The organism is Pseudomonas sp. CVAP#3 (genome assembly GCF_018986375.1).
In the GTDB taxonomy this organism is placed as follows: Bacteria; Pseudomonadota; Gammaproteobacteria; order Pseudomonadales; family Pseudomonadaceae; genus Aquipseudomonas; species Aquipseudomonas helvetica.
This window is the reverse complement of sequence record NZ_JAHMSC010000025.1, coordinates 1-57,671: the sequence shown is the minus strand read 5'-3', so window position 1 is coordinate 57,671 and position 57,671 is coordinate 1. Positions and strand designations below refer to the sequence as shown.

Here is a 57,671-nt window from a genome sequence, read left to right as displayed (position 1 = left end):
ACTTACGCGGCGGGCAACCTCGTTCACCAGCGTTAAGTTTTGCAGACATAAAAAATCCCCCGCAGCCATTAGGTTGCAGGGGATTTTTTACATCTGTCAGGCCGCCATCGCGAGCAGGCTCGCTCCCACATTAGATCTGCATCGTGCATAGATCTCCTGTGGGAGCGAGCCTGCTCGCGATGGGCGCGCCGCGGTCTATCAAAGTTTGGCGGTTGGCCGCCCTGGCTTTTTGGTCTGCAACAGGTGCGAGAACACCGCATGCAAATCGTCCGAGGCGCTTTCTTCGTCGAGGTTGAGCTTGCTGTCGATGTGATCCATGTGATGCATCATCAGGTTCACCGCCAGGTCGGCATCGCGGGCCTCGATGGCGTCGATCAGCTGAGTATGTTCATCGTAGGAACAGTGCGAGCGGTTACCGCTTTCATACTGGGCGATGATCAACGAAGTCTGCGACACCAGGCTGCGCTGGAAGCTGATCAGCGGGGCGTTCTTCGCCGCCTCGGCCAGTTTCAGGTGGAACTCGCCAGACAGCCGGATACCGGCACCGCGGTCGCCACGGGAGAAGCTGTCGCGCTCGTCGTTGACCATCTGCCGCAACTCGGCAATCTGTTCGGCCGTCGCGTGTACGACGGCAAGCTCGGTGATCGCCTTCTCGACCAGACGCCGCGCCATGAATACCTGACGGGCTTCTTCGACACTCGGGCTGGCAACCACGGCGCCACGGTTAGGACGCAACAGCACCACGCCTTCGTGGGCCAGACGCGACAGCGCGCGGCGAATGATGGTGCGACTGACCCCGAAAATTTCTCCCAGCGCCTCTTCGCTCAACTTTGTACCGGGCGCCAGGCGCTGTTCGAGGATGGCCTCGAAGATATGCGCATAGACGATATCGTCCTGGGTTCCGCTGCGGCCGGCTTTGCCTGCTCGCGGTTGTTTCTTGAGGGGCTGCAACTGTTCGTTCATGGGCACTCGAGTCGGGAGAACTGCGGCGAATTGACTGTGACTGTAATACGGCACAGAGGGTCGCTGGCAAGTATTGCGTAAAAAACACAGCACATTGTACACAACCGCTGGTGGCAACACGACTGTACGGCCATATACGCCCCCGGCTGTATTGCAACGAGCTGCCACGTTTAAGTTTAGGCTTGAACACCTGGCCCGTGGCGAGGGAGCTTGCTCCCGTTGGACTGCGCAGCAGTCCTGAAACCTGCCGACTCGTTTATTCAGATAACCTCGCTCACACATTACGACCGCTACGCGGCCGAGCGGGAGCAAGCTCCCTCGCCACACGGGTGGCAGCGGACTTTATTCGTATATCAAGAACAAGGAACACCGCGCCATGACCGACGCCACTCACGCGCAACTTCGCCCATTCGCCGACACATCACCTTCGGCCATCGTCGCCGGTTTTATTGCCATGATGACCGGCTACACCAGCTCACTGGTGCTGATGTTCCAGGCCGGCCAGGCGGCGGGCCTGACCAGCGGGCAAATTTCATCGTGGATCTGGGCGATTTCGATTGGCATGGCCGTGTGCTCGATCGGTTTGTCCTTGCGTTATCGCACACCGATCACCATCGCCTGGTCGACGCCCGGCGCGGCGCTGCTGATCACCAGCCTTTCGGGCGTGACCTACGGCGAGGCGATTGGCGCCTACATCACTTGCGCCGTGCTCGTCACTCTTTGCGGCATGACCGGCAGCTTCGAACGTCTGGTCAAACGGATTCCTGCATCACTGGCGGCGGCGTTGCTGGCGGGGATTCTGTTCAAGATCGGCAGTGAAATTTTCGTCGCTGCCCAGCACCGCACCGGCCTGGTATTGGGGATGTTTTTCACCTATCTGGTGGTCAAGCGCCTGTCGCCCCGTTATGCGGTGCTGGCGGCGTTGCTGATCGGCACGGCACTGTCCGGCGGCATGGGCCTGCTGGATTTCAGCGGTTTTCATCTTGAAGTGGCCACCCCGGTCTGGACCACCCCGCACTTCTCCCTCGCGGCGACCATCAGCATCGGTATTCCATTGTTCGTGGTGGCCATGACCTCGCAGAACATGCCCGGCATCGCCGTGTTACGCGCAGATGGCTACAACGTCCCGGCCTCGCCGCTGATCACCACCACCGGCATCGCCTCACTGTTGCTGGCACCATTTGGCTCCCACGGGATCAACCTGGCAGCGATCAGCGCCGCAATCTGCACCGGGCCACACGCCCATGAAGATCGCAACAAGCGTTACACCGCGGCCGTCTGGTGCGGGATTTTCTATGGGATTGCCGGGGTCTTTGGCGCAACGCTCGCAGCGCTGTTCGCCGCCTTGCCAAAAGAGCTGGTGCTGTCGATTGCCGCGTTGGCGCTATTCGGCTCGATCATCAACGGCCTGAGCATCGCTATGGCGCAAGTGAAGGAACGTGAAGCGGCATTGATCACCTTTATGGTCACTGCGTCGGGGCTGACGCTGTTTTCCATTGGTTCGGCATTTTGGGGAATTGTGGCGGGGGTGATTACGTTAATGATTCTGAATTGGCGCAATGCCTGAAATGCAAAAAAAAAACGGCGACCTTCAGGTCGCCGTTTTTTTGAACATCAGGCTACCGGATTGATCGGCTTTTCCGGGTACCAAACGTCCAGCAACGGGCTGACTTCTACGCTGGTCAGCTCGGTGCGGGCTTTCAGCCAGGCTTCAACGGCGGCGCGTTGTTCAGCGCTGACCGAGCCACGTTTTTGCAGGCAAACCAGACCGTAGTCGTCGCCGCCAACGTAGCCGAGGCCGTTAGCTTCCATGGCTTCTTTCAGGAACGCGTCGAGGAAAGCGTCAATGGCTGCATCAGCCAAATCTTCTTTGAAATCCAGGTTCAGTTCGAAACCCAGCTCTTGAAATTCATCGACGCAGAGTTTTTTGCGCAGACGCTGGGAACGGTTAGTCGCCATTGGAACAATCCTCAAAAGTAATAACGGGCGGCACTTTAGCAGTTTAAGCCGTTGTTTGCCCGATTCTCTGGCGGCTTGCGCCTACCGCCGGTAAAAAAATAGCGGATTCGGCCCTCTGCGTACGGCACAAGCCGCTACTCCTTGGGGCATAATGCCGACACTTTCGCGACCACCGAGGGAATTTATTCTCATGCCCTCATCTTTTTCCCCCTCGGCAGTAGGGTTTTATTTCAGATGATCAAATCTTTGCGTCCATTGCTTCTCGCCAGCCTGCTTGTGCCGCTGGCCTTCCCTGTTTCCGCTACCCCGGTCAACACCACCCTGCCACCCAGCGTTGAAAAAGCACTCAAAGCCAGCAAGCTGCAGGACAGCGCCCTGTCGCTGGTGATGATTCCACTCAACGGTCCGGGCACACCGACCGTTTTCAACGCTGACGTTTCGGTCAATCCGGCCTCGACCATGAAACTGGTCACTACCTACGCCGCGCTGGAAATGCTTGGCCCGAACCACCAGTGGAAAACCGAGTTCTACACCGACGGCACCCTCAATGGCGGCATCCTGCACGGCAACCTGTACCTCAAGGGTGGCGGCGATCCAAAGCTGAACATGGAAAAACTCTGGCTGCTGATGCGTGACCTGCGAGCCAATGGCGTGCAGCAAGTCACCGGTGACCTGGTGCTGGATCGCAGCTTCTTCGTCCAGCCGCAACTTCCCGAATTCAATGACGATGGTAAAGACGAGAACAAGCCGTTCCTGGTCAAGCCCGACGCGCTGATGGTCAACCTCAAGGCCTTGCGCTTCGTAGCTCGTAACGACTCGGGCAAGGTGCTGGTTTCGGTCGAACCGCCGATCGCCAGCATTCGCATCGATAACCAGGTCAAAGCGCTTAGCGGCAAACAGTGTTCCGGGGGCGTGCGCTACAACCCGGTGACCCAGGCCGACGGCAGCGTGAGCGTGACCGTTGCAGGCCAGTTGGCCGACGGCTGCAGCTCGCAGACTTACCTTTCACTGCTCGATCATGCGACCTACACCGCCGGCGCCGTACGGGCAATCTGGCAGGAACTGGGTGGCAGCATCCAGGGCAAGGATCGTCTGGCCGCCGTACCAAAGGATGCCAAGGTACTGGCGCGGGCGTTCTCGCCGGACCTGGCGGAAATCATCCGCGATATCAACAAATACAGTAACAACACCATGGCTCAGCAGCTGTTCCTCAGCCTGGGCGCGAAATATCGCACCGATGCCGATGCTGACGATGCAAAAGCCGCACAACGCGTAGTGCGTCAGTGGCTGGCGAAGAAAGGCATCACCGCGCCGCACCTGGTGATGGAGAACGGCTCGGGCCTGTCGCGTGCCGAACGGGTCAGCGCCCGTGAAATGGCGAGCATGCTGCAAGCGGCCTGGAGAAGCCCGTACTCGGCCGAGTTCGTCAGTTCGCTGCCGATCAGCGGCATGGACGGCACCATGCGCAAACGCCTCAAGACCACCGCAATGCGGGGCGAAGCACACGTCAAGACCGGCACCCTGAACACCGTGCGTGCTATCGCCGGTTTCAGCCGCGACAACAATGGAAACACCTGGGCAGTGGTTGCGATCCTCAACGATCCGGCACCTTTTGGTGCGCATACGGTGCTCGATCAGGTGCTGCTGGACCTGTACCGCCAGCCGAAACTGGCAACAGCCGAGTCGGCGCTTTAAGCCTCACTTAAACACTGTGCAACTGTGGCGAGGGAGCTTGCTCCCGCCGGTCGGTCCGCGCTCGGTTGCGCAGCAGCAAAATCAACAAATCGGATACATCTGACCCAACACAATCATCGCCTTCAGGGCCGCTTCGCGCCCCAACGGGAGCAAGCTCCCTCGCCACACAAACCTGAACCGGCCTACACCAGTTCCATCTCAACCCGATCCCGCCCGGCCTGCTTCGCCGCATAAACCCCCGAGTCAGCGCGCAACAGCAAGGCATCAGCCCCCTCCCCGGAACGCCAACTGGCGATACCAAAGCTGGCAGTCACCGTGCCCAGGCCCTCGATAGGCGTATTGCGCAAGCTCTGCCATAGCTCGACGGCCAACGTATGGGCATGCTGCCCGTCGGTGTCCGGACACAGCACCATGAACTCCTCGCCTCCCAGGCGGCAGAACACATCGGTGCGCCGCAAGCGTTGGCGAATGCGCTGACAGATTGCCTGCAACACCCGATCGCCTGCCGCGTGGCCGTACACGTCATTGATACGTTTGAAGTGATCGATATCCAGCATGATCACCGCCAATTCCCCGGTACCGCGCTCGACCCGGGCCATTTCCGTGGTCAGCCGCTCCTGGAAATAGCGTCGATTGTGAATCCCGGTCAGCGCGTCGGTCACCGACAAGGCGCGCAGCTCTTCCTCGACCCGCTTGAGGTCGGAAATATCCGATACATAGCCATGCCACAGCACCCCACCACCGGGCAGTTCTTCCGGCGTTGCCTCGCCGCGCACCCAACGCAGGCCACGTACGGGCAACTGCACACGGTACTCTTCGCGCCACGGGCTGAGCTTTTGCGAAGAGATCCGGATCGAGGCACGCACCCGAGCCACATCCTGCGGATAAATTCGCTGGAAAATAGCCTCGGCATTCTGTTGCAGCACGTCCGGATCGAGCTCGTAAATATCACGGATGCCGTCACTGGCGTAGATCACACTGAAGCGCCCGTCCGCCGCCATCTTGAACTGATAAATACCGCCCGGCACATGCGCGCTGAGTTTCTTGAGCAGCAAATCCCGCGCGGCCAACGCTTCATGCACGCGCTTGCGCTCGGTGATGTCGATGCAGATCGCCAGATGCCCGACCCAAAGCCCCTGCTCATCAAGTACGGCAGTGGCGAGCATGTTCACCGTCAGATGGCTGCCATCCTGACGCACCAAGGTCCATTCACGCGCTTCGTGCCCACCCGCCTCGCCTCCTTCCACCAGCATCGCCTGACAGTTCGGCACCGGCTTGCCGTAACGCTGACTGAGCTCCACGGCTCGCGCCTCCAGCTCAACGGGCAGGTGCAGGCTTTCCAGCGTCATATGCCCCAGCGCATCGACGCTGCGATAACCGAGCATGTGCTCGGCACCGGCATTGAAAGTTGTGATCACACCGCGCAGGTTAGTGGCGATCACCGCCACTTGGGTCGCCGCGTCCAGCACCCCGCGTAACTGACCATGAGCGCCGCTCAACTCCTGTTCTCGCAGGCGTAACTCGCGGGTGCGCTGCTCGACCAGCGCCAGCGCTCGTTGCCGTTGACTGACCAGAATGTAGAGCAAGGCACTGAGCAGCACGCTCAACAGCGTCCCCATCACGATCAGGCTGGCAACCGCCGAATGAGTGGCATGTTCAAACACGCTGCTGGTACGAATATCGAGATCGTAGACATGTTCGCCCAGTCGCAACATCGAGCTGTAATGCAGCGGCTGATTCGCCACCGGGTTGGTAGATTCGTAGAGCGCTTGCGCCTGACCGCCCTGTGCCCGATCACGAATCTGCACCACAAGGTTGTCCTGCCCGGGCAACGGAAAACCATCGACTACCAACTGACGCATGCTGATCACTGCCAGCACATAACCAAGGGGCGTAGCGTCATGAGCTGACGCTGCGGTATAGCGCAAAACCGGCTCGACCAGCAGCACGCCACGGGCATATTCAGGATCGACGCCAATCAGCAGCGTGGGCTCGGACACCGCCATCGCGTTGAGGGTGCGGGCCCGTTCCAGAGTTGCCCGACGTGTCGGTTCCGAGAGCAAATCAAAACCCAGCGGCGCGGCTTTTGAGCCTAGCGCCTGGCTGTACAACACCGGCGCGTATTCATCGCGCAAGGCGGCAGGTTGCAGCTCTGCGGAAGGTGTCAGATCGCGGATGGAAAATCCTGCTTTACCTTGTTCGCGCACCCGTTGCTCGAACGCGGAACGCTCACTGCGGGCAACCAGCGGCGCCCAGGCGTAGGCTTGAGTCCTGTGCAACAGTGCTTTGGTAAAGCCGTCGAACTCTTCACGGGAAACCGACTCGGAGTTGACGAAGAATCGCCGCAGGCTATCAAGGCGCTGCTCCTGATCGTCGAAACGCTCGGTAATCCGGCTCTTGCGTTCGTTGACCAGCATTTGGAAACGCTGCGCCATCTGCTGATGCTGCGCATTGAAGCTGGCCCAGGCGAGCAGCCCCGTCAGTACGCCCCCGGCCAGCAACACCAGCAGCGCAACGAGCCAGGCCGAAACATCTTCACTGATCAAGCCCAGGATCTTGGGTCGTACGGCGTGCAACGGCATAAGCGAAACTCAAAACGCCGGCGTGCTTTGGCGTCACCTTGGCTTTGAGTGATGTTATAGCTATTAGCCATTAGATTAGCCAGCGCAAAAAGACCACAGAACCTCGAAAAATCAAGGCTCTGTGGATCCAATCAGGCCTCAGCGCGCCATGATTTTCCAGGCGCGATGGATCTTGCCGTTACGGGCAAAGTCCGGGTCGATGGTTTGTGCGGTGATCTCCTCGACGGCATAGCGCGCCGTGAGGTTTTCTTCGAGCTGGAACTTGCGGAAGTTGTTGGAGAAATACAACACGCCACCCGGCGCCAGACGGGCCATGGCCAGGTCCAGCAACTGCACGTGATCACGCTGGACGTCGAAGATCCCTTCCATGCGCTTGGAGTTGGAGAAGGTCGGCGGATCAATAAAGATCATATCGAACTCGTCACGGTTGGCTTCCAGCCAGGCCATCACGTCGCCCTGCTCCAGACGGTTCTTGTCAGAGAAACCGTTCAGCGACAGGTTGCGGCGTGCCCAATCCAGATAGGTTTTCGACAGGTCGACGCTGGTGGTGCTGCGCGCGCCGCCCTTGGCCGCATGGACGCTGGCCGTCGCGGTGTAGCAATACAGATTGAGGAAGCGCTTGCCGGCCGCCTCTTTCTGAATCCGCAGACGCATTGGACGGTGATCCAGGAACAGGCCGGTGTCGAGGTAGTCGGTCAGGTTGACCAGCAACTTCACGCCGCCTTCGTTCACCTCGGTGAACTTGCCCTGCGCGCTCTGGCGCTCGTACTGCTTGGTGCCGCTCTGACGCTCGCGACGTTTGACGACCACGCGGTTTTTGTCAATGTTCAAGGCCTGCGGAATGGCTGCCAGCGCATCAAACATCCGCGCCGAGGCTTTTTCCGGATCGATCGACTTCGGTGCCGCGTATTCCTGAACATGGACCCAGTCGTGGTACAGGTCGATGGCCATCGAGTATTCCGGCATGTCGGCATCGTAAACGCGGTAGCAGTCGATACCCTCGCGCTTGATCCACTTGCCCATGGCCTTGAGGTTCTTTTGCAGGCGGTTGGCAAACATCTGCCCGCCTTCGCTCAGGCGCGCCTGTTCAACAACAGGAGCCGGCGCCGGTACAGGTTTGATCGGATTGCCGTTCTTGTTGTACTGACGCTCTTGCGGCTCGACCGGCGACTGATCGTAGGCAGCCTGTTCACGCTCGGCCTGACGCTGTTCCGGGGTACGACGCTCACCGGTGACGAACTGATCCGGCAGCACTTTGATCAGCAGCAATTTGCACGGCAAGGCGCCGTTCCAGAACGAATACTGTTTGTGGCTACGAATCCCCATGCGCTTGCCCAGATCCGGCGCGCCGGTGAACACCGCCGCCTCCCAGTTCAGGCAGGCCTGACGCAGGCGCTCGCCGAGGTTCTGGTAGAGATAGAGCAAGCTTGCCTCGTCGCCCAGACGCTCGCCGTACGGAGGGTTGCAGATCACCAGGCCTTTCTGGTTCTGGTCCGGACGTGGCTCGAAGGTTGCGACTTCACCCTGGTAGATCTTGATCCACTCACTCAGGCCTGCGCGCTCGACGTTATTGCGGCCCGGTTGAATCAGCCGAGGGTCGGCTTCGTAACCGCGAATCCACAGCGGTGGCTTGGCCAGACCGGCAGCGGCGCGGGCGACGGCTTCTTCGTGAAGTTTTTTCCACAGCGCCGGCACATGACCGAGCCAGGCGGTGAAGCCCCACTGCTCGCGACGCAGGTTGGGCGCCATGTCGGCAGCGATCATCGCGGCTTCGACGAGGAACGTACCGACACCGCACATCGGGTCAGCCAGAGCGCCACCTTCAGCCGCGATGCGCGGCCAGCCGGAGCGGATCAGAATCGCTGCCGCGAGGTTTTCCTTCAGCGGCGCCGCACCTTGCTGCAGGCGATAGCCGCGCTGGTGCAGGCTGTGGCCGGAGAGATCGAGGGACAGAATCGCTTCGCCACGGTCCAGGCGCAGGTGAACGCGCAGGTCCGGGTTGAGCTTGTCGATGGACGGACGCTCGCCCGACGGGGTGCGCAGTTTGTCGACGATGGCGTCCTTCACTTTCAGGGCGCCGAAGTGGGTGTTGTCGATGCCCGAGCCGTGACCGCTGAACTCAACGGCCAGGGTGCCGTCATTGAGCATATGGTCTTGCCACTCGATATCCAGCACGCCGTGGTACAGGTCTTCGGCGTCCTTCATCGGGAAACGCTTGAGCACCAGCAGCACCCGGTTAGCCAGACGTGACCACAGGCACAGGCGATAAGCCGTTTCCATGTCGGCGATGCCGCGCACGGCAGAAGTGTGCTCGCGCGCTTCCTCAAGGCCAAGCCCGACGGCTTCCTCGATAAGCAGACCTTCGAGGCCTTTTGGGCAAGTGAGGAAGAGTTCGTAACGATCCGACATGGGAGTTCCAGGGCCTTTAGCAATAAGTGAACGGGCAACGCATTGACCGCTCGTTTTTCAATCAAGCGCTTTTCTTGAAGAGCGCTCGCGTGGCACGAAAGTGTGCCGTCCCACCCTGGCCGCACAGCCAACCAACCGGTTGAATGAGCTTAGATGCCCAGGCAGATAAGAAATTCTATGCAACAAAATGTCATAACTCGACCCTTCGTCGAATAATACCCGAGTGCAACGGGTGGACATTCTCACTAAAGCATTAGCCTCATCATCTAGTGAGAGGCTGATCATACCGGGCTTTGACCAATGACCACGGGAATTACATCGTGTTACTTATGGCCATAGCATCTTTATCGTTACGTCCTTATGACAAAACGATCATTCCCTCGATGTGACGCATTGGTTAGAACTCAACACAGGTTGACGCCGCAACGACGTCAACACCTTGGCTCGTGACGCCGGCAGCGAGCCACCAACGGCAGAAATTTTTCTGCCTGACCTCGATCGAGGTCGACGCGACAAATACAGTCAACAAGTGAGGGAAACACCCTATGAGAAGACTTAAGCGTGATCCGTTGGAAAGAGCATTTTTGCGCGGATATCAATATGGCGTTGGTGGAAAATCCCGTGAGCTTTGCCCCTTTACTCTACCGTCGGTACGCCAAGCCTGGATCAACGGCTGGCGAGAAGGACGCGGCGACAACTGGGACGGTATGACCGGCACTGCGGGAATCCATAGACTCAACGAACTTCACGCCGTCGGCTAAACAGGGCACACACTCCGACACGACAATCTGATTATGTAACGACTTAACCACGCACGTCCTCTCCGGACGGCGGGCTTCGGCCCAGGGGCTCCTTCGAGGAGCCCTTTTTTATTCCTGCAATCAACTCAAAACCAACGATGAAATACTGTGTGGCGAGGGAGCTTGCTCCCGCTGGGCTGCAAAGCGGCCCCTATCCAGACACCGAGTTATTCCTGATGCACCGCATTTGCTGATTTTAGGACCGCTTCGCCCGAGCGCGGACCGACCCGCGGGAGCAAGCTCCCTCGCCACAGAGGCCTCTCATCACACGGGTTGGGTTATCTCAGGGCGGCGATGGCATCCACCGATTCGCGAATCAGCGCCGGGCCCTTATAGATGAAGCCAGAGTAGAGCTGCACCAGACTGGCGCCCGCGGCGATTTTCTCAGCCGCGTGCTTGCCTTCGGTAATGCCGCCCACCGCGATGATCGGCAAACGCCCGGCCAGCTCGGCCGCCAGGACCTTGACCGTGTGAGTGCTCTTGTCGCGCACCGGAGCGCCGGACAAGCCGCCCGCCTCGTCACCGTATTCCATACCTTCGACGCCTACGCGGCTCAGGGTGGTGTTGGTCGCAATCACCGCGTCCATTCCGGTGTCGATCAGCGCTTGCGCCACCTGAACGGTTTCTTCGTCGGTCATGTCCGGTGCGATCTTGATCGCCAGCGGTACACGCTTGCCGTGGCGTTGAGCCAGATCTTCCTGACGCTGACGCAAGGCTTCGAGCAGTTGCTTGAGCGAATCACCAAATTGCAGGCTGCGTAGGCCCGGAGTGTTCGGCGAGCTGACGTTGACCGTCACGTAACTGGCGTGCGCGTAAACCTTGTCCAGGCAGATCAGGTAGTCGTCGACCGCACGCTCAACCGGCGTGTCGAAGTTCTTGCCGATGTTGATCCCCAGCACGCCCTTGTATTTGGCTGCCGCCACACGCGCCAGCAAATGATCGACGCCGAGGTTGTTGAACCCCATGCGGTTGATGATCGCCTCGGCTTGCGGCAAGCGGAAAATCCGTGGCTTTGGATTGCCCGGTTGCAGACGCGGGGTGATGGTGCCAATTTCAACGAAGCCGAAACCCAATTGCGCAAACCCGTCGATGGCCGCCCCGTTCTTGTCCAGACCGGCTGCCAGACCCACCGGGTTTGGAAAGTCCAGGCCCATGACATTCACTGGCAACTGCGCTGGCGCCTTGCACAGCAAGCCATTGAGACCCAAACGCCCACCTGCGCCGATCAGGTCCAGGGACAGATCGTGGGAGGTTTCCGGGGAGAGTTTGAACAACAGTTGGCGGGCCAGGGTATACATGGGCGGATTTGACTCGGTTGGCGGCGAAATAAGGCGGCGATTATAGCCGTGCATCGGGGTCGCAAGCGAGGTGCGCGATGAAATCAGCCATCAGTGGCATATGCCTTGCACTGGTACTGACATCTGCACCCATGCCAATGGCGGGATGCGTACCAGGTAACGATTAAAAAGGACAACGGCGTCGTCACTTGGCCTGGTTTGCACATGGGGCCTGGGTACGGCGCTTTTTTCATGCAAGGTGCTTATGTGATGACTGAACCTGAAGCAGGACCGCTGGCCTGGGTCAACGGCAGCGATGCCCCGGAAAAGACCGCGATCAACCTCGGTTTCATGGCCCTGAGCGACTGCGCATCCGTGGTGGTTGCGGCGACTCAGGGCTTCGCCCAACCGTACGGGTTGACCCTGAACCTCAAGCGCCAGTCGTCGTGGGCCAACCTGCGGGACAAACTGGTCAGCGGCGAACTGGATGCCGCCCACAGCCTCTATGGTTTGATCTATGCGGTGCATCTGGGCATCGGCGGCGTCGCCGCGACGGACATGGCCGTGCTGATGGGGCTGAATCAGAACGGCCAGAGCATCAACCTTTCTCATGGCCTGCAAGCGCTGGGCGTGACCGGTCCTGAAGCACTGGACCGGCACGTGCACCAAAGTCGCCCAAAACTCACCTTCGCCCAGACCTTCCCCACTGGCACCCACGCCATGTGGTTGTATTACTGGCTGGCGAGCCAGGGCATCCATCCGTTGCAGGATGTCGATAGCGTCGTGGTGCCGCCGCCACAAATGGTCGCGCACTTGCAGGCCGGACGGATCGACGGTTTCTGCGTCGGCGAACCCTGGAGCGCCAGTGCGGTGAAGCAGAACCTCGGCTTCACCCTGGCGACAAGCCAGACCATCTGGCCCGACCACCCGGAAAAAGTCCTCGGCTGCACCCGCGCCTTCGTCGAGCAATACCCGAACACCGCACGCGCGCTGGTCATGGCAATCCTGGAGGCCAGCCGCTTCATTGAACAAAGCACGGAAAACCGCCGCAGCACCGCGCAACTGTTGAGTGCTGCCGAATACCTGGACGCCCCTCTCGACTGCATCGAACCGCGCTTGCTGGGCGATTATGCCGACGGCCTGGGCAATCGCTGGCAGGACCCTCACGCGTTGCGCTTCCACGGCGGTGGCGACGTCAACCTGCCGTACCTTTCCGATGGCATGTGGTTCATGACCCAATTCCGCCGCTGGGGCTTACTGCGCGAAGACCCGGACTATCTGCAGGTGGCGCGTCAGGTCCAGCAACTTGGTGTCTATCGCGATGCCGCCAGCGCGCTGGGCATCGCGCCCCGGGATCAGGACATGCGCAGCAGCCAGTTGATCGACGGTAAAATATGGAATGGTTCGGACCCGGCGGCGTATGCCCGCAGTTTCAAGCTGCACGCCATGGCCGACACCTCCGCTCTTCTCGCCCGCCGCTGACAGGAGGCTGCAAATATGTTGCGTATCCTGCTGATCAACGACACCGCGAAAAAGGTCGGGCGGCTCAAGGCCGCGCTGACCGAAGCCGGGTTTGAGGTGATCGATGAATCAGGCCTGACCATCGACCTGCCTGCGCGCGTCGAAACGGTGCGCCCGGACGTGATCCTGATCGATACCGAGTCACCGAGCCGCGATGTAATGGAGCAAGTGGTGCTGGTCAGCCGCGACCAGCCTCGGCCGATCGTGATGTTCACCGACGAGCACGACCCGGACGTGATGCGCCAGGCGATCAAGTCCGGCGTCAGCGCCTACATCGTCGAAGGCATTCATGCCGCACGCCTGCAACCGATCCTCGACGTGGCCATGGCACGTTTCGAAAGCGATCAGGCCCTGCGCGCCCAACTCCAGGCCCGCGACCAGCAACTGGCCGAGCGCAAGCGCATTGAACTGGCCAAGGGCTTGCTGATGAAAATGAAGGACTGCAATGAAGAGCAGGCCTACACCCTGATGCGCCGCCAGGCCATGAGCCGCCAACAGAAATTGATCCAGGTGGCCGAGCAGATCATTGCCATGAGCGAGTTGTTGGGCTGAAGCCCTTGCGGCGCCTGCGAAGACGCCATCGCGGGCAAGCCTTGCTCCTACGGATTTTATGTCGGTCACATCATTCGAGCTCGACACAAATCTGTAGGAGCAAGGCTTGCCCGCGATTGGCCGCGACTCGGTTTCACCTGTTGGCACAGATCTCGCTAGGTAAACCACACAGGTAACCAACGGCGGTTGCCCCACCTACGACAAAGACGTCGCATACCCCTTTCGCGCAAGTGCAGCGGGTTGCGGCGTTTTTTCGTTTTGGCCCCACAGCCCGGGGCCGGTGGTGCGGCCGTTGCGGCGCGCCACCGCAAAGCTCATGACTCCCTTCGAGACTCTTCACAGCTGAGGTGCGCGATGAATTCAAGCTTCTGGAAATCCGGCCATACCCCGACACTCTTCTCGGCCTTTCTGTATTTCGACCTGAGCTTCATGGTCTGGTATCTGCTGGGTCCACTGGCAGTGCAGATCGCCGCCGACTTGCACCTGACCACCCAGCAACGCGGGCTCGTGGTGGCCACGCCGATTCTGGCCGGGGCGTTCTTGCGCTTCGTGATGGGACTGCTGGCAGATCGCCTGTCACCAAAAACCGCCGGGCTGATCGGTCAGGTCATCGTGATCTGCGCGCTATTCGGCGCCTGGAAGCTGGGCATCCACAGCTACGAACAAGCGCTGCTGCTGGGCCTGTTCCTCGGCATGGCCGGCGCCTCGTTCGCGGTCGCCCTGCCCCTGGCCTCGCAGTGGTATCCGCCACAGCATCAAGGCAAGGCGATGGGCATCGCCGGTGCGGGTAACTCGGGCACGGTGTTCGCCGCACTGATCGCCCCGATGCTGGCGGCCTCATTTGGCTGGAGCAACGTCTTTGGTTTCGCACTGATCCCGCTGATCCTGACATTGATCATTTTCGCCTGGCTGGCGAAAAACGCACCTGAACGGCCGAAAGCCAAATCCATGACTGACTACCTCAAGGCCCTCGGTGACCGCGACAGCTGGTGGTTCATGTTTTTCTACAGCGTGACCTTCGGTGGTTTCATCGGCCTGGCCAGCGCCCTGCCCGGCTACTTCAACGACCAATACGGCCTGAGCCCGGTCACCGCCGGCTACTACACCGCAGCCTGTGTGTTCGGCGGCAGTTTGATGCGACCACTCGGTGGTGCACTGGCGGATCGTTTCGGCGGCATTCGCACCTTGCTGGTGATGTACACGCTGGCCGCGACCTGCATTGCTGCCGTGGGTTTCAACCTGCCCAGCTCCTACGCTGCATTGGCGCTGTTCGTCTGCACCATGCTCGGCCTTGGCGCGGGTAATGGTGCGGTGTTCCAGTTGGTGCCGCAGCGCTTTCGCCGCGAAATCGGCGTGATGACCGGGCTGATCGGCATGGCGGGCGGCATCGGCGGTTTCGCCCTCGCGGCGGGCATGGGTGCGATCAAGCAGAGCACTGGTAGCTATCAACTGGCCTTGTGGTTGTTCGCCAGCCTCGGTGTTCTGGCCTGGTTTGGCCTGCACGGGGTCAAACGCCGCTGGAGAACTACATGGGGTTCGGCTGCTGTGACTGCCGCGCGGGTATGATGCACCGATGAGCCTGCAATTGAGCTTCGCCGAGGCCAGCGCCATCGGCCCACGGGACGAAAACCAGGACGCCCTGCGCCTGGTCACGCCTGCCGCTGAACTGGCGGCGAGCAAGGGATTTCTGTTCGCCATCGCCGACGGCGTCAGTCAATGCGCCGATGGCGGGCTCGCAGCCAGGGCAACCTTGCAGGCCTTGGCCCTCGATTACTACGCCACGCCGCAAACCTGGGCTGTGGCGCAAGCGCTGGACCGCCTGCTGCTGGCACAAAATCGCTGGTTGCAGGCCAATGGCGGCGGCCAGCCGTTGCTCACCACCGTCAGCGCGCTGGTGCTGCGCGGTCGTCGCTTCACCTTGGCGCATGTTGGCGATTGTCGGGTGTATCGCTGGCACGCCGACCAGTTGCAGCGCATCACTGAGGACCACGTCTGGGAACAACCGGGCATGCAGCATGTGCTCAAGCGCGCATTGGGACTGGATCAGCATCTGGTGCTGGACTTTCTCGACGGCGAATTGCGCGCGGGCGAGAGTTTCGTCCTGCTGAGCGACGGCGTTTGGGCGATACTCGGCGACACCGCCATCGCGGCCATTCTGCGTGATCAACCCGACCTCGACAGCGCGGCGCAAACCCTGGTCAACGCCGCTCATCTGGCCGGCAGTCAGGACAACGCCAGCGCGCTGCTGGTGCGAGTCGACGCCCTCGGCGAAACGAGCATCGGCGATACGCTGATCCAGCTGCAGCAATGGCCATTGCCACCGCCGCTCAAACCCGGTCAGGCCTTCGAGGGCTGGCACGTCGAGAGGCTGCTCGGGCAAAGTCAGCAGTCGCTGATTTACCGTGTTCGTGATGGGCAGCAACAGCCTTGGCTACTGAAGACGCTCCCCTCATCGTTGAACAACGACACCACGGCCGCCCAGGCGCTGCTCTCTGAAGAGTGGTTTCTCAAGCGCGTTGCCGGTCGAAGCTTTCCCGAAGTTCACCCAGCGGCGCAACGTCAACACCTGTATTACGTGATGCGCGAATATCCGGGTATGACCCTGGCCGAGCTGTTCGCGCAAAATGGCCCGTTGCCGCTGCCCCAATGGCAACAACTGGCCGAACGTTTACTGCGGGCGGTGGGCATGCTGCATCGGCGGCAGATCTTCCATCGCGACATCAAACCGGAAAACCTGCTGCTGTCTGAGGACGGCGAGTTACGGCTGCTGGATTTCGGCCTGGCGTACTGCACCGGTTTATCCGAAGACCAATCGAACGCGCTGCCGGGCACCCCGAGTTATATCGCCCCGGAAGCGTTCAACGGGAGTCCACCGACACCGCAACAGGATCTGTATGCCGTCGGCGTGACGCTTTATTACCTGGCCACCGGGCATTATCCCTACGGGGAAATCGAAGCCTTTCAACGTCCGCGCTTTAGCTCGCCTGTCAGCGCCAACCGCTATCGGCCGGATTTGCCGGACTGGCTCGGGCAAAGCCTGGAGCGCGCGGTATGCGCCGACCCGGCAGAACGTTATGAAACGGCGGAAGAATGGTTGCTGCTGCTGGAACAAGGCGAACGGCGTAGTTTGAGTGTACGGCCCAGGCCGCTGCTGGAACGTGAACCGTTGAAGGTCTGGCGGACCTTGGCGCTGGTGTCGTTGCTGATCAATCTGGTGTTGTTGTATCTGCTGCTCCATTCCTGAGTCAAACACGACTCCCTGTGGCGAGGGGGCTTGCCCCCGTGGGTCGGTCCGCGCTCGGGCGAAGCGACCCCAAACCTTCAATCGCGGTGTTTCAGGCAGACCACGGTTTCAGGTTTTACGAGTGCTGCGCACTCGAGCGGGGCGGTGCGGCGTTCCGACAAGCTCCCTCGCCACAGGTCTTCTCCGCGCCATGACTGGGCGCCGCGCTTTGATTTGGTGCAAAAAGCTCAAGCCAGGCACTGCATAACGAAGCGAAACCCAACAAAACCGCGCCCTCCGCCGATTTGGCACGACCACTGCATTACCTTTTCCAACAGACATAAAGCCCGGCCTTCAACGACGAAGGGCGTGCTTCCCGAGAGAACGGGACCAGGACAAAGGCGTCCTCGCTAGGCAACTAGCGAGACGCCTTTTTTTGTTTGCGCAAAATTTGTCGAGCCAGCCTGACCGCCCTGATGAGGCAAGCCTGAGCTCCCCGGAGAACCTGATGAAAAAACTAAAACTGGTGATGATCGGCAATGGCATGGCCGGGGTTCGTACCCTGGAAGAATTGCTCAAGCTGAGCAGCGAGCTGTATGACATCACGGTCTTCGGTGCCGAGCCCCACACCAACTACAACCGCATTCTTCTTTCGCCGGTGCTGGCGGGTGAGCAGACCTTTGAAGAGATCGTGCTTAACGATCTTGATTGGTACCTGGAAAACAACATCAAACTGCTGCTCAACCGCAAGGTAGTGGAAATCGACCGGGTCAAACGTCGGGTCATCGCCGAAGATGGCAGCGAAGCTGAATACGACCGGCTGCTGATCGCCACCGGTTCGACGCCATTCATCCTGCCGATTCCGGGCAACACCCTGGAAGGCGTCATCGGTTACCGCGACATCGCCGACACCCAGGTCATGATCGACACCGCCAAGACCCACAAGCACGCGGTGGTCATCGGCGGCGGCCTGCTCGGCCTTGAAGCGGCCAATGGGCTGATGCTGCGCGGAATGCACGTGACCGTGGTGCACCTCGGCGAGTGGCTGCTGGAACGGCAACTGGACAAAACCAGCGGCCAGTTGCTGCAAACTGCCCTGGAAGGTCGCGGCTTGCACTTTCGCCTGTGCGAACAGACCCAGGCCCTACACGACGCCGGCAATGGCCGAGTCGGCTCGGTACAGTTCAAGAACGGCGACATCATTCCCGCTGACCTCGTGGTGATGGCCGCCGGCATTCGCCCCAATACCGAACTCGCGGAAAAATCCGGCATCCCGTGCAACCGCGGGATTCTGGTCAACGACACGCTGCAAACCTATGACCCGCGCATCTATGCGATCGGCGAATGCGCCAGTCACCGTGGCATCGCCTACGGCCTGGTAGCGCCGCTGTTCGAGCAGGCCAAGGTCTGCGCCAACCACTTGGCGCAACTGGGGTTTGCCCGCTATTCGGGCTCGGTGACCTCGACCAAATTGAAAGTCACCGGCATCGACCTGTTCTCCGCTGGCGACTTCATGGGCGGCGAAGGCACCGAAACCATCACCCTCTCCGACCCGATCGGCGGGGTCTATAAAAAACTGGTGATCAAGGATGACGTGCTGGTCGGTGCCTGTCTGTACGGCGACACCGCGGATGGTGGCTGGTATTTCCGGCAGATTCGTGAGAACCACGCCATCGGCGAGATCCGTGATCACCTGATGTTCGGCGAAAATGCATTAGGCGATGTAGGCCATCAAGGCCAGGACAAAGCCATGAGCATGGCTGACAACGCCGAAGTCTGCGGCTGCAATGGCGTCTGCAAGGGCACCATCGTCAAGGCGATTCAGGAACACGGCCTGTTCAGTGTCGACGAGGTCAAGAAACACACCAAAGCGGCCAGCTCCTGCGGCTCCTGCGCCGGGTTGGTGGAACAGATCCTGATCAACACCGTCGGCGGCGCGGCGGACGTCAAACCGAAAAGCGAAAAAGCCATCTGCGGTTGCAGCGACCTCAACCACGGACAGATCCGCCAGGCGATCCGCGAAGAGCATCTGCTGACCATCGCCGGGACCATGAGCTACCTGAACTGGCGTACCCCGAATGGCTGCGCCACCTGCCGTCCGGCGCTCAATTACTACCTGATTTCCACATGGCCAGGCGAGGCCAAGGACGATCCGCAATCACGGCTGATCAACGAACGGGCCCATGCCAACATTCAGAAAGACGGCACGTACTCCGTAGTCCCTCGAATGTGGGGCGGTGTGACCAATCCTTCGGAGCTGCGGCGCATTGCCGATGTCGCCGACAAGTACAACGTACCCATGGTCAAGGTCACGGGCGGCCAACGCATCGACTTGCTGGGGATCAAGAAGCAGGATCTGCCCGGCGTCTGGAAGGACCTCGACATGCCGTCCGGCCATGCCTATGGCAAATCGATTCGCACGGTCAAAACCTGCGTCGGCAGCGAGTTCTGCCGCTTCGGTACGCAAAACTCCACGCAACTGGGCATCGAACTGGAGCATGACCTGTTCAACATGTGGTCGCCGCACAAGGTCAAGCTGGCGGTCTCAGGTTGCCCGCGCAACTGCTCGGAAGCCGGGATCAAGGACGTCGGAATCATCGGTGTCGACTCTGGCTGGGAGATGTACATCGGCGGCAACGGCGGGATCAAAACCGAGGTCGCAGAATTCTTCGTCAAACTGAAAACCGCTGAAGAAGTGCGCGAGTACAACGGCGCGTTCCTACAGCTGTACCGCGAAGAAGCTTTCTACCTTGAGCGCACCGTGCACTACCTGCAACGGGTCGGCATGGAGCACATCAAGAAAGCCGTGCTGGAAGACCCGGAGCGCCGCAAAGCGCTCAACGACCGGCTGCAATTCTCCCTGTCGTTCGAGCAGGACCCGTGGAAAGAACGCCTTGAGCAGCCGCTGCTGAAGAAGGAGTTCGATGTCATCCCCGTGAAAAACCTGGAGGTGTCGGCATGAACTGGCTGGATATCTGCGCACTCGAAGAAATCAACGCCTTGGGCTCGCGCATCGTCAGCGGCCCCAAAGGTGACATCGCGATTTTTCGCACCAGCGACGACGAAGTTTTCGCGCTCGACGACCGCTGCCCACACAAGGGCGGACCGCTGTCCCAGGGACTGATCTACGGCAAACGCGTCGCTTGCCCGTTGCACAATTGGCAGATCGACCTGGAGTCCGGTCAGGCCCTGGCGCCCGACGTCGGTTGTGCTCATCACCATCCGGCGCGGGTGGAGAACGGTCGGGTCCTGCTAGCTCTGCGGGAAGCAGGCTGATGAGCCGCCAGACGACCGCCTCGACCTGCTGTTATTGCGGGGTGGGCTGCGGCGTACTGATCGAGCATGACGGCGAGCAGATCCTCGGCGTCAGCGGCGACCCGACGCACCCGGCCAACTTCGGCAAGCTGTGCAGCAAAGGCTCTACCCTGCACCTCACCGGCGACCTCGCGGCACGGGCGCTGTACCCGGAACTGCGCCTCGGCAAAGGTATGGCCCGCAGCCGTACCGATTGGGACACCGCCCTCGATCACGCCACCAGCGTGTTCGCCGACACCATCGCCGAGCACGGCCCGGACAGCGTGGCGTTCTATATCTCCGGGCAACTGCTGACCGAGGACTACTACGCCTTCAACAAGTTGGCCCGGGCGCTGGTCGGCACCAACAACATCGACAGTAATTCGCGACTCTGCATGTCGTCGGCGGTGGTCGGCTACAAGCGCAGCCTGGGCGCCGACGCCCCGCCGTGCAGCTATGAAGACCTTGAACTGAGCGATTGCGTGATGATCGTCGGCAGCAACATGGCCTACGCCCATCCGGTACTGTTTCGCCGACTGGAAGAAGCCAAATCCCGCCGACCACAGATGAAAGTCATCGTCATCGACCCTCGACGCACGGACACCTGCGACCTCGCCGACCTGCATCTGGCCATTCTGCCCGGCACCGATGTCGCACTGTTCCATGGGATATTGCATCTGCTGCTGTGGGAAGACTGGGTCGACCGGGAGTTCATCAAGGCGCACACCGAAGGCTTGGCCGAGCTGAAAAGCCTGGTACGCGATTACACCCCGCAAATGGTCGCGCAACTTTGCGGGATCAGCGTTGAACAGCTGCAGCAATGCGCCGAGTGGGTCGGCACCTCAACCAGTTTTCTCTCGCTATGGTGCATGGGGCTGAACCAGTCCACTGCCGGCAGCGCAAAAAACAGTGCACTGATCAACCTGCACCTGGCCACCGGGCAAATCGGTCGGCCGGGCGCCGGCCCCTTCTCGCTCACCGGTCAGCCGAATGCCATGGGCGGGCGTGAAACCGGCAGCTTGTCGAACTTGCTGCCTGGCCATCGCGAAGCAGCCAATGCGCAACATCGCGCCGAAGTGGCGGCTTACTGGGGTGTCGAAAAACTACCTGACACCACCGGGCTAACCGCCATTGAACTGTTCGAACAGGTCCAGAGCGGCAAGATCAAAGCATTGTGGATCGCCTGCACCAACCCGGCGCAGTCGCTGCCGGATCAGCAAACCGTGCGCGCTGCATTGCAGGCTTGCCCATTCGTGGTGCTGCAAGAAGCCTTTCGCACCACCGAAACCGCGCCGTTTGCCGACCTGCTGCTGCCAGCCGCCAGTTGGGGCGAGAAGGAAGGTACGGTGACCAACTCCGAACGGCGGATTTCCCACGTGCGCCGCGCCATTACCGCACCCGGTGAAGCGCGCCCGGACTGGGCGATCACTGTGGATTTCGCACAGCGCCTGGAACAGCGTCTGCGTCCTGGAAAGCCCAGCCTGTTTGCTTTCGAACAATCGGCGCAGGTCTTCGACGAATACAAACAACTGACACGCGAACGGGATCTGGACCTCTGCGGGATCAGCCATGCCCTGCTCGACCGCCTCGGCCCACAGCAATGGCCGTTCCCGGATGGCGCCTTGAACGGAACGCCACGGCTTTATGTGGACGGGATTTTCCCTACCGAGAGTGGCCGTGCACAGTTTGTCGCCGACCCTTATCGCGCCGCCAAGGAGCAGCGTGACGCACGCTTTCCGCTGACCCTGATCACCGGGCGCCTGCGCGATCAATGGCATGGCATGAGCCGCACCGGCACGGCTGCACAATTGTTCGGCCACGTCAGCGAAGCCCTGTTGAGCCTGCACCCTGATGAACTGCGTCGCTATCGACTGCAGTCCGGCGATCTGGTCAACCTCAAAAGCCGTCGAGGCAGCGTGATCGTTGCGGTCGGCAGTGATGACAGTGTGCGCCCGGGCCAGGCGTTTCTGCCGATGCACTGGGGAGACCGTTTCCTCAAGGGTGGCGTCAATACGCTCACGCAGCCGGCGTTCGATCCACTGTCGAAGCAACCCGAACTCAAACACAGCGGCGTGCGTATCGAGCCGGTAAAGCTGCCCTGGCAATTGTTCGCACTGGTTGAGGGCGATGTTCAGCAGCATTTCGAGACCTTACGACCGCTCTGTGAGGACTTTTCCTACGCCAGCCTCAGCCTGGCCGGCCGTGAACGCCCAGCGCTGCTGATACGCGCTGCCAGCGCCCAGGCACCCGACCCGCAACGGCTGCATGCCATCGATCAGCAACTGGGACTCAACGATGGCCCGGTCCTGGCTTACGACGATCCACGGCGCGCCATTGGCAAACGCGTGCGCATCGAGCAGGGCCGGATTACCGCCATTCGCCTGGCCGGTGAAACTCTTGCACAACACTGGCTGCAAAACCTCTGGCTGGAAGGCCGTGCCGACGAACAACTGCGGCGCTGGCTCTTGGCGCCGTTGAGCACGCCACCCGGCAGTGCAGGTGCATCCGTCAGCGCCAACAAAACCCTGTGCAACTGCAAGAACGTCAGTGAAGACGCGGTGTGCGCCGGTATTCGCCGTGGCCTGGATTTACAGGGCCTGCAACAACAACTGGGTTGTGGCACGCAATGCGGCTCCTGTGTCCCGGAAATCAAGCGTCTGTTGGCGGCCAACGTGCAGCCCATCGCAATCACGTCGTGAGGAATTGAACATGAGCGCAAAAGTCTGGTTGGTGGGTGCAGGTCCCGGTGACCCTGAATTGCTGACCCTCAAAGCTGTACGGGCGCTGAACGAAGCCGATGTGGTGCTGATCGATGACCTGGTCAACGACGCGGTGTTGGCGCATTGCCCGCAGGCGCGAATCATTGCGGTCGGCAAACGTGGTGGCTGTCGCTCTACTCCGCAGGCGTTCATTCATCGCTTGATGCTGCGTTATGCCCGCCAAGGCAAGTGTGTGGTGCGGCTCAAGGGTGGCGATCCGTGCATTTTCGGGCGTGGCGGTGAAGAAGCGCAGTGGCTGCGCGAGCGCGAGATTGAAGTGGAGTTGGTCAATGGCATCACCGCAGGCCTGGCCGGCGCAACGCAATGCGATATTTCCCTGACCCTGCGCGGTGTTGCCCGCGGCGTAACTCTGGTCACCGCGCACACTCAGGACGACAGCGAGCTTAACTGGCGAGCCTTGGCCCAAAGCGGTACGACACTGGTGATTTACATGGGCGTAGCGAAACTGAGCTCAATTGGCGAGCAATTGCTCGCCGGTGGGATGGCGGCTGATACGCCCGTGGCGATGATTGAAAACGCTTCATTGCCTCACCAGCGCGAATGTCGGAGCAACCTGACGGCAATGCAGGAAGCTGCCCACAGCTTCCAACTGAAAAGTCCGGCGATCCTGGTGATCGGTGCGGTGGCTGCCAGTGACAATGCCAAGAGATCGCAGCCTGCAACAGCTTCTAGAGAAGAGTTCTGGAACGCTAACCTGGCGTAAGTGCCCTCAAAGGCTCGGACCGCGCTCGGACGATCTTTCAAAAACCAAATCGCAGGCAAAGAAAAGCCCGGCCTAAGCCGGGCTTTTCCGAACTACCAGGCTAATTACTTAGCGGTAGCTTCAACCTGCGCTTCTACGCGACGGTTTGCAGCGCGGCCAGCGTCAGTGCTGTTGTCAGCAATTGGGCGGGACTTGCCATAACCAACCGAGTGAACGCGGTTAGCTTCAACGCCGTCTTTGACCAGAACTTGCTTAACAGCGTCAGCACGACGCTGGGACAGCTTCTGGTTGTAAGCGTCAGGACCGACGTTGTCGGTGTGACCTTCAACTACGGTGGTGGTGTTCGGGTACTGCTTCATGAAGTCAGCCAGGTTCTTCACGTCGCCGTAGCTGTTTGGCTTGACAACAGCCTTGTTGAAGTCGAATTTCACGTCCAGTTGAACGCGAACAACTTCAGCAACTGGAGCTTCTGGAGCTGGCTCTGGAGCCGGTGCTGCAGCTACTGGAGCTGGAGCAACTTTACCGCCAGTGCCGCCGAAGTTAACGCCCAGGCCGATCAGAGCCTGGTAGTCCCAACGACCGTTGTCCAGCTTGTAGTCGGCTTCAACGCCAGCACGAGCGTACAGGTTGTCGGTCATGTACCACTTGGCGCCAGCGCCAGTGGTCAGGTAGGTGGACTTGTCACGACCAGTGTGACCGTCAGCAGCGACGTTGGTCATGCTGCCGTGGGATACACCGCCTTCAACGTAAGGACGGATAGCGTCGCCAACGGTACCGAAGTGGTACTGGGATTTCAGGCCGAAGTGATCGCCTTTGATCCGCTGGTTGCCAGTGTCAGTGTCCGAACGGGTGTATTCGTCTTTGCGATAGGTCGCGTTCACAGAGACGTCGTCGGTCAGGAAGTAGCCGATCGAGACGCCAGGAGTGCGGCCGTTCTGGTAGGAATCGACGCTGTGGTTCCAGGTTTTGCCCCAAAAGGCCTCACCTTCGACCGCGCCTTGGCCTTGTGCCAGAGCGCCGAACGAAGTAGCGGCAATAAGAGAACCAATGGCCAAGCCCAAGGTGTTTTTCAGTTTCATCCGTTAAATCCCCATCTGGTGATTGTAAAGCAGTCCCGCAAACCGGGGGACAACTCGGCGGCAAGTCTATCAGAACTTGCCTACACGTAAGAAATATTTGCGCTGAACTAAGTTTCAGCGATGCCTGCAAATTTCTCACGTAATTTGTCAAGAGCGCGTTTGTACCGCATTTTCGTTGCACTCAAACCCATGTGCATGATGTCCGCGATCTCCTGAAACTCCAACTCTGCGACAAATCGTAGCACCAGAATTTCTCGGTCAATCGGGTTCACATACACTAACCAGCGATCAAGTCCACCCTTTTCCTCAGGTTTCGGCGCCTTCTCTTCAGACGCTTCCTCAAGGGGGTCCAGACTCAAAGCATCCATCAAGCGACGCTTACGCCGTTCCTTCCGATACTGTGTGATGCATTCGTTGTACGTGATGCTGTAGAGCCACGTTTTGAACTTCGATTTGCCCTCGAAGTTCTTCAAACCGTACAACACCTTCAACATCACTTCCTGACAGACATCATCTGCATCACGATCGTTCCCAAGATACCGTGCACAAACGTTAAATAATGTTCTCTGATAACGCCGCATCAGCTCTTCGTAGGCGCGCGTCACGTGAAACAGCTCCGTGTGCGAGCGCGCGACCAACTCCTCATCAGAGAGTTCGCGGGGGTCGTAGCGCATGGATAGCGATTGGGCTTTATTCAAAACAAGTCGGGCCGACAGTCAGGTCAATGTCCGCCGCAGCCCATCGTATCGGGCATTTTGCGGCGGCATACATTAGCAGGGTTTGCCGGGTTAGCGGCTACTAACATGCTGTTCCAGGAGGATCCGATTGGAAAGTGAGACTAGCTCACCCTCATCGGTCAGCAATGTAGTTTTAACCGTGCCGATCTCTTCGATCTGACCTTCGACCTCACCAACACGCACTTGTTGCCCAACCTCATACAACTCACGCACATAGATTCCAGCAAGAATCTGACCGGCGATTTCCCGGCTTCCCAACCCCATGGCCAAGGCAACTGCCAGACCAACGGTAATCAAGACAATCACGATCACATGGTTCAGCAGGTCTGTTTTGACCTCAAGCTGACTGATCGCGACCGAAATACTGATGATGATCACCAGGCCTTGAGCGATACGCCCAAGACCTGCTGCGTAATCCAGTCCTACACCTTCTGCGGCGCCGCGCACCAGCCCATTGGCCAATTGCGCGAGCAGCACGCCCACCAGCAACACCAGCGCGGCGCCGAATACTTTCGGTACATACAACGCCAACATATCGAGCGTAGCCGAAACTCGCTCCAAGCCAAGGGATTCTGCAGCAGAAACCAGGAAAATCAGCAAAACGAACCAATAAACGATCTTGCCGATCAGCGTAGAAATCGGCACCTGCAGCCCTGCGCGGGACAGCAGCTTGGTCAAGCCGGTACCGCCCATCAAGCGATCCAGGCCCAGTTTTGCAAGCAATTTCGAGAGCAGGGTGTCGAGCAGCTTGGCCACGACAAACCCCAGCAGAAGCACTACCAGTGCGCCGAACAGGTTCGGAATGAAGTTCGCTACCTTGGTCCACAACGCGGTCATTGCCGTGACGAGGCTCTGAGTCCAGAGATCAAGTTCCATATTCAATCAGCCTTATCAGCAGTGCGGGCAGCAGGTTTATGACGGGAAACCGGCATGACATGGGCCGATCCGTTATTCAGGGCGATCATCAGCGCGGGCAGCCAGCGGCCCAGCAGGCTGAACAGATCACCGGCACCAACCTGGCGGTTGGCGGTTTTCAGCACACGCCCCAGACAGGCATCGTCGTCACGGGTGGACGGTGATGCCTTGAGCATGTCGCGCAAGGACTGTTCAAACGGATCGTGCATACGCACCTCTCGTGATATCTGTGAAAGACGCGATCAAAATTCTTCGGGTCACATGGCTCTCCCTCATACCCAGCGCAAACGCCGGAACAACCACCACTGCCCCACCCCTACCGTCACCATCATCAGGCAGGCAATCACGAAGCCATAAGGGTTTCCGGAAAAAGGAATTCCGCCGACGTTTATCCCGAGCAAACCGGTCAGAAAACTCATCGGCAAAAAGATCCCGGTGATGATCCCGAAGCGGTACATGATGCGATTCATGTGCACGTTCAAACGCCGGTCTTCAGTCTCAAGCACCAGCCCCACGCGCTCCCGGGTCAACTCCAGCTCTTCCAGGTAACGCGTCAGGCTGTTGTTCAATTCGTTCCAGTAGTCGCCGTCATCGTCGACAAACCATGGCAGTTTTATCCGCGTCAGTTGGCCGAAGATATCCCGCTGCGGAGCAAGGAAGCGCTTCAGTCCGGCCGCTCGCCGACGGATCTGCACAATGGCGCCATGCTCCGGAGTATACCGTTCGTCGGCATCCAGCTTTTCTTCTTCATCATCGACGATTTCGGAGAGATCGCTGACCAGATCCTGCACTTTATGGGTGAGGTACTGAGCCATATAGAGGACCAGTTCGGAGGTGGTTTTCGGCCCCTTGCCCTCAGTCAGTTGCACCAGCAACTCATCGGTGGCGCGCAACGGGCGTAAACGTAGGGAAATGACCCGCTGAGCAGAGGCGAAGATCCGCACCGAGACCATGTCTTCAGGCTCGGCCCCCGGATTGAGGTTGATTCCGCGCAAAAACAGCAACAGCTCGGAGTCCGGCAGCGCTAACAGGCGCGGCCGGGTATTCTCCTCGAGCAGCAGGTCACAGCTGAACTCACTCAGACCGCTGGATTTACGCAACCAGGTCTGAGTTTGCGGGTGACTACGGTCCCAATGCAGCCAAAGGCTTTCATGGGGTTGCAGTTGCAGGTCATCCAGTTCAGTCCGGGCAAGCCAACGCGCACCACCTTTACCATCCAGCACCAGGGCATGCACCAGCCCCCACTGCGCGTTTTCTTCCTCGAACATCCTCACCCCTGGCTTGAATCAGCTGTTTATTCTGGCATTTTCAACGGACTTGGCGAGACGATCACGCCGTTATTGTCCGCGTAAATGTATTCACCCGGACGGAAAGTCACGCCGGCGAAGGTTACCGCAATGTTCAGCTCACCGACGCCACGCCTGTCGGTTTTCATCGGGTGGCTGGCCAGCGCCTGCACGCCCAGGTCGGTTTGCGCGATAACGTCGACATCACGGATGCAGCCGTAGATGACCAACCCTTCCCAACCGTTTTTCGCGGCTTTCTCAGCGATCATGTCGCCCAGCAATGCGCGGCGCAGCGAACCACCGCCATCGACCACCAGCACCTTGCCATTCCCTTTGTGCTCGACCTGCTCCTTGACCAGCGAGTTGTCTTCGAAGCACTTGATGGTAACGATTTCGCCGCCAAAGGAGTCACGGCCACCAAAATTGCTGAACATCGGCTCAAGCACCTGCACCAGTTCCGGGTAGGCATCACACAGGTCGGGAGTAAGGTAATGGTTCATCGAGAAACTCCTGTAAGAGAAAGAACAGATCGTGGGCTGTCGAAAATCGCAGGGGTTACGGTATTGAACGTGTATTCGCCACGGTTAAACATCGATCCCGACGCGATCACCCTTGTAAACCACCTTCAGCATACTCAAGCCAGGGCACTGTGCCTGTACCGGCACGCCGCTGGGCAACTGAAACTCGATACCGTGGCGCTGACAACGCAGGATATTTCCCGACAATGTCGCGCTGCCGAGCGGCGAGCCTTGGTGCGGGCAGCTGTCTATCAGCAACAACGGCTGATTATCCAGCACCAACAGCAGCAGGCTACGCCCTTCAACCTGGAACGTCCGCCGATAACCTTCATTCAGATTGATCAGACGCTCAAGAGGTACGAACATAAGGTCGACTCAACAACCGTTTGTGACCAGAACAGCTCAATGCGTCATATCTTAGCCGTTCACTGATCGGAGTGAAACGCTCTTGTCAGAGCATTCGTACTCAGACGGCTGTCGCCAAATCCGCCTTGCCAGCCAACAACGGCGCCTGCGGATCTGTCAGCCAGCGCTGCACCAACGGCCAGACTTCGGCCTGAGCAGCTTTGCTGACAAGCATTTCAACATGCCCGAAATTGTCCGAAAAACCCTGCTCGCGCCCCAGGCAGATGAACTGCTTGTGCTCGGAACCGATCTGATCGAACAACTTGCGACACGCCCAATCCGGGTCCTGATGATCGCTGGTCGCGCTGACGCCCAAGACCGGCACCTGAACCTCCGCCAGCCCAGCCCACCAGTCTTTCTCGGCATCGCCAAAGCGTCCGAACAAGCCGTACCAGCGCATGCCCTCCAGGGCCAGACCTATCGGCTCGTCCTCCGGACCACGCTTGAGGCGAGAGCCCGAAATTTGCGCGAAACGCTTCAGGATGAACCGCCCGCTCCACTCCACCGGGGGAATTTTCAACGGCCAGTAGGTGCGACTGACCTGCGTACCAAAAAATGCCGCAGAGGCCACGGCAGGCTCACCCAGGTACTGACCACCCAGGTACTGACCACCCAGCGCTGCCGCCAGAGTGATGCCGCCCAGTGAATGACCAATCCAGTGCGGAACCTGACCGCTTTGCTCACGAACGAACGCAGCAATCGCCGGCAGATCGTAACGGGCATAGTCGGCAACGCGGTTCTTTCGATAGTTTTGGTTGCGCTGGGACAAGCCATGACCGCGCATTTCCGGTATCCACACATCAAAGCCGGCACGCGCCAGATAGGCGCCCAGACCAAGGCCTTTGGGGGAAAACCAGAAACGCCGATTGGAAAAGCTGCCATGCAGCAAAATCACCGGAACGCCACGCACAGCGGGCTCATCGGCCATACCCAGGCGGGTAACCGCCAGTTCTACGGTGCCGTCCGGGCTATTGCCGGGTTTCAAACGATAGACGTCCTCGCTCAGATCGCCGCGACGCTCGGCGCTGATCAAGGCGACAGGAAATAGGTTGCTGCTGCTTTGCATAATGCTCTTGCACAAAAAAGGGCGGCATCTACTGGAGCCCGCCCTACTTGAATCTTAAAGCCCCGGTCAGCGGAAAGCCTGACCGGGACTTCATTCACGGATCAGACCGCAGCCTGACCTTCAGCCAGGAAGAACCAGGTTTCCAGTACGGAATCGGGGTTCAACGAAACGCTTTCGATACCCTGCTCCATCAGCCACTTGGCCAGGTCTGGGTGGTCGGAAGGGCCCTGGCCGCAAATACCGATGTATTTGCCAGCCTTGTTACAGGCCTGAATTGCGTTGGACAGCAGCTTCTTGACCGCTGGATTACGCTCGTCGAACAGATGCGCGATGATCCCGGAGTCGCGGTCCAGGCCCAGGGTCAGCTGGGTCAGGTCGTTGGAGCCGATGGAGAAACCGTCGAAGAACTCGAGGAACTCTTCAGCAAGGATCGCGTTGGACGGCAGTTCGCACATCATGATGACGCGCAGACCGTTTTCGCCACGGGCCAGGCCGTTTTCGGCCAACAGTTCCACAACCTGGCTGGCTTCGCCCAGGGTACGGACGAACGGCACCATGATTTCGACGTTGGTCAGGCCCATCTCGTTGCGCACGCGTTTCAGCGCGCGGCATTCGAGTTCGAAGCAGTCACGGAACGACTCGCTGATGTAACGCGAAGCGCCACGGAAGCCCAGCATCGGGTTTTCTTCTTCCGGCTCGTAGAGCTTGCCGCCGATCAGGTTGGCGTACTCGTTGGACTTGAAGTCCGACAGACGCACAATGACCTTTTTCGGCCAGAACGCGGCGGCCAGGGTGCTGATGCCCTCGACCAGTTTCTCGACGTAGAAGCCGACCGGATCGTGGTAACCGGCAATGCGCTTGTCGACGCTTTCCTTGATTTCCGACGGCAGACCGTCGTAGTTCAGCAGTGCTTTAGGGTGCACACCGATCATGCGGTTGATGATGAACTCCAGACGGGCCAGGCCCACACCGGCGTTCGGCAACTGCGCGAAATCGAAGGCGCGATCCGGGTTGCCGACGTTCATCATGATTTTGAACGGCAGTTCCGGCATGGCGTCGACGGAGTTTTTCTTGATGTCGAAGCCCAACTCGCCTTCGAAGATGAAACCGGTGTCGCCTTCAGCGCAGGAAACCGTCACGCCCTGGCCGTCTTTCAACAGCTGGGTGGCGTTACCGCAACCCACGACTGCCGGGATACCCAGTTCACGTGCAATGATCGCCGCGTGGCAGGTACGGCCGCCACGGTTGGTGACGATGGCGCTGGCGCGCTTCATGACCGGTTCCCAGTCCGGGTCGGTCATGTCGGAAACCAGAACGTCGCCCGGCTGGACTTTGTCCATCTCGGAAACGTCTTTGATGATGCGCACTTTACCGGCGCCGATGCGCTGGCCGATGGCGCGACCTTCAACCAGCACGGTGCCGGTTTCTTTCAACAGGTAACGTTCCATGACGTTGGCCTGGGTGCGGCTCTTCACGGTTTCAGGGCGAGCCTGAACGATGTACAGCTTGCCGTCGTCGCCGTCTTTGGCCCATTCGATGTCCATCGGGCACTTGTAGTGCTTCTCGATGATCATCGCCTGCTTGGCCAGTTCGCTGACTTCAGCATCGGTCAGGCAGAAGCGCGCGCGTTCGGCCTTGTCGACATCGACAGTCTTGACCGAACGACCGGCCTTGGCTTCGTCGCCGTAGATCATCTTGATGGCTTTGCTGCCCAGGTTGCGGCGCAGGATCGCCGGGCGACCCGCTGCCAGCGTGCCTTTGTGGACGTAGAACTCATCCGGGTTCACCGCGCCCTGTACGACAGTTTCGCCCAGGCCGTAGGCGCCGGTGATAAACACTACGTCACGGAAGCCGGACTCGGTATCGAGGGTGAACATTACGCCGGCAGTGCCGGTTTCCGAACGGACCATGCGCTGTACGCCGGCCGACAGGGCAACCAGTTTATGGTCGAAGCCCTGGTGCACGCGGTAGGAAATGGCACGGTCGTTGAACAGGGAAGCAAATACTTCCTTGGCAGCGCGAATGACGTTTTCGACGCCGCGGATGTTCAGGAAGGTTTCCTGCTGACCGGCGAAGGAAGCGTCCGGCAAGTCTTCGGCCGTTGCCGAAGAGCGCACGGCCACAGCCATGTCCGGGTTACCGGCCGACAGCGTGGCGAACGCGGTGCGGATTTCGGCGTTGAGCTTCTCCGGGAACTCGGCTTCCATGATCCATTGACGGATTTGCGCACCGGTTTTCGCCAGGGCGTTCACGTCGTCGACGTCCAGCGCGTCGAGGGCTGCGTGGATCTGGTCGTTCAAACCACTTAATTCGAGAAAATCACGATAAGCCTGAGCCGTCGTGGCGAAGCCACCCGGGACCGATACACCGGCACCTGCAAGATTACTGATCATCTCGCCCAGGGATGCGTTCTTGCCCCCCACATGCTCCACATCATGGACGCCGAGCTTATCGAGGGAAACTACGTACTCTACCAAGGTGATCTCTCCACTAACTGTGTTGGAAAAGCTCAGGGCGCCGGCAGCTCATCAGGAGCATTTGCCAGCAATATGGCCTGGACCTGGAAAATAAGTGAGAATGCGGGCCAATCCAGGCCGACAAACCGCGCCTATCATATCCAAGAATCGTCACCAGCTTAAGGCCCAAGGCGCAAATGAAACGATCTGCTTTCTTTATCTCCGATGGCACGGGCATTACAGCCGAAACCCTGGGTCAAAGCCTGTTGGCGCAGTTCGAAAACATTACCTTCAGCAAAGTCATACGACCGTACATCGACAACGTGGACAAAGCGCGGGCCATGGTACAACAAATCAATATGGCCGCCGAAAAGGACGGATTTCGTCCGATCATCTTCGACACGATCGTCAACCAGGATATTCGTGAGATCCTCGCGACCTCCAATGGTTTCATGATCGACATTTTCTCGACCTTCCTCGCGCCGCTCGAGCAGGAGTTGAGCGAACACTCGTCGTATTCGGTCGGCAAGTCCCACTCCATTGGCCACAACTCCAATTACATGGAGCGTATCGAGGCAGTGAACTTCGCCCTCGACAACGACGACGGCGCCCGCACCCACTATTACGACAAGGCCGACCTGATCCTGGTCGGCGTGTCGCGCTGCGGCAAAACCCCGACCTGCCTGTACATGGCCATGCAATTCGGCATTCGCGCGGCCAACTACCCGCTGACCGAAGACGACATGGAGCGCCTGCAACTGCCATCGGCATTGCGCGCCCACAAGCACAAGCTGTTTGGCCTGACCATCGATCCGGACCGCCTCACCGCGATCCGCAACGAACGCAAGCCCAATAGCCGCTACTCGAGCTACGCCCAGTGCGAGTTCGAAGTGCGTGAAGTCGAAAACCTGTTCCGCCGCGAGAACATCGCGCACATCAACTCCACGCATTTTTCCGTGGAAGAGATTTCGGCGAAGATCCTGGTGGAAAAAGGCGTCGAGCGGCGCTTCAAGTAGGAGCTGCCGCGGGTTCGGCTTCAGATCACGAAGAGATCCATGAAACGGTTAACCGGCGTAGCCTCGAGTTTTGCCTGATCCTGGCACAAGGCAAAGATCTGCGCCAACCGTTGCGCAGTGAATCGGGTTGCCAGATTGGCCTTGAACTTGTCCTCCAGCAAGGGAATGCCCTCGGCGCGGCGACGACGATGACCAATCGGGTATTCGACCACCACTTGTCCGGTGCTTGAGCCGTCCTTGAAGAACACTTGCAGGGCGTTGGCGATAGAGCGCTTGTCGGCCTCCAGATACTCGCGGGTGTAACGCGGGTCTTCGACGATGACCATCTTCTCGCGCAACTCGTCGATGATCGGGTGCGCCGCGTGAAACTCGTCTTCGTACTGTTCAGCCACCAGAGTGCCGAAGGCCAGCGGCACGGCGGTCATGTACTGGATGCAGTGGTCGCGATCCGCAGCATTGGCCAGTTGGCCGACCTTGGAAATGATACGAATCGCCGACTCGTGAGTGGTGATAACGATCTTGTCGATTTCATCCAGACGATTGCTCACCTGCGGGTGCAGGGTCACCGCCGCTTCGCAAGCGGTTTGCGCGTGAAACTCGGCCGGGAAGCTGATCTTGAACAGCACGTTTTCCATCACGTAGGTGCCGTACTTCTGCGAGAGGCTGAACGTACGTTTATCGGCGGGCTTGAGCGCCAGATCCTTGTTGGTGTGGCTGAACAGCACGTCGTAGAAACCCCACTGCGGCGCTGTCAACACACCCGGAATGCCCATCTCGCCACGCATGGCGATGTCCGCCAACCGCACGCCACGACTGGAGGCATCGCCCGCTGCCCAGGACTTGCGCGAACCGGCGTTCGGCGCATGACGGTAAGTGCGCAATGCCTGGCCATCGACAAACGCGTGGGACAGCGCCGCCAGCAGTTGCTCGCGATTGGCGCCCATCAGTTTCGCGGTCACCGCCGTCGAGGCGACTTTGACCAGCAGCACATGGTCCAGGCCGACCCGGTTGAAGGAGTTCTCCAGGGCAATCACACCCTGGATCTCGTGGGCCATGATCATCGCGTCCAGTACCGCTCGCATGGTCAGCGGCGCATCGCCGTTGGCCACGCGCTTCTGCGACAGGTGATCGGCGACTGCGACTATCCCGCCGAGGTTGTCGGACGGATGGCCCCACTCGGCAGCCAGCCAGGTGTCGTTGTAGTCGAGCCAGCGGACGATACAGCCGATGTCCCACGCAGCCTTTACCGGATCGAGACGAAAGCTGGTGCCGGGAACACGTGCGCCAAAAGGCACGACCGTGCCTTCAACGATAGGGCCCAGGTGTTTGGTGCATTCGGGAAAGCGCAGGGCCAGCAGGCCACAGCCGAGGGTGTCCATCAGGCAATTGCGGGCGGTGTCCAGCGCCTCTTTGGACTCGATCTTGAAATTGAGAACGTAATCGGCAATGTCCTGCAGGACCTTGTCGTAGTCGGGGCGAATGTTCAGGTCGACGTTGGCGCTCATATTCGACTCCCTACGATGTATGTGTCAGAAAGAATCACCCGGCACGCGCACCCAGCCTTCCATCAACACCCGCGCACTGCGGCTCATGATGGCTTTGGTCACGGTCCATTCGCCATCGACCAGATTGGCCTCGGCGCCAACGCGCAAGGTGCCGGACGGATGGCCGAAGCGCACCGCGTTGCGTGGAATAGCACCCGCGGCGAGGTTGACCAGCGTGCCGTCAATCGCTGCCGCGGTGCCAATCGCTACGGCAGCCGTGCCCATCATCGCGTGGTGCAACTTGCCCATGGACAGTGCCCGGACCAACAGGTCGACATCGCCTGCCGCCACCGGCTTACCGCTGGAAGCGAGGTAGTCGGCAGGCCGTGCGACGAACGCCACCTTGGGGGTGTGCTGACGCTTGGCGGCGTCTTCAAGATTCTGGATCAGCCCCATGCGCAGCGCGCCATACGCACGAATAGTCTCGAACATCGCCAGCGCTTTCGGGTCGCCGTTGATATCGCCCTGCAATTCGGTGCCGGTGTAGCCGATGGCTTCGGCGTTAACGAAGATGGTCGGAATGCCGGCGTTGATCATGGTCACCTTGAGCGTGCCGACACCGGGCACTTCCAGGTCATCGACCAGGTTGCCGGTCGGGAACATCGAGCCGCCTGCACCCTCTTCCTCGGCCGCAGGGTTCATGAATTCGAGCTGCACCTCAGCGGCCGGAAAGGTCACGCCATCGAGTTCGAAATCACCAGTTTCCTGCACCGCGCCGTCAGTGATCGGCACGTGGGCGATGATGGTCTTGCCGATATTGGCCTGCCAGATGCGCACCACCGCGATGCCGTTGCGTGGAACGCGACTGGCCTCGACCAGACCGCTGCTGATGGCGAACGAACCGACCGCCGCCGAGAGGTTGCCGCAGTTACCGCTCCAGTCGACAAAAGGCTTGTCGATGGAGACCTGGCCGAACAGGTAATCGACATCGTGATCGGCCTTGATGCTCTTGGACACGATCACCGTTTTACTGGTGCTGGAGGTCGCCCCGCCCATACCGTCGATTTGCTTTTCATACGGGTCAGGGCTGCCGATCACGCGCAACAACAGCGCGTCGCGGGACGGGCCCGGAACCTGTGCCGATTCAGGCAGGTCTTGCAGGCTGAAGAACACGCCTTTGCTGGTGCCGCCGCGCATATAGGTGGCAGGGATCTTGATCTGAGGTACGTGGGCCATAATGTTCCTTATGCGCCGGAGCAGGACGTCACTGCCCTGCCCCGGCAAGTCGCGTTAGACAGCAACAGCCGATTCAAGGAAGTCCTGGGCGAAACGCTGCAACACGCCGCCAGCTTCATAGATCGAGACTTCTTCAGCCGTGTCGAGACGGCAGGTAACCGGCACCGACACCTGTTCACCGCTCTTGCGGGTGATGACCAGCGTCAGTGTGGCCCGCGGCGTGCGCTCGCCGATCACATCGAAAGTTTCAGTGCCATCGATGCCCAGGGTCTTGCGGTCGGTGCCCGATTTGAACTCCAGCGGCAACACGCCCATGCCCACCAGGTTGGTACGGTGGATGCGTTCGAAACCCTCGGCTGCGATAGCCTCGACACCGGCCAGACGCACACCCTTGGCAGCCCAGTCGCGGGACGAACCCTGACCGTAGTCGGCACCTGCGATGATGATCAGCGGCTGCTTGCGCTCCATGTAGGTTTCGATGGCTTCCCACATGCGCATGACCTGGCCTTCCGGCTCGACACGCGCCAGCGAACCCTGCTTGACCTTGCCATTTTCCTGAACCATTTCGTTGAACAGTTTCGGGTTGGCGAAGGTCGCGCGCTGCGCGGTCAAGTGGTCACCGCGGTGCGTTGCGTAAGAGTTGAAGTCCTCTTCCGGCAGGCCCATTTTCGCCAGGTATTCGCCAGCGGCGCTATCGAGCATGATCGCGTTGGACGGCGACAGGTGATCGGTGGTGATGTTGTCCGGCAGCACTGCCAGCGGGCGCATGCCCTTGAGCGGACGCGCTCCGGCCAGTGCGCCTTCCCAGTACGGCGGACGGCGGATGTAGGTGCTCATCTCGCGCCAGTCGTACAGCGGTTTGACTTTCGGGCCGGTGTCTTCGTGGATGGCGAACATCGGAATGTAAACCTGGCGGAACTGCTCCGGCTTGACCGATGCCTTGACCACTGCATCGATTTCTTCGTCGCTCGGCCAGATGTCCTTGAGGCGGATTTCCTTGCCGTCAGCCGTCAGGCCCAGCACGTCTTTTTCGATATCGAAACGGATGGTCCCGGCTATAGCGTACGCCACCACCAGCGGCGGCGAAGCAAGGAACGCCTGCTTGGCGTACGGGTGAATCCGGCCGTCAAAGTTGCGGTTACCCGACAACACGGCGGTGGCGTACAGGTCGCGGTCGATGATTTCTTGCTGGATCACCGGGTCCAGTGCACCGGACATGCCGTTGCAGGTAGTGCAGGCAAATGCCACAACACCGAAACCGAGTTGTTCCAGTTCAGAAGTCAGACCGGCTTCATCCAGATACAACGCCACGGTTTTCGAACCCGGCGCGAGGGACGATTTGACCCACGGCTTGCGGGTCAGCCCCAACGTGTTGGCATTACGCGCCAACAGGCCTGCAGCGATGACGTTGCGCGGGTTGCTGGTGTTGGTGCAACTGGTGATGGCAGCAATGATCACTGCGCCGTCCGGCATTTGGCCGGGCACATCGTCCCACTGGCCGGAGATGCCCTGGGCCGCGAGATCAGACGTAGCGACACGGGCGTGAGGATTGCTCGGCCCCGCCATGTTGCGCACCACCGAAGACAGGTCGAAGGTCAAGCCGCGCTCGTATTGCGCGCCCTTCAGGCTATCGGCCCACAGGCCTGTGGTCTTGGCGTAATTTTCGACCAACTGCACCTGCTCGTCTTCGCGACCGGTGAGTTTCAGGTAGTCGATCGTCTGCTGGTCGATGTAGAACATCGCCGCGGTGGCGCCGTATTCCGGAGCCATGTTGGAAATGGTTGCGCGGTCGCCGAGGGTCAGCGCGGATGCGCCTTCACCGAAGAACTCCAGCCAGGCTCCAACGACTTTTTGCTTGCGCAGGAACTCAGTCAGCGCCAGCACCATGTCGGTAGCAGTGATGCCCGGTTGCAGCTTGCCGGTGAGTTCGACTCCGACGCTTTCCGGCAGACGCATCCAGGAGGCGCGGCCGAGCATCACGCTTTCCGCTTCCAGACCGCCAACACCGATGGCGATCACACCCAGGGCATCGACGTGCGGGGTGTGGCTGTCGGTGCCGACGCAGGTATCCGGGAAGGCCACGCCGTCACGCACCTGGATCACCGGCGACATTTTCTCCAGGTTGATCTGGTGCATGATGCCGTTGCCTGGCGGGATCACGTCGACGTTCTTGAAGGCCTTTTTGGTCCAGTTGATGAAGTGAAAACGGTCTTCATTACGACGGTCTTCGATGGCGCGGTTCTTTTCGAACGCTTCCGGATCGAAGCCACCGCGCTCGACGGCCAGGGAGTGGTCGACGATCAATTGCGTCGGTACCACCGGGTTCACTTGCGCAGGATCGCCACCTTGCAGGGCAATGGCATCACGCAGGCCGGCGAGGTCCACCAGCGCGGTCTGGCCAAGAATGTCGTGGCACACCACGCGGGCCGGGAACCACGGGAAATCGAGGTCGCGTTTGCGCTCGATGAACTGTTTCAGCGATTCGGTGAGCGTGGCCGGGTCGCAGCGGCGCACCAGGTTTTCCGCCAGTACGCGGGAGGTGTACGGCAGGGTGTCATAGGCGCCAGGCTGGATGGCCTCGACTGCCGCGCGGGTGTCGAAGTAATCCAGATGAGTGCCGGGTAGTGACTTGCGGTGTTCAGTATTCATGCGCGGGGACTCGATCACGGTGGGTACAAAGAGACGGGAGCGCTGACTGTCGCGCTCCCTTGCTCCCTTATCAGCGTTGTTCGATTGGCACGAACTTGCGCTGTTCGACGCCGACGTACTCGGCGCTCGGGCGGATGATGCGGTTGTTGGCACGCTGTTCGAACACATGCGCCGCCCAGCCGGTCAGCCGCGAGCAGACGAAAATCGGCGTGAATAGCTTGGTCGGAATGCCCATGAAGTGGTACGCCGAGGCATGGTAGAAGTCCGCGTTGGGGAACAGTTTCTTCTGTTCCCACATGGTCTTGTCGATGGCTTCGGACACCGGGAACAACACGGTGTCGCCGACTTCGTCAGCGAGCTTTTTCGACCAGTCCTTGATCACTTCATTACGCGGATCGTTGTCTTTGTAGATCGCGTGACCAAAACCCATGATCTTGTCTTTGCGCTCGAGCATCGCAAGAGTGCCTTTGATCGCCTCTTGCGGCGACGCGAAGCGCTCGATCATTTCCATCGCCGCTTCGTTGGCGCCGCCATGCAGCGGGCCGCGCAGGGAACCGATGGCGGCGGTAACGCAGGAGAACAGGTCGGACAAGGTCGATGCGCACACGCGGGCGGTGAAGGTCGACGCGTTGAACTCGTGTTCCGCATAAAGGATCAGCGAAACGTTCATCACCTTGACGTGCAACTCGCTCGGCTTCTTGTCGTGCAGCAGGTGCAGGAAGTGCCCGCCGATAGACTCTTCATCGGTCACGCAGTTGATGCGCTTGCCGTCGTGGCTGAAGCGATACCAGTAGCACATGATCGCCGGGAACGCGGCCAGCAGCCGGTCGGTTTTGTCGTGTTGCTCGGAGAAGTCATGCTCCGGCTCAAGGTTGCCGAGGAACGAGCAACCGGTGCGCATCACATCCATCGGGTGGGCGTCCGCCGGGATGCGTTCGAGCACTTCCTTCAGCGCTTGCGGCAAGTCACGCAGCTTGCTCAGTTTGTTGATGTAGGCCGCCAGTTGCGCCTTGTTCGGCAGTTCGCCGTACAGCAGCATGTATGCCACTTCTTCGAAATGCGCCTGGGCCGCCAGTTCGCGAACGTCATAGCCGCGATAGGTCAGGCCTGCGCCCTCTTGCCCTACGGTGGACAATGCGGTTTGCCCGGCCACCTGGCCACGCAGCCCGGCGCCACTCAATACTTTTGCTTCGGCCATTGCTGTCTCCAATCTTGAATTTGTTAGGGAATCTGCAACATCTAAACGATGAATCGAGTATTGCCGATCAACCCTTTTTCTGGGCAAACAACGCATCGAGCTTCTGCTCGAAGGTGTGGTAGTCGATGCGATCGTAAAGCTCCATGCGGGTTTGCATGGTGTCGATGACGTTCTGTTGCGTACCGTCGCGACGAATCGCGGTGTAGACGTTTTCCGCCGCTTTGTTCATCGCGCGAAAGGCCGACAGCGGGTACAGCACCAGCGACACATCGGCAGCTTTCAGTTGCTCGGTGGTGTACAGCGGCGTGGCGCCGAACTCGGTGATGTTGGCCAGGATCGGCGCTTTGACGCGGCTGGCGAACAGCTTGTACATGTCCAGTTCGGTGATGGCTTCCGGGAACACCATGTCGGCGCCGGCTTCGATGCACGCCGCGGCGCGATCCAGTGCCGACTCCAGACCTTCCACCGCCAGGGCGTCGGTGCGGGCCATGATCACGAAGCTGTCATCGGTGCGCGCATCGACTGCCGCCTTGATCCGGTCGACCATTTCCTGCTGGGAAACGATCTCTTTATTCGGGCGGTGACCGCAGCGCTTGGCGCCGACCTGATCTTCGATGTGAATCGCTGCCGCGCCGAACTTGATCATCGACTTCACGGTGCGCGCGACGTTGAATGCCGAAGAACCAAAACCGGTGTCCACGTCCACCAACAGCGGCAGGTCGCAGACGTCGGTGATCCGGCGTACGTCGGTCAACACGTCATCGAGCCCGGTAATCCCCAGGTCCGGCACACCGAGAGAACCGGCAGCGACCCCGCCACCGGACAGATAAATAGCCTTGAAACCGGCACGCTTGGCCAGCAGCGCATGGTTGGCGTTGATCGTGCCGACCACTTGCAAAGGATGCTCGCTGGCAACCGCATCGCGGAAACGCTGGCCTGGTGTGCTCTTGTTCGAACTCATGACTCACCTCGTGGAGTGGCTGTCTGATGGGCTCCGTCCTGATAGTGACGGGCGATATTGCGTTTTGAAGCGCCGATATGACGACGCATCAACAACTCGGCCAATTCACCGTCACGGTCGGCGATGGCATCGAGAATCCGGTGGTGCTCGGCAAACGCCTGGCGCGGCCGATTGGGCGTGGCGGAAAACTGGATGCGGTACATGCGCACCAGTTGATACAGCTCACCGCAGAGCATTTGCGTCAGCGTACGGTTGCCGCTGCCTTGAATGATTCGGTAGTGGAAGTCGAAATCGCCTTCCTGCTGGTAATAGCCGACACCGGCCTGAAACGCCGCATCGCGCTCGTGGGTTTCCAGCACCCGACGTAACTCGTCGATTTCTTCGGTCGTCATGCGTTCGGCTGCCAGGCGACAGGCCATGCCTTCCAGGGACTCGCGAATTTCGTAGAGCTCAAGCAGTTCGGCGTGACTCAGCGACACCACCCTGGCCCCTACGTGCGGGACGCGGACCAGCAGGCGCTGACCTTCGAGACGATGGATCGCCTCACGCAACGGCCCACGGCTGATGCCGTAAGTGCGCGCCAGTTCAGGCTCGGAAATCTTGCTGCCCGGGGCGATCTCGCCTTTGACGATGGCCGCCTGAATGCGTCGGAAGACGTTTTCGGAAAGGGTTTCCGAATCGTCTGACGCCATCACCGGGGGATCAAGTTGATCCAGCATATTGTCGACACCTCATAAGCCAATGCGCCAAAAACTAACCAATATCGCGCAACCAGTCAAAGGAAAAAGAACTATTGTCGACAATCGTCTAATAAACGCCTTAAGTAAAACCTAAGTAAAGGACAGACCCGCGGCTGGCGCCATAAAACCACCGTGCTAGAATGCCGCCCGCATTTGTCTGTCATCTTTTTATGGCAGGCACTAGAAGGAGCTTGTGCAGCAATGCCAGTCGCCTTGAACTGAAGAACGGACGGCACCGCGCCAGGATCTATGAGACTCAAGCCCTTCACCCTGTTGATCTGTCTACTCCTCTGCCTGCCAGGTCTCGCTATCGCGGGTGAAAAGACTGTGTACGGTCTCAACGAATACGCGCAGTTGGCAGGAATCGACCTGGAAGTCGCGGCCAAACTCGACACCGGGGCCAAAACCGCCTCCCTCAGTGCCCGTGACATCAAGCGCTTCAAACGCAATGGCGAATCGTGGGTGCGCTTCTATCTGGCCATCGACACCGCCCACTCGCACCCGATCGAGCGCCCATTGGCACGCGTCAGCAAAATCAAACGCCGCGCTGGCGACTTCGATCCCGAGGAAGGCAAGCAGTACACCGCTCGCCCGGTGATCGAGCTGGATATCTGCATGGGCACGGCGCTGCGCAGCATAGAAGTTAACCTGACCGACCGAAGTGCATTCCAATTCCCGCTCTTGATCGGTTCCGAAGCCTTGAAACGCTTTGATGCGCTGGTCGACCCGAGTCTTAAATACGCTGCTGGCAAACCCGCCTGCGCCGTCGACGCTCATACCGCAGAGTAATGCCCATGCGCTCCCTTACCCTCCACCTGAAAATCCTGATCACCCTATTGGTGGTGCTGGGCCTTTCAGTTACGGCCTATCAGATTTTCGTGCTGGGCATTCCGGTGACCGAAGACGCCACCGACGACTTGTGGAACATCGACGCCAAGGTCGAGTTCGTCGCCAGTGCCAAGGACCCGGTCAAGATCCAGATGTTCGTGCCTCCGCTGAGTCGCGACTACGTCAGCCTCAATGAAAGTTTTATCTCCAACAACTATGGCGTTGCGGTCAACCGCGTCGACGGCAACCGCAAGGTCACCTGGTCGGCACGCCGGGCCAAGGGCAACCAGACGCTTTACTACCGCCTGGTGCTGACCAAGCGCTACACCGGTGAAAAATCCAAAGTCAAAGGCCCGACCTTCCGCGACAGCATCGCCGTCGAAGGCCCGGAGAAAGTCGCCGCCGACGCCCTGCTCGCGCCGATTCGCCAGCACTCGGCAGACGTCGAGACCTTCATCGGCGAAGCGATCAAACGCGTCAACAATTCCAATGACGACAACGCAAAACTGCTGCTGGCCGGCGATCCGTCACCAGCGCACAAAGCGAAAATCGTCGAGCTGCTGCTGTCCATCGCCCACGTACCGATGGAAAAGGTCCACACCATCCGCCTGGTCGCCGATCAGCCGCAAACCCCGGAGCTCTGGTTGCGTAGCTTCAACGGCACTGACTGGCTGTACTTCAACCCGGAAACCGGCGAGCAAGGCCTGCCTACCGATCGCCTGCTGTGGTGGACCGGCGATGACAACCTGATCACCGTCGAGGGCGGCAAGAAGGCCAACGTCACCTTCAGCCTGAACAACAGCGAAATGAACGCCATTCGCCTGGCCAAGCTGACCGACGAAAATACCGACGCCAGCTTCCTCGATTACTCGCTGTACGGCTTGCCGCTGCAAACCCAGCAAACCTTCATGATCATGGTGATGATCCCGATCGGCGTGCTGGTTATCCTGATCCTGCGCAACCTGATCGGCTTGCAGACCCTCGGCACCTTTACCCCGGTGCTGGTTGCCCTGGCCTTTCGCGAAACCGGGTTGGGTTTCGGCATTACGCTGTTTACAGTGATCACGGCACTGGGGCTTTCGTTGCGCTCCTACCTTGAGCACCTGAAGCTGCAAATGCTCCCGAGGCTGTCGGTGGTGCTGACCTTCGTTGTGGTGCTGATTGCCGCCATCAGCCTGTTCAGCCATAAACTGGGGCTGGAGCGCGGGCTGTCGGTAGCGCTGTTCCCAATGGTGATCCTGACCATGACCATCGAACGCCTGTCGATCACCTGGGAAGAACGCGGCGCCGGGCATGCGTTGAAAGTTGCGATAGGTACGCTGTTCGCCGCCTCTCTGGGACACCTGATCATGAGCATTCCGGAACTGATTTATTTTGTGTTCACCTTCCCGGCGATCCTGTTGATCCTGGTAGGTTTCATGCTCGCCATGGGTCGCTATCGCGGCTACCGCCTGACCGAACTGATGCGCTTCAAAGCCTTCGTCAAGGCCGATTCGTAATGTTCGGTTTCTGGAAGACCTGGAAGGCCCTGCACGCCCGGGGCATCATGGGCATCAATCGGCGCAACGCTGACTACGTACTCAAGTACAACAAGCGCAGCCTGTACCCGATTGTCGATGACAAGATCATCACCAAGGAACGCGCAATCAAGGCCGGCATTCACGTGCCGGAAATGTACGGCGTGATCTCCACCGAGAAAGAAATCGAAAAGCTCGGCGAGATCATCGGCAACCATAGCGACTTCGTGATCAAACCGGCACAGGGTGCCGGCGGTGACGGCATCCTGGTGATCGCCGACCGCTTCGAAGGCCAGTACCGCACGGTTTCCGGAAGGATCATCAGCCATGAAGAAATCGAGCACCAGATCTCCAGCATTCTGACCGGCCTGTATTCCCTGGGCGGTCACCGCGACCGCGCACTGATCGAATACCGGGTGATTCCCGACCAGATCTTCAAAAGCATCAGTTATGAAGGCGTGCCGGACATCCGCATCATCGTGCTGATGGGTTACCCGGTGATGGCCATGCTGCGCTTGCCCACCCGGCAATCCAGCGGCAAGGCCAACCTGCACCAGGGCGCTATTGGCGTCGGTGTCGACCTGGCCACCGGCATGACCTTGCGCGGCACCTGGTTGAACAAATTCATCCTCAAACACCCGGACACCACCAACGCGGTAGATGGCGTGCAACTGCCCTACTGGGACGGTTTCATGAAACTCGCCGCCAGCTGTTATGAGCTGTGTGGCCTGGGCTACATCGGTGTCGACATGGTGCTGGACCAGGAAAAAGGTCCGCTGATTCTCGAACTCAACGCGCGGCCCGGGCTGAATATTCAGATCGCCAATGATTGCGGGTTGACCACGCGCACTCATGCCGTCGAGGCACGCCTGGAAGAGCTGAAAGCCAGAGGGATTACCGAAACACCGCAAGAGCGCGTGGAGTTTGTTCAGCACATGTTCGGGAATATTCCCTCGGCCGAAGGCTAAGCCTTTGTGGCGAGGGAGCTTGCTCCCGCTGGGGCGCGAAGCGGCCCTAAAACCTGACAACGCAACCTTACAAGCAGAACACATGTGCCGGTTTTACGGCTGCTTCACCCGAACGCGGACAGGCCGGCGGGAGCAAGCTCCCTCGCCACAGGGTTTGTGCAGTCGCACATGATGTATCTCTTCCCGACATCCCCTCTAGGAGCAAATCCCGCAGAGGACTACAATCGCCACCCCGCCTCGATGGCTGATCTGCCCCGCTCATGTTGACCTGTTCCGTATACCCGCTTCCCTATCGCGCCAACCCCGCCGAGTATTTCGCGGCGATTCGTCATGCCCCGGGCAGCGTGCTGCTCGACAGTGGCCGGCCGAGTGCCGAGCGCGGACGCTATGACGTGCTCAGCGCCTGGCCACTGGCAACACTGGCGGTATCGCCTGACGAAAGTGGCGGCGCATTCCTGCAACGCCTGCGCGCCACGCTGGCCCGGCTCGGCGATGCAGCGATCCCTGCCCCCTACGAATTACCGTTCGCGGGTGGATTGATCGGCTACCTCAGTTACGATTTCGGCCGTCACCTGGAGGCCCTGCCCTCCCAGGCGCTCGATGACCTGCAACTGCCCGACGCGCGCTTCGGCCTGTATGACTGGGCATTGATCAGCGATCACCTGACCGGCAGCAGTCAGTTGGTGTTCCATCCCAACCTGATCGAATCCGAGCGCCAACGCCTGATCGAACTGTTCAGCCAGCCCGCGACTGCAGCTGCCGCGCCGTTCACCCTGAACGGCGCCATGAATCCCGACCTCAGCGCCAGCGACTATCAGCAGGCGTTCGTGCGTATTCAGCAGTACATCCAGGCCGGCGACTGCTATCAGGTCAACTTCGCACAACGCTTTCGCGCGCAATGCCAAGGCGATCCGTGGACGGCATATTGCTCGCTGCGGGCAGCTTGCCCAACACCGTTCTCTGGCTTCCAGAGCCTGCCCGACGGCGGCGCGGTGCTGAGCCTGTCGCCAGAGCGTTTCGTCAAAGTCAGCAAAGGCCACGTGGAAACCCGCCCGATCAAAGGCACCCGTCCGCGCGGGCAGAACGCCGCCGAAGACGCGGCCAACGCCGCCGAACTGTTGGCCAGCCCCAAGGATCGCGCGGAAAACCTGATGATCGTCGACCTGTTGCGTAACGATCTGGGCCGCACCTGCCGCATTGGTTCGGTGCGCGTACCCGAGTTGTTCAGCCTGGAAAGCTACCCCAACGTGCATCACCTGGTGAGCAGCGTCACCGGCGAATTGGCTGACAACAAAGACGCCCTGGACCTGATCGCCGGCAGCTTCCCCGGTGGCTCGATCACTGGCGCACCGAAAATCCGCGCCATGCAAATCATCGACGAGCTGGAACCAACCCGCCGTGGTTTGTACTGCGGTTCGTTACTGTATCTGGACGTACGCGGGGAAATGGACAGCTCGATCGCCATCCGTAGCTTGCTGGCCAAGGATGGCCAGATCTGCTGCTGGGGCGGCGGCGGGATCGTCGCCGATTCGGACTGGCAGGCCGAATATCAGGAGTCCATCACCAAGGTGAAGGTGTTGCTCGAAACCCTGCAAGGCCTTTAAAAACACGCGAACAGAACCTTTGTGGCGAGGGGGCTTGCCCCCGTTGGGCCGCGCAGCGGCCCAGAAATCTTCATTCGTGTTTATCAGATACACCGCATGCACAGGATTTACGACTGCTGCGCCCGAGCGCGGACCGGCCGACGGGGGCAAGCCCCCTCGCCACAGTTCCTCGGCGTCCTTTACAGGCTCAGCTCGCGATTTGAAGCTTTGAGAAACTCCTGCTTCAGCTCGGCAAAGCTGTGCACCGCCGGGAACTGCGGGAACTCGCGGATCACGTTGTCTGGTGCGTGGAACAGGATTCCGGCGTCCGCCTCCCCCAGCATGCTGGTGTCGTTGTACGAATCACCGGCGGCAATCACCCGATAGTAAAGGCTCTTGAAGGACAATACCGACTGACGCTTGGGATCTTTCTGACGCAGTTGATAGCCCGTCACCCGCCCCGTGTTATCCGTAATCAGACGATGGCAGAGCAAGGTCGGGAAGCCCAGTTGACGCATCAGCGGCTGGGAAAACTCGTAGAACGTGTCAGAAAGAATCACCACCTGGAAACGCTCGCGCAGCCAGTTGACGAACTCGATGGCACCGTCGAGCGGCTTCAGGGTCGCGATCACTTCCTGAATGTCGGACAGCTTCAGGTTGTGCTCGTCGAGGATGCGCAGGCGCTGCTGCATCAGCACGTCGTAATCGGGAATATCCCGGGTGGTTGCCTTGAGGGATTCAATCCCGGTTTTTTCGGCAAAGGCGATCCAGATCTCCGGGACCAACACACCTTCCAGATCGAGACAGGCAATTTCCACAAGACACTCCCATTTGTACTGATTATTGAGTTGAGCGAGCAAAAGGACTGCCGAACTCTAGCGAGACATACCGACCGACGCAACGCAGACGAGCGCCCCTGTCGCTTCTGGATTTTGCTACCATCGCCACCATATAGAGCGCTTAGCGCCACCGACCTGTAGGAAACCGCCCCGATGAGCCCATCGTTCGACGTCACTGAACTCGCCGCGACCTATGCCACCAAATCCGCCCAGGACATTCTCAAACTGGCTTTTGCCGAGTTCGGGGACGACCTGTGGATCTCCTTCAGCGGCGCCGAAGACGTGGTGCTGGTGGACATGGCCTGGAAGATCAACAAGAACGTCAAAGTCTTCAGCCTCGACACCGGACGCCTGCATCCGGAAACCTATCGCTTCATCGATCAGGTGCGCGAGCACTACAAGATCGAGATTGAACTGGTCTCGCCGGACCACACGAAGCTCGAACCGTTCGTCAAAGAAAAAGGCCTGTTCAGCTTCTACAAGGATGGCCATGGCGAATGCTGCGGCATCCGCAAGATCGAACCACTGCGCCGCAAGCTGTCCACTGTCAGCGCCTGGGCTACCGGCCAGCGCCGTGACCAGAGCCCGGGCACCCGCAGCCAGGTTGCCGTACTGGAAATCGACAGCGCGTTCTCGACGCCGGAGCGCACCCTGTACAAATTCAACCCGCTGGCACAAATGACCAGCGAAGAGATCTGGGGCTATATCCGCATGCTGGAGCTGCCGTACAACAGCCTGCATGAACGCGGCTTCATCAGCATTGGCTGTGAACCGTGCACCCGCCCGGTGCTGCCAAACCAGCACGAGCGCGAAGGTCGCTGGTGGTGGGAAGAAGCCACGCAGAAAGAATGCGGCTTGCACGCGGGCAACATCATCCAGAAAGCCTGATCCTTCCTGAAGGAGAAGCCGGGCGGCGCTGCGTTTCCCGGCGATGGCTACGACGCGGCCCAACGTCAAACTCAAACAGCACTGAACCGCTGCGCCAATTGCTGTTCGGCGAACTGCTCGATGATGAAATCCACGAACGCCCGCGTCTTGCCCGGCAGCAGTTTGTGTTCGGCGTAGTAGATCGAGATATTGCCGTCATCGACGTACCAGTCCGAAAGTACGCGCTGCAAAGTGCCGGCATTCAGGTAGCCGACCGCAAACGGCATGCTCACCAGCGCAATCCCCAAGCCTTGCGCCGCAGTGGCGCAAGCCGCTTCGGAGTCACTCATGGTCATCCGCGCCTTGAGGCTCAGCGGGCTGTGTTCCTGACGACGGCTGGTCAGTTGCCAGGAACGCACGCGGCCGGTCTGCGGTGAACGAATTAGAATCCCGTCGCAGTCGCTTAAATCATCCGGCTTACGAATCGCCTCGCGTTGCACCAGATAATCCCTGGATGCCACCAACACCCGGTGAGCCGGCGTCAGCTTGCGCGCCACCACCCCTGGCGGCAGTTCAAAACCGCCACCAATTGCCGCGTCAAAGCCTTGGCCGATCAAATCGACCTGGCGGTTATCAAAATGCCAATCTGGATTGATCGCCGGAAAACGCCGCAGAAACTCACCCAGCAGCGGCACGATGTACAGCCGCCCAAACACCGTGCCCATGCTGACTTTCAGCGTCCCGGCCGGACGCCCTTCAGCGCTGGCCAGATTGGCCACCGCGTTCTGAATGGTGTGCAGACTGGCACTGACTTCGCCGAGAAACAACTGACCGGCTTCGGTCAACGTCAGGCTGCGTGTACTACGCTGAAACAGCCGAACACCCAGGCGCGCCTCAAGTTTGGCGACACTTTTGCCTACCGCGGCGGGGGTCAGGCTCAAGCGCCGCGCGGCTTCGGCGAAGCTGCCAACCTCGGCGCTGCGCACGAAGCATTCGATACTGCTGAAGGTTTCCATGGCCGCCACTATAAACTTTTGGTTTACACAGACTATAGCAATGACCGTCTACACAGGGGGTAATCCAGTATCGATACTAGGCTCCATCAACCGAGACATCTCGCCTCGGGACTTTGGAGATCGACATGACCACTCAGAACCTCAGCGGTAAAGTAGCTCTGATCCAGGGCGGTTCCCGCGGTATCGGCGCCGCCATCGTCAAACGCCTGGCCGCTGAAGGCGCAGCGGTTGCCTTCACTTACGTCAGCTCGGCTGCCAAGGCTGAAGAATTGCAGAACAGCATCATCGCCAGCGGTGGCAAAGCCCTGGCCATCAAGGCCGACAGCGCTGATGCAGTCGCCATTCGCAATGCCGTCAACAGCACCGTCGAAACCTTTGGTCGCCTCGATATTCTGGTCAACAATGCCGGTGTGCTGGCCGTCGCCCCGCTGGAAGACTTCAAACTCGAAGACTTCGACCAAACCCTGGCGATCAACGTACGCAGTGTGTTCATCGCGACTCAAGAAGCGGCCAAACACATGACCGCAGGCGGTCGCATCATCAACATCGGCAGCACCAACGCCGACCGCATGCCCTTCGCCGGTGGCGGCCCTTACGCCATGAGCAAGGCGGCGCTGGTCGGCCTGACCAAAGGCCTGTCCCGCGACTTGGGCCCACGCGGTATCACCATCAATAACGTGCAGCCTGGCCCGGTCGATACCGACATGAACCCGGCCCACGGTGAGTTCGCCGAGAGCCTGATCCCGTTGATGGCTGTTGGTCGTTATGGCACCGCCTCCGAGATCGCCAGTTTCGTTGCGTACCTGGTCGGCCCGGAGGCCGGCTACATCACTGGTGCCAGCCTGAGCATCGACGGTGGTTTTGGCGCCTGATTCAGCTTTTTTGCAGCGTAAAAAAACGCCGGGCACCCTTGATCAGGTTGTCCGGCGTTTTGTTGTCCAGTGTTTTCCCGTTACGCCTGCTCGAGTGCCGGCAAACCATACGCGTGCGGCTGGAACGCTTTCAACGTACGCAGAATGCTGTCGGCATGTGCGTACTTTTCGTCGGCCATGGCCGCATCCGGCACTGCAATCGCGGTCATCCCCGCCGCTTTTGCTGCTGTGACGCCAAACGGCGAGTCTTCAAACACCAGGCAATCGCCCGGCGCCACCCCCAAACGTTGCGCAGCGATGAGGAAAATATCTGGCGCTGGTTTGGCCGCGCCGACCTCAGGGTCATCAGCGGTCACAATGGTGTCGAACAGCGCAAACCAATCGCCATGCAAGGTGGTTTTCTGTCCAAAGGACTGACTCGAAGAGCTGGTGCCCACGGCAATCGGAATATTGTTCGCCTTCAAATGCTGAACCAGCTCCTGCGCGCCCGGCATCGCCAGCGCACGCGGAAATCGTTCGCGCATCAACGGCTCGCGGATCAGCAGAAACTCTTCGGCGCTGATCGGCAGCTCCAGCGCCTCGACGACATAGCGCGCCAGATCGCCAGCACCGCGGCCGATTATGTTCTGCTTGATGTGCCAGTCGAAGGTTCGGCCATAGCGTTCAGCAATGATTTGCGTGACCTCGGTGTAGATACCCTCGGTATCGAGCAGCAAACCATCCATATCGAAAATCACGGCCTTGATCGGGCCGAAGTCGAGCGGTGCATTCATCGCATCTGATCCGTTATCAACACAACATTCCGGGAGGCGGCTCAGGTACGGCCAGTGCCTTGATCGATCGAAGCAGGATCGATCAAAGGGCTCAGCAGCATAGCGAGCGCGGTTCACATGCGGCAACTGTTTGCCGCTCCCCGCCCTCAGATCACGGCCTAGGGTGTGTAGTGAGCGCAAGGAAAGCGCCGCACGGTTACTTATAGAAATATAAGAAAATCATTGCATAACTTATGGAAGGCTTATTAAGATCTCATGAACGAAATCTACTGGACCCGCAAAGCCGTAAAGCAACTGCTCAGGGTACACACGGAGCACCGGGTGCAAATCCGCGATGCCGTAACGCAGTTGGAGCGCATGCCCGACGCAATCAACGTCAAGGCGCTGGCCCTGCACAATTGCGGGTATCGCCTGAGAGTCGGTAACTACCGGGTTCTGTTTGACTGGGACGGCTCGGTCCAGGTGGTCAGCATTCAAGAGGTCAAAAAACGTGACGAACGCACCTACTGACATACAAATCATCAACGGCCCGGACGGTGAGCCGGCCTTTGTGGTCATCCCCTACCAGCAATATGTCGCTCAACACGGCGGCACCGAGCTGATTCCTCATCAGGTGGTCAGCCGTATTGTCGACGGCGCCACCCCAATTCGCGCCTGGCGTGAACACTTGAACCTGACGCAGGAAGAAGTGGCAAAGCGGATGGGGATTTCACAACCAGCGTTCGCCCAGCAAGAGGCGGTGAACAAACCGCGCCGCGCCACTCGGGAAAAGATCGCCATGGCGTTCGGGATCAGGGCTGATCAGCTGGAGTTGTGAAGTCCGGGTCATTGCAGGCTCTGGATTCAGGTAGCGCACTAGCATGGGGTGCCAGGGGTCGAGTAACCCAAAACGAAAAAGCCCGGCAATTGGCCGCAATGCTGTTCACTTAAGGAAGTCTGGAGGCCTGAGAAGTATCTGTGGCGAGGGAGCTTGCTCCCGCTGGACTGCGTAGCAGGCCCAATTCAGGGCCGCTTCGCGCCCCAGCGGGAGCAAGCTCCCTCGCCACAACTGCGGATGTGCCTGAAACATCGGCTTAAGTGAACAGCATTACGGCAATTGGCCGGGCTTTTTCAAATCGTATCGCTGGAACCAGTGCGCTTACTTGCCCATAAGCGCGCCGCCGGCTGCGCCACCAAGGCCAGCACCAATGGCGGAGCCAGTCTTGCCGCCCAGCGAGTTGCCGATGACCGAACCACCCGCTGCGCCTACACCACCGCCGATTGCAGCTTTGGCTCGGTGACCTTTGCGTGCGCCGGCAGCACTGCCTGCCGCGCCTGCAACGCCTGCACCGATCGCCGCGCCGGTGCTGCCACCGAGCTTCTGACCGACCACATTACCCAGCGCACCACCCAGGCCGCCGCCGAGCGCTGCGCTGCCATCACCGGCCATTGCGCCTTGAGCGACCAGAAGACCCAGAACCAGAGCAGGCAAAGTTAAACGCATGACATGAACCTCAAAAAGGGTACTGATTAGTAAAAAACCGGATGCTTAAAAAGGCCGTCGGTTCAGTCAAAGAACCGGCCCAACCCTCATGAGCGCGAGGGTTGGACAGTTTATACGCAAAGAGTTTTATCGCAGGCAAAAAAAAAGCCCGCTGGGGAGACGGGCTAATGGAATTGCTTTTTAACGGATGAGTTGAGCCTACGGATATGCTTGTGAAAGAAGCGTGAAAGAAACGCCCGGAAATCAATAATGTTGATACCGCGCATGACAGTCACAAGCCCCCATTAACCTCCTGCACCACGCCACACGCTCAGACACCACTCACAAAAAAACCCGCTCAATGGCGGGGTCAGTCTGATTTTCAATTACTTGCGTACAGGCACGGAGACCTTGGGCATAAACGGCTTTGCGGTGTTTTTTGTCACCGCTGGCAGCCTGGCCTTGCCCGGCTTGGTCGGTGTTTCACCAAACCCCGCCACATAATCCGTCTGGCCACATTGCACACAATTGTTGACCGGATACTCAGCGCCATCATCTTCAATGTAAGGAATGCTCATCTATCAGTCCCTCCAGACAGATCGATACCGGCAAGCAATTGATTGCCTAAAAAAATACCGACCTCCAAGGTTTCTGAGACTAGCCGGTCATTCCCAGACCAATGATTCAATTGTCCAACACCCGACGAACGGCCAGGAAAAGCCTCTGACTTCCTCTACCTGTTTCTGACAGATAAAACGTCAATCAGCCTATTTGAGCGTCACCGCCGTTCCGGTCACAAACACCACCAGCATGCTGCCTCTGCCCGAGGGCATACTGATCTCGAAGTCCACCCCGACCACCGCATCCGCCCGAAGACTCTGCGCACGCTCCTTGAGCTCATCCGTTGCCTGGGCTCGCGCCTCCTTCAACGCCCTTTCCAATGTCTGAGAGCGCCCACCGAAGAAATCCCGCATCCCGGCAAACATATCCCGCACAACGTTGATGCCCTGCACCGATTCGGCGCTGACAATGTCCAGGTAGGCTGCGATCTGGCGACCTTCGATGGATTGGGTGGTGGTTATGATCACGTGGCATTCCTTTATTGACTGAGTATCAGCCATGCTGCTGGCTGAAGCTGGAGAGACATACATACTAAGGACTAAGTTCAACCCGCGGTTTTGATGTTGGGTGCACAGGAGGTTGTATGACGGTATTTTTACTGCTGTACCTATGCACTGACGCCTCCCGCACTGACTGCCAGGTGATACCCGTCGAACACTGGGTACACGCTGACGCTTACAAGCAATGCATGGCTGCAGCCAAAAAGCTGACGATCGATCTCACCGCCAAGAATCGAAAGAGCAATTACTTTGTCTGCGAAACTCAAGTCGGTCAGTGACCGCCAATGAAGACACCTGTTAGTGTTCTTGCATCAGGAAAAAGTCGCTAAGCCGTCTCGACCGATACACCCCATGCCCAGCAACGCCGCTTCGACAGCCTCATCCAACGGCGTATGCGGCTCGCGCCCCAGCACCTCGATCAATCGCGCATTGTCCATCTGCACTGGCGTGCGCCACAAATAACGCATTTCCAGCATTTCACGGAAGGTCACAACAAAAGGCGAAGCCAGTGTCAGCAACCACCACGGGAACGCTGTCACACGCGGCTCCATGCCCGTGTGCCGATAAACAACACGCTGGATAGCACGGCTCATTCGGGTACCGTCGGTATCCAGATGACCAGCCATATGAAATCTTTCGAAGACTTGGAGTGCGGTGCGGCGCTCCAGCAACTCGACCATGGTCCGCGCAACGTCAGGCAGATAGGCCCACTGGTGAGCAACGCCCTGCTCACCTGGATAACTCACTGCTTTGACGGGTCTCCCCGGCTTGATCAAGCCGAGGGAAAACCAGTTGCTACCGGCTCGCGGCCCGAAAAAATCTCCGGCGCGAACGATCAACGCACGAGCACCATTGTCAGCAGCCTTGCGCAAGCGCTGCTCCATCTCCACCCGAATAGCGCCTTTTCGGGTAAGCGGCTGCTGCGGTGAGCTTTCATGCAGTACCGGAAAAGCATCAGGGCCAAAGTTGTAAACCGTGCCGGGCAGCACAATGGTTGCACCCTCGACCACGGCCGCAGCGATGGTGTTGTCGAGCATCGGCAACACCAGTTCCGGCCATCGACGATAGCCCGGCGGATTGACCGCATGCACAATCACCGAGCAGCCTTTCGCGGCCTCGATAACCTCCTGCCGATTCAGCGCATCACCGCGTAACCACGTGATGTCCGCTTGTTGATCGACAGCTTTTTCGAGATGACGTGTTAGCGCGCACACCTCCCAACCGGCGTCTTTCAATTGACGCGCCACTTCCCCGCCAATCCCGCCTGTCGCTCCCAGTACCAGCACTTTATTGCTGTTCATGCCCGACGCCTCAAGGTTATAGAGGGCTTGATCCTGAGCGAATGGACGCTATAGATAAATTGCAGAAGATCAGCGTGACGCTATACATTTATGCATGGCATCGAATATTGGTTGGGAGCTCTATCGATCCTTCCTGGGCGTACTCAATGAAGGATCGCTGTCGGGCGCGGCGCGCTTGCTCGGCATCACACAGCCAACGGTCGGCCGGCACATCGCCGCGCTCGAAAAAGCGCTGGATGTCGTTTTGTTTACACGATCACAAACAGGGCTGATGCCCACCGAAGTGGCACTGACCCTGCGCGCCCACGCACAAACCATGGAAAGTACAGCGGCCTCGATTGAGCGAGCCGCCTCAAGTCAAGGCGCGGCTGTACACGGGATTGTCCGTATTTCAGCCAGCGACGTGATTGGCGTCGAAGTATTGCCGCCCATCATCACCCGGCTTCGCCAACAACACCCGGCGTTGAAAGTGGAACTCGTACTGACTAATCGTGTGGTCGATCTCTTGCAGCTCGAAGCCGACATCGCCGTGCGCATGATGCGCCCCCGCCAAGAGCAGTTGGTGGCACGTCGGATCGGTAAAATCGAACTTGGGCTACATGCGCGTGCCGAGTACTTGAACCAACATGGCATGCCGCGCGACCTCAACGAACTGGCCGGCCATTCGATCATCGGCTACGACCAGCCGAACGCCTTTATCCGCAATATCACCAAGTCCATCAAAGGCATTGACCGCCAGCTCTTCTCACTGAGCAGCGACAGCGATCTGGCGCAGTTAGCATTGATACGCGCGGGGGCCGGTATCGGCTTCTGCCAGGTTCCACTGGCCAAGCGTGATGCAGCATTGCAACGCGTGCTGTCGACGTCGTTTTCGCTGGGATTGGAAACTTGGGTGACCATGCACGAGGACTTGCGTAATAGCCCGCGATGCCGCGCGACCTTCGACGCGTTGGTTGAAGGGTTGCAGCAGTATGCCGATCAGGACGCCCTGGATAATTGAATCGCCAAAGGGGATGGCTTACCCGGCGCAACGCCGTATAAGCACTGACGTTACTGGTGTATTTCGGATCGCAACTGGCAAACCCTGCTTGCGCAGAATTTGCCAGCCTTTGGCACTACATCCGGCGGATTAAGCTTTAGTGTTGATAAGCTCGCCGGTTATCTGCCCATTGCCATTTACAACGCCGGTAGCAGGCGCCTTGGACGGCGTTGCAGCACCCGAGTGTTTGTGTTGGTGCTTTTGCATCAACAGTTGAGCTTGATGATCACCATGCCCAGCCTCTTGAGCGGTTTGTGCGGCGGTCTCGTTGGCTTCTTTCGATGCTGCCACAACGTTACTGGCAACGCTGGTGGATGCAGTGGCCTGATCGGCTTGCGCCTTGGGCTGACTTTGGGCAGAACTGAGCCCGTTGATAGTCACTGGGCTGGAAGCCGGGATTGCTCCGATGGACATAGGTAACTCCTGAATAAGTGGATTACACACGCGTGAATCGTTAATGCGATTTGCGTCAACGTTACCTTTTGAGTCCTGCCCTTTGCCTATCCCTCCTCACTCTCAGCCAACGGCGCCGCAGAGCTTAGGTTTCGGGTTGTAGGGTTACCGTCGGATAGAGGTGAAAACTTCGTGGTTTCCCGGAATAAAAAATCTGAAAGCGGCGCATTGAGATAGCGCCTTTGGCAAATACTACCGTTACAATTTGACACTTATTCACTCCCCCAAAGATCAGAGTCATGACTGAAGACTTCGAAGTCCCTAGTCCGCACGAAAAGCAGCTGGAACACGCCACCGAACACGCCCATGCCCGTGGAGACAGTTTCGCCAGCAAGATAGCGGTGATGACGGCGATCATGGCAACCATCGGCGCCATGCTCAGCTATCAGGCGGGCTCCACGGAAAGCGAAGCAGCCATGGACAAGAACAACGCCGCCATCAAGAAAACCGAAGCCTCCAACCAATGGAATTACTACCAGGCCAAATCCAGCCGACAAAACCTCTCTGAACTGGCGATTCACATCCCCGGCCTCGATGCTGCGCACTACACCACCGAAGCGCAACGCTACAAAACTGAAAAAGAAGCAGTGCGCAAGCAGGCGGAGATACTCGAAGCAGAAGCTCGCGAGTGGGATGAAAAATCAGAATTGGTATTGCACCAGCATCACCGCTGGGCCCAGGCAATGACGGCGATTCAGATTGCCATTTCGCTGGCGGCGATCACTTTGTTGACGCGTAAGGAATGGCTGAAACGGGTCGCGTACAGTGCCGCGGGCATTAGCGTCGTGTTGGGTTCGCTGGCGTGGTTGCATCTATAGGTTTTTTGAGGGGGGTGACGTCAGTTCCCCCCCGCCACCCTGACTTTTGAGCACCTATCGTACAATTTCGTGGGAAACAAGGCGCCCTGGATCGAGATCACGGACTCCTTGTCGCTGCATGAGACTTATGAGCTACAAACAGTCGTGCACCGACTTCATCAGAGCGCGGGATTTGGCCCACGGCGGGCCTTGATACAGCGATATGCGGCTCCCATTCTTGTACTTCACGATATCCAGCGTCTCATCGGCCGTCACAATGCTTGGCGCAGTAATCCGGTAGCCGTTTGAAATCGTAGTCTGGGTGGTTTTAGGGATCTCGCGCTGCCAGGCCGGCAGAACGCACTGCGCGTACTCCTTGGGAACCTTGGCAGTGATCTCGCTGACATTCGGCTCACCCGGCACCAAGGAGGCCGGCAAAGAGCACCCAGCCAACGCTGCAACAGCAAGCGCACCTATCAAAACTCGCATAATTGTTCTCTGCAATAAAATGTGGCAAATGTAACGCGAGGCCGGGTAGACATCCAGCGTAATTAAGGGAACGCACTGTTGCATTATTGAGAACAAACCTATCGAAAAGGAACGCTTTCGCGCGTTTCTGAAAGTCGCTCTGCCTCTTGTCGCAAACCCCGCCACGCGTGTAATGCTGTTCACTTAAGCCGATGTTTCAGGCACATCCGCAGTTGTGGCGAGGGAGCTTGCTCCCGCTGGGG

Annotated in this window: 52 protein-coding genes (1 of these 52 running past the window's edge); 23 read left to right on the top strand and 29 right to left on the bottom strand. The window is 59.3% G+C overall.

Translation table 11 applies throughout. From position 1 onward, the window contains the following. Positions 1-36: the final stretch of a guanine deaminase gene (gene guaD, locus KRR23_RS27150; RefSeq protein ID WP_216744935.1), read on the top strand. 1,269 nt of this gene lie to the left of the window's left edge; only the last 36 of its 1,305 coding nucleotides appear in the window; the start codon falls outside the window, past its left edge; the stop codon is at positions 34-36. A 162-nt stretch (positions 37-198) separates the two neighbouring features. Here the strand turns inward: guaD and KRR23_RS27145 are convergent, their stop codons facing one another. Then, a complete protein-coding gene (locus tag KRR23_RS27145; RefSeq protein ID WP_103315365.1) occupies positions 199-963 on the bottom strand; it encodes a GntR family transcriptional regulator in 765 nt (254 codons plus the stop codon). 376 nt (positions 964-1,339) lie between these two features. Between KRR23_RS27145 and KRR23_RS27140 the strand changes: the two genes are divergently transcribed. Then, positions 1,340-2,530 carry a benzoate/H(+) symporter BenE family transporter gene (locus KRR23_RS27140; RefSeq protein WP_216744934.1) on the top strand — a complete coding sequence of 397 codons (1,191 nt, stop codon included), beginning with the start codon at positions 1,340-1,342 and terminating at the stop codon, positions 2,528-2,530. Between the two features lie 47 nt (positions 2,531-2,577). On the opposite strand, the gene KRR23_RS27135 is transcribed toward KRR23_RS27140, so the two are convergent. Then, on the bottom strand, positions 2,578-2,922 hold the full coding sequence (locus KRR23_RS27135; RefSeq protein ID WP_216744933.1) for a YggL family protein: 345 nt from the start codon (positions 2,920-2,922) through the stop codon (positions 2,578-2,580). A gap of 234 nt (positions 2,923-3,156) precedes the next feature. On the opposite strand from KRR23_RS27135, the gene dacB reads away from it, so the two are divergent. After that, positions 3,157-4,617 (top strand): D-alanyl-D-alanine carboxypeptidase/D-alanyl-D-alanine-endopeptidase, encoded by a 1,461-nt coding sequence (gene dacB, locus KRR23_RS27130; protein ID WP_216744932.1) that lies wholly within the window; start codon positions 3,157-3,159, stop codon positions 4,615-4,617. Positions 4,618-4,799: 182 nt separating this feature from the next. Here dacB and KRR23_RS27125 read toward each other — a convergent pair whose 3' ends face one another. Next, positions 4,800-7,199: a diguanylate cyclase gene (locus tag KRR23_RS27125; RefSeq protein ID WP_216744931.1), complete on the bottom strand. Its 2,400-nt coding sequence runs from the start codon at positions 7,197-7,199 to the stop codon at positions 4,800-4,802. Between the two features lie 138 nt (positions 7,200-7,337). Continuing rightward, positions 7,338-9,608, bottom strand: coding sequence for a bifunctional 23S rRNA (guanine(2069)-N(7))-methyltransferase RlmK/23S rRNA (guanine(2445)-N(2))-methyltransferase RlmL (gene rlmKL / locus KRR23_RS27120; protein ID WP_216744930.1), 2,271 nt, complete (start codon positions 9,606-9,608; stop codon positions 7,338-7,340). A gap of 545 nt (positions 9,609-10,153) precedes the next feature. On the opposite strand from rlmKL, the gene KRR23_RS27115 reads away from it, so the two are divergent. Then, positions 10,154-10,369 carry a ribosome modulation factor gene (locus KRR23_RS27115; protein WP_003223300.1) on the top strand — a complete coding sequence of 72 codons (216 nt, stop codon included), beginning with the start codon at positions 10,154-10,156 and terminating at the stop codon, positions 10,367-10,369. A gap of 317 nt (positions 10,370-10,686) precedes the next feature. Here the strand turns inward: KRR23_RS27115 and KRR23_RS27110 are convergent, their stop codons facing one another. After that, positions 10,687-11,706, bottom strand: coding sequence for a quinone-dependent dihydroorotate dehydrogenase (locus tag KRR23_RS27110; RefSeq protein WP_216744929.1), 1,020 nt, complete (start codon positions 11,704-11,706; stop codon positions 10,687-10,689). A gap of 249 nt (positions 11,707-11,955) precedes the next feature. On the opposite strand from KRR23_RS27110, the gene KRR23_RS27105 reads away from it, so the two are divergent. From KRR23_RS27105 to cobA, 8 genes are all read left to right on the top strand, one after another. Continuing rightward, positions 11,956-13,167: a CmpA/NrtA family ABC transporter substrate-binding protein gene (locus tag KRR23_RS27105; protein ID WP_216744928.1), complete on the top strand. Its 1,212-nt coding sequence runs from the start codon at positions 11,956-11,958 to the stop codon at positions 13,165-13,167. Positions 13,168-13,182: 15 nt separating this feature from the next. Beyond that, positions 13,183-13,758 (top strand): ANTAR domain-containing response regulator, encoded by a 576-nt coding sequence (locus tag KRR23_RS27100; protein ID WP_019689484.1) that lies wholly within the window; start codon positions 13,183-13,185, stop codon positions 13,756-13,758. Positions 13,759-14,112: 354 nt separating this feature from the next. Then, complete coding sequence (locus KRR23_RS27095; RefSeq protein ID WP_216744927.1) at positions 14,113-15,324, top strand: NarK/NasA family nitrate transporter; 1,212 nt, start codon at positions 14,113-14,115, stop codon at positions 15,322-15,324. A 7-nt stretch (positions 15,325-15,331) separates the two neighbouring features. Then, entirely contained in the window at positions 15,332-17,002 is a 1,671-nt protein-coding gene (locus KRR23_RS27090; protein WP_216744926.1) for a bifunctional protein-serine/threonine kinase/phosphatase, read from the top strand. A 487-nt stretch (positions 17,003-17,489) separates the two neighbouring features. Next, positions 17,490-19,943 (top strand): nitrite reductase large subunit NirB, encoded by a 2,454-nt coding sequence (gene nirB / locus KRR23_RS27085; RefSeq protein ID WP_216744925.1) that lies wholly within the window; start codon positions 17,490-17,492, stop codon positions 19,941-19,943. Then, entirely contained in the window at positions 19,940-20,257 is a 318-nt protein-coding gene (nirD, locus tag KRR23_RS27080; protein ID WP_216744924.1) for a nitrite reductase small subunit NirD, read from the top strand. Before nirB ends, nirD begins: the two co-directional genes overlap by 4 nt. After that, positions 20,257-22,974: a nitrate reductase gene (locus KRR23_RS27075; protein ID WP_216744923.1), complete on the top strand. Its 2,718-nt coding sequence runs from the start codon at positions 20,257-20,259 to the stop codon at positions 22,972-22,974. Before nirD ends, KRR23_RS27075 begins: the two co-directional genes overlap by 1 nt. 10 nt (positions 22,975-22,984) lie before the next feature. Further along, on the top strand, positions 22,985-23,758 hold the full coding sequence (cobA, locus tag KRR23_RS27070) for a uroporphyrinogen-III C-methyltransferase (protein ID WP_216744922.1): 774 nt from the start codon (positions 22,985-22,987) through the stop codon (positions 23,756-23,758). Between the two features lie 104 nt (positions 23,759-23,862). On the opposite strand, the gene KRR23_RS27065 is transcribed toward cobA, so the two are convergent. The 9 genes from KRR23_RS27065 to ppsA form a co-directional block, all read right to left on the bottom strand. After that, positions 23,863-24,837 carry an OmpA family protein gene (locus KRR23_RS27065; protein WP_216744921.1) on the bottom strand — a complete coding sequence of 325 codons (975 nt, stop codon included), beginning with the start codon at positions 24,835-24,837 and terminating at the stop codon, positions 23,863-23,865. Between the two features lie 107 nt (positions 24,838-24,944). Further along, on the bottom strand, positions 24,945-25,535 hold the full coding sequence (gene sigX, locus KRR23_RS27060; protein WP_075949123.1) for an RNA polymerase sigma factor SigX: 591 nt from the start codon (positions 25,533-25,535) through the stop codon (positions 24,945-24,947). A gap of 90 nt (positions 25,536-25,625) precedes the next feature. Further along, positions 25,626-26,450 (bottom strand): mechanosensitive ion channel domain-containing protein, encoded by an 825-nt coding sequence (locus tag KRR23_RS27055; RefSeq protein ID WP_216744920.1) that lies wholly within the window; start codon positions 26,448-26,450, stop codon positions 25,626-25,628. 2 nt (positions 26,451-26,452) lie between these two features. After that, the gene (locus tag KRR23_RS27050; RefSeq protein WP_054593251.1) at positions 26,453-26,698 is read right to left on the bottom strand and encodes a hypothetical protein; all 246 of its coding nucleotides are present in this window, start codon (positions 26,696-26,698) and stop codon (positions 26,453-26,455) included. Positions 26,699-26,761: 63 nt separating this feature from the next. Then, positions 26,762-27,757 (bottom strand): zinc transporter ZntB, encoded by a 996-nt coding sequence (locus KRR23_RS27045; RefSeq protein ID WP_103315376.1) that lies wholly within the window; start codon positions 27,755-27,757, stop codon positions 26,762-26,764. A gap of 26 nt (positions 27,758-27,783) precedes the next feature. Next, positions 27,784-28,275: a ribonuclease E activity regulator RraA gene (gene rraA, locus KRR23_RS27040; protein ID WP_216744919.1), complete on the bottom strand. Its 492-nt coding sequence runs from the start codon at positions 28,273-28,275 to the stop codon at positions 27,784-27,786. 84 nt (positions 28,276-28,359) lie between these two features. Beyond that, positions 28,360-28,659, bottom strand: a complete 300-nt coding sequence (locus tag KRR23_RS27035) for a Rieske (2Fe-2S) protein (protein WP_216744918.1) — start codon at positions 28,657-28,659, stop codon at positions 28,360-28,362. Positions 28,660-28,759: 100 nt separating this feature from the next. Then, positions 28,760-29,764: an alpha/beta fold hydrolase gene (locus tag KRR23_RS27030; RefSeq protein WP_216744917.1), complete on the bottom strand. Its 1,005-nt coding sequence runs from the start codon at positions 29,762-29,764 to the stop codon at positions 28,760-28,762. A gap of 101 nt (positions 29,765-29,865) precedes the next feature. Beyond that, positions 29,866-32,241 carry a phosphoenolpyruvate synthase gene (gene ppsA / locus KRR23_RS27025; protein WP_216744916.1) on the bottom strand — a complete coding sequence of 792 codons (2,376 nt, stop codon included), beginning with the start codon at positions 32,239-32,241 and terminating at the stop codon, positions 29,866-29,868. 176 nt (positions 32,242-32,417) lie between these two features. Between ppsA and KRR23_RS27020 the strand changes: the two genes are divergently transcribed. After that, on the top strand, positions 32,418-33,236 hold the full coding sequence (locus KRR23_RS27020) for a pyruvate, water dikinase regulatory protein (protein ID WP_054593257.1): 819 nt from the start codon (positions 32,418-32,420) through the stop codon (positions 33,234-33,236). Between the two features lie 20 nt (positions 33,237-33,256). Here the strand turns inward: KRR23_RS27020 and prpD are convergent, their stop codons facing one another. The 6 genes from prpD to KRR23_RS26990 form a co-directional block, all read right to left on the bottom strand. After that, positions 33,257-34,741 carry a 2-methylcitrate dehydratase gene (gene prpD / locus KRR23_RS27015; RefSeq protein ID WP_216744915.1) on the bottom strand — a complete coding sequence of 495 codons (1,485 nt, stop codon included), beginning with the start codon at positions 34,739-34,741 and terminating at the stop codon, positions 33,257-33,259. 24 nt (positions 34,742-34,765) lie between these two features. Beyond that, complete coding sequence (gene prpF / locus KRR23_RS27010) at positions 34,766-35,956, bottom strand: 2-methylaconitate cis-trans isomerase PrpF (RefSeq protein ID WP_216744914.1); 1,191 nt, start codon at positions 35,954-35,956, stop codon at positions 34,766-34,768. Positions 35,957-36,010: 54 nt separating this feature from the next. Further along, positions 36,011-38,605 carry a Fe/S-dependent 2-methylisocitrate dehydratase AcnD gene (acnD, locus tag KRR23_RS27005; RefSeq protein WP_216744913.1) on the bottom strand — a complete coding sequence of 865 codons (2,595 nt, stop codon included), beginning with the start codon at positions 38,603-38,605 and terminating at the stop codon, positions 36,011-36,013. A gap of 70 nt (positions 38,606-38,675) precedes the next feature. Next, complete coding sequence (gene prpC, locus KRR23_RS27000) at positions 38,676-39,803, bottom strand: 2-methylcitrate synthase (protein WP_216744912.1); 1,128 nt, start codon at positions 39,801-39,803, stop codon at positions 38,676-38,678. Positions 39,804-39,870: 67 nt separating this feature from the next. Beyond that, entirely contained in the window at positions 39,871-40,764 is an 894-nt protein-coding gene (gene prpB, locus KRR23_RS26995; protein WP_054593262.1) for a methylisocitrate lyase, read from the bottom strand. Next, complete coding sequence (locus tag KRR23_RS26990; protein ID WP_185019838.1) at positions 40,761-41,480, bottom strand: GntR family transcriptional regulator; 720 nt, start codon at positions 41,478-41,480, stop codon at positions 40,761-40,763. The genes prpB and KRR23_RS26990 overlap by 4 nt, the downstream gene beginning before the upstream one ends. 273 nt (positions 41,481-41,753) lie before the next feature. On the opposite strand from KRR23_RS26990, the gene KRR23_RS26985 reads away from it, so the two are divergent. From KRR23_RS26985 to pabB, 4 genes are all read left to right on the top strand, one after another. Beyond that, positions 41,754-42,293 (top strand): ATP-dependent zinc protease, encoded by a 540-nt coding sequence (locus KRR23_RS26985; protein ID WP_103315381.1) that lies wholly within the window; start codon positions 41,754-41,756, stop codon positions 42,291-42,293. A 5-nt stretch (positions 42,294-42,298) separates the two neighbouring features. After that, a complete protein-coding gene (locus tag KRR23_RS26980) occupies positions 42,299-43,831 on the top strand; it encodes an inactive transglutaminase family protein (RefSeq protein ID WP_216744911.1) in 1,533 nt (510 codons plus the stop codon). Continuing rightward, on the top strand, positions 43,831-44,817 hold the full coding sequence (locus tag KRR23_RS26975; protein WP_216744910.1) for an alpha-L-glutamate ligase-like protein: 987 nt from the start codon (positions 43,831-43,833) through the stop codon (positions 44,815-44,817). Before KRR23_RS26980 ends, KRR23_RS26975 begins: the two co-directional genes overlap by 1 nt. A 260-nt stretch (positions 44,818-45,077) precedes the next feature. Continuing rightward, positions 45,078-46,421 (top strand): aminodeoxychorismate synthase component I, encoded by a 1,344-nt coding sequence (pabB, locus tag KRR23_RS26970; RefSeq protein WP_216744909.1) that lies wholly within the window; start codon positions 45,078-45,080, stop codon positions 46,419-46,421. Positions 46,422-46,600: 179 nt separating this feature from the next. Here the strand turns inward: pabB and thrH are convergent, their stop codons facing one another. Beyond that, positions 46,601-47,218, bottom strand: coding sequence for a bifunctional phosphoserine phosphatase/homoserine phosphotransferase ThrH (gene thrH, locus KRR23_RS26965; RefSeq protein WP_216744908.1), 618 nt, complete (start codon positions 47,216-47,218; stop codon positions 46,601-46,603). Between the two features lie 174 nt (positions 47,219-47,392). Here thrH and KRR23_RS26960 point away from each other — a divergent pair, with 174 nt between their 5' ends. After that, a complete protein-coding gene (locus tag KRR23_RS26960) occupies positions 47,393-48,127 on the top strand; it encodes a phosphoadenylyl-sulfate reductase (protein WP_054593268.1) in 735 nt (244 codons plus the stop codon). Positions 48,128-48,198: 71 nt separating this feature from the next. Here KRR23_RS26960 and KRR23_RS26955 read toward each other — a convergent pair whose 3' ends face one another. Next, the gene (locus tag KRR23_RS26955) at positions 48,199-49,122 is read right to left on the bottom strand and encodes a LysR family transcriptional regulator (RefSeq protein WP_216744907.1); all 924 of its coding nucleotides are present in this window, start codon (positions 49,120-49,122) and stop codon (positions 48,199-48,201) included. 125 nt (positions 49,123-49,247) lie between these two features. Between KRR23_RS26955 and KRR23_RS26950 the strand changes: the two genes are divergently transcribed. Beyond that, positions 49,248-49,994 carry a 3-oxoacyl-ACP reductase family protein gene (locus KRR23_RS26950; protein WP_216744906.1) on the top strand — a complete coding sequence of 249 codons (747 nt, stop codon included), beginning with the start codon at positions 49,248-49,250 and terminating at the stop codon, positions 49,992-49,994. A gap of 80 nt (positions 49,995-50,074) precedes the next feature. Here KRR23_RS26950 and KRR23_RS26945 read toward each other — a convergent pair whose 3' ends face one another. After that, positions 50,075-50,767 carry an HAD-IA family hydrolase gene (locus tag KRR23_RS26945; RefSeq protein ID WP_216744905.1) on the bottom strand — a complete coding sequence of 231 codons (693 nt, stop codon included), beginning with the start codon at positions 50,765-50,767 and terminating at the stop codon, positions 50,075-50,077. A gap of 255 nt (positions 50,768-51,022) precedes the next feature. On the opposite strand from KRR23_RS26945, the gene KRR23_RS26940 reads away from it, so the two are divergent. Both KRR23_RS26940 and KRR23_RS26935 read left to right on the top strand, forming a co-directional pair. Then, a complete protein-coding gene (locus KRR23_RS26940; RefSeq protein ID WP_103315387.1) occupies positions 51,023-51,277 on the top strand; it encodes a type II toxin-antitoxin system RelE/ParE family toxin in 255 nt (84 codons plus the stop codon). Further along, positions 51,258-51,584, top strand: coding sequence for a helix-turn-helix domain-containing protein (locus KRR23_RS26935; RefSeq protein ID WP_019689429.1), 327 nt, complete (start codon positions 51,258-51,260; stop codon positions 51,582-51,584). Before KRR23_RS26940 ends, KRR23_RS26935 begins: the two co-directional genes overlap by 20 nt. Positions 51,585-51,905: 321 nt before the next feature. Here the strand turns inward: KRR23_RS26935 and KRR23_RS26930 are convergent, their stop codons facing one another. From KRR23_RS26930 to KRR23_RS26915, 4 genes are all read right to left on the bottom strand, one after another. After that, positions 51,906-52,250 carry a hypothetical protein gene (locus KRR23_RS26930; protein ID WP_019689428.1) on the bottom strand — a complete coding sequence of 115 codons (345 nt, stop codon included), beginning with the start codon at positions 52,248-52,250 and terminating at the stop codon, positions 51,906-51,908. A 365-nt stretch (positions 52,251-52,615) separates the two neighbouring features. Next, positions 52,616-52,807: a hypothetical protein gene (locus KRR23_RS26925; RefSeq protein ID WP_054593275.1), complete on the bottom strand. Its 192-nt coding sequence runs from the start codon at positions 52,805-52,807 to the stop codon at positions 52,616-52,618. A 189-nt stretch (positions 52,808-52,996) separates the two neighbouring features. Next, positions 52,997-53,317, bottom strand: a complete 321-nt coding sequence (locus tag KRR23_RS26920) for a YbjQ family protein (RefSeq protein ID WP_054593276.1) — start codon at positions 53,315-53,317, stop codon at positions 52,997-52,999. Positions 53,318-53,661: 344 nt separating this feature from the next. Beyond that, on the bottom strand, positions 53,662-54,651 hold the full coding sequence (locus tag KRR23_RS26915; protein ID WP_216744904.1) for an SDR family oxidoreductase: 990 nt from the start codon (positions 54,649-54,651) through the stop codon (positions 53,662-53,664). 94 nt (positions 54,652-54,745) lie between these two features. On the opposite strand from KRR23_RS26915, the gene KRR23_RS26910 reads away from it, so the two are divergent. After that, a complete protein-coding gene (locus KRR23_RS26910) occupies positions 54,746-55,651 on the top strand; it encodes a LysR family transcriptional regulator (RefSeq protein ID WP_216744903.1) in 906 nt (301 codons plus the stop codon). A 129-nt stretch (positions 55,652-55,780) separates the two neighbouring features. Here KRR23_RS26910 and KRR23_RS26905 read toward each other — a convergent pair whose 3' ends face one another. Continuing rightward, on the bottom strand, positions 55,781-56,104 hold the full coding sequence (locus KRR23_RS26905) for a hypothetical protein (protein WP_216744902.1): 324 nt from the start codon (positions 56,102-56,104) through the stop codon (positions 55,781-55,783). A gap of 278 nt (positions 56,105-56,382) precedes the next feature. On the opposite strand from KRR23_RS26905, the gene KRR23_RS26900 reads away from it, so the two are divergent. Next, on the top strand, positions 56,383-56,961 hold the full coding sequence (locus KRR23_RS26900; RefSeq protein WP_216744901.1) for a DUF4337 domain-containing protein: 579 nt from the start codon (positions 56,383-56,385) through the stop codon (positions 56,959-56,961). A 132-nt stretch (positions 56,962-57,093) separates the two neighbouring features. Here KRR23_RS26900 and KRR23_RS26895 read toward each other — a convergent pair whose 3' ends face one another. Then, a complete protein-coding gene (locus KRR23_RS26895; protein WP_054593281.1) occupies positions 57,094-57,429 on the bottom strand; it encodes a hypothetical protein in 336 nt (111 codons plus the stop codon). Positions 57,430-57,671: the final 242 nt, after the last annotated feature.

Excerpts from the sequence above, each read along its gene's own strand:
- KRR23_RS27145 (WP_103315365.1), bottom strand. The coding sequence starts at position 963 with ATGAACGAACAGTTGCAGCCCCTCAAGAAACAACCGCGAGCAGGCAAA.
- KRR23_RS27140 (WP_216744934.1), top strand. The coding sequence starts at position 1,340 with ATGACCGACGCCACTCACGCGCAACTTCGCCCATTCGCCGACACATCA.
- KRR23_RS27135 (WP_216744933.1), bottom strand. The coding sequence starts at position 2,922 with ATGGCGACTAACCGTTCCCAGCGTCTGCGCAAAAAACTCTGCGTCGAT.
- dacB (WP_216744932.1), top strand. The coding sequence starts at position 3,157 with ATGATCAAATCTTTGCGTCCATTGCTTCTCGCCAGCCTGCTTGTGCCG.
- KRR23_RS27125 (WP_216744931.1), bottom strand. The coding sequence starts at position 7,199 with ATGCCGTTGCACGCCGTACGACCCAAGATCCTGGGCTTGATCAGTGAA.
- rlmKL (WP_216744930.1), bottom strand. The coding sequence starts at position 9,608 with ATGTCGGATCGTTACGAACTCTTCCTCACTTGCCCAAAAGGCCTCGAA.
- KRR23_RS27115 (WP_003223300.1), top strand. The coding sequence starts at position 10,154 with ATGAGAAGACTTAAGCGTGATCCGTTGGAAAGAGCATTTTTGCGCGGA.
- KRR23_RS27110 (WP_216744929.1), bottom strand. The coding sequence starts at position 11,706 with ATGTATACCCTGGCCCGCCAACTGTTGTTCAAACTCTCCCCGGAAACC.
- KRR23_RS27105 (WP_216744928.1), top strand. The coding sequence starts at position 11,956 with ATGACTGAACCTGAAGCAGGACCGCTGGCCTGGGTCAACGGCAGCGAT.
- KRR23_RS27100 (WP_019689484.1), top strand. The coding sequence starts at position 13,183 with ATGTTGCGTATCCTGCTGATCAACGACACCGCGAAAAAGGTCGGGCGG.
- KRR23_RS27095 (WP_216744927.1), top strand. The coding sequence starts at position 14,113 with ATGAATTCAAGCTTCTGGAAATCCGGCCATACCCCGACACTCTTCTCG.
- KRR23_RS27090 (WP_216744926.1), top strand. The coding sequence starts at position 15,332 with ATGAGCCTGCAATTGAGCTTCGCCGAGGCCAGCGCCATCGGCCCACGG.
- nirB (WP_216744925.1), top strand. The coding sequence starts at position 17,490 with ATGAAAAAACTAAAACTGGTGATGATCGGCAATGGCATGGCCGGGGTT.
- nirD (WP_216744924.1), top strand. The coding sequence starts at position 19,940 with ATGAACTGGCTGGATATCTGCGCACTCGAAGAAATCAACGCCTTGGGC.
- KRR23_RS27075 (WP_216744923.1), top strand. The coding sequence starts at position 20,257 with ATGAGCCGCCAGACGACCGCCTCGACCTGCTGTTATTGCGGGGTGGGC.
- cobA (WP_216744922.1), top strand. The coding sequence starts at position 22,985 with ATGAGCGCAAAAGTCTGGTTGGTGGGTGCAGGTCCCGGTGACCCTGAA.
- KRR23_RS27065 (WP_216744921.1), bottom strand. The coding sequence starts at position 24,837 with ATGAAACTGAAAAACACCTTGGGCTTGGCCATTGGTTCTCTTATTGCC.
- KRR23_RS27055 (WP_216744920.1), bottom strand. The coding sequence starts at position 26,450 with ATGGAACTTGATCTCTGGACTCAGAGCCTCGTCACGGCAATGACCGCG.
- KRR23_RS27050 (WP_054593251.1), bottom strand. The coding sequence starts at position 26,698 with ATGCACGATCCGTTTGAACAGTCCTTGCGCGACATGCTCAAGGCATCA.
- KRR23_RS27045 (WP_103315376.1), bottom strand. The coding sequence starts at position 27,757 with ATGTTCGAGGAAGAAAACGCGCAGTGGGGGCTGGTGCATGCCCTGGTG.
- rraA (WP_216744919.1), bottom strand. The coding sequence starts at position 28,275 with ATGAACCATTACCTTACTCCCGACCTGTGTGATGCCTACCCGGAACTG.
- KRR23_RS27035 (WP_216744918.1), bottom strand. The coding sequence starts at position 28,659 with ATGTTCGTACCTCTTGAGCGTCTGATCAATCTGAATGAAGGTTATCGG.
- KRR23_RS27030 (WP_216744917.1), bottom strand. The coding sequence starts at position 29,764 with ATGCAAAGCAGCAGCAACCTATTTCCTGTCGCCTTGATCAGCGCCGAG.
- KRR23_RS27020 (WP_054593257.1), top strand. The coding sequence starts at position 32,418 with ATGAAACGATCTGCTTTCTTTATCTCCGATGGCACGGGCATTACAGCC.
- prpD (WP_216744915.1), bottom strand. The coding sequence starts at position 34,741 with ATGAGCGCCAACGTCGACCTGAACATTCGCCCCGACTACGACAAGGTC.
- prpF (WP_216744914.1), bottom strand. The coding sequence starts at position 35,956 with ATGGCCCACGTACCTCAGATCAAGATCCCTGCCACCTATATGCGCGGC.
- acnD (WP_216744913.1), bottom strand. The coding sequence starts at position 38,605 with ATGAATACTGAACACCGCAAGTCACTACCCGGCACTCATCTGGATTAC.
- prpC (WP_216744912.1), bottom strand. The coding sequence starts at position 39,803 with ATGGCCGAAGCAAAAGTATTGAGTGGCGCCGGGCTGCGTGGCCAGGTG.
- prpB (WP_054593262.1), bottom strand. The coding sequence starts at position 40,764 with ATGAGTTCGAACAAGAGCACACCAGGCCAGCGTTTCCGCGATGCGGTT.
- KRR23_RS26985 (WP_103315381.1), top strand. The coding sequence starts at position 41,754 with ATGAGACTCAAGCCCTTCACCCTGTTGATCTGTCTACTCCTCTGCCTG.
- KRR23_RS26980 (WP_216744911.1), top strand. The coding sequence starts at position 42,299 with ATGCGCTCCCTTACCCTCCACCTGAAAATCCTGATCACCCTATTGGTG.
- KRR23_RS26975 (WP_216744910.1), top strand. The coding sequence starts at position 43,831 with ATGTTCGGTTTCTGGAAGACCTGGAAGGCCCTGCACGCCCGGGGCATC.
- pabB (WP_216744909.1), top strand. The coding sequence starts at position 45,078 with ATGTTGACCTGTTCCGTATACCCGCTTCCCTATCGCGCCAACCCCGCC.
- KRR23_RS26960 (WP_054593268.1), top strand. The coding sequence starts at position 47,393 with ATGAGCCCATCGTTCGACGTCACTGAACTCGCCGCGACCTATGCCACC.
- KRR23_RS26955 (WP_216744907.1), bottom strand. The coding sequence starts at position 49,122 with ATGGAAACCTTCAGCAGTATCGAATGCTTCGTGCGCAGCGCCGAGGTT.
- KRR23_RS26950 (WP_216744906.1), top strand. The coding sequence starts at position 49,248 with ATGACCACTCAGAACCTCAGCGGTAAAGTAGCTCTGATCCAGGGCGGT.
- KRR23_RS26945 (WP_216744905.1), bottom strand. The coding sequence starts at position 50,767 with ATGAATGCACCGCTCGACTTCGGCCCGATCAAGGCCGTGATTTTCGAT.
- KRR23_RS26940 (WP_103315387.1), top strand. The coding sequence starts at position 51,023 with ATGAACGAAATCTACTGGACCCGCAAAGCCGTAAAGCAACTGCTCAGG.
- KRR23_RS26930 (WP_019689428.1), bottom strand. The coding sequence starts at position 52,250 with ATGCGTTTAACTTTGCCTGCTCTGGTTCTGGGTCTTCTGGTCGCTCAA.
- KRR23_RS26925 (WP_054593275.1), bottom strand. The coding sequence starts at position 52,807 with ATGAGCATTCCTTACATTGAAGATGATGGCGCTGAGTATCCGGTCAAC.
- KRR23_RS26915 (WP_216744904.1), bottom strand. The coding sequence starts at position 54,651 with ATGAACAGCAATAAAGTGCTGGTACTGGGAGCGACAGGCGGGATTGGC.
- KRR23_RS26910 (WP_216744903.1), top strand. The coding sequence starts at position 54,746 with ATGGCATCGAATATTGGTTGGGAGCTCTATCGATCCTTCCTGGGCGTA.
- KRR23_RS26905 (WP_216744902.1), bottom strand. The coding sequence starts at position 56,104 with ATGTCCATCGGAGCAATCCCGGCTTCCAGCCCAGTGACTATCAACGGG.
- KRR23_RS26900 (WP_216744901.1), top strand. The coding sequence starts at position 56,383 with ATGACTGAAGACTTCGAAGTCCCTAGTCCGCACGAAAAGCAGCTGGAA.
- KRR23_RS26895 (WP_054593281.1), bottom strand. The coding sequence starts at position 57,429 with ATGCGAGTTTTGATAGGTGCGCTTGCTGTTGCAGCGTTGGCTGGGTGC.